This is a genomic window from Oceanobacillus halotolerans (assembly GCF_010993955.1).
GTDB lineage: Bacteria > Bacillota > Bacilli > Bacillales > Amphibacillaceae > Oceanibacillus_A > Oceanibacillus_A halotolerans.
This window is the reverse complement of the sequence record NZ_WIXL01000016.1, coordinates 1-57397: the sequence shown is the minus strand read 5'-3', so window position 1 is coordinate 57397 and position 57397 is coordinate 1. Positions and strand designations below refer to the sequence as shown.

The 57397-nt window shown below is 38.5% G+C and carries 68 protein-coding genes and 2 other annotated features (1 of these 70 cut by a window edge); of the genes, 2 read left to right on the top strand and 66 right to left on the bottom strand.

Going from position 1 to position 57397, the window contains the following annotated elements; all coding sequences use genetic code 11:
- Nucleotides 1-76, bottom strand: the 5' end (the start) of a protein-coding gene (locus tag GHC26_RS14520) for a GNAT family N-acetyltransferase (protein WP_226376955.1). The gene continues 1094 nt to the left of window position 1, outside the view; the window shows 76 of its 1170 coding nt (coding positions 1-76); the start codon lies at nt 74-76; the stop codon falls past the left edge of the window.
- A 279-nt stretch (nt 77-355) separates the two neighbouring features.
- Here GHC26_RS14520 and GHC26_RS15980 point away from each other — a divergent pair, with 279 nt between their 5' ends.
- A complete protein-coding gene (locus GHC26_RS15980; RefSeq protein WP_226376954.1) occupies nt 356-1084 on the top strand; it encodes a catalase in 729 nt (242 codons plus the stop codon).
- Complete coding sequence (locus GHC26_RS15975; RefSeq protein WP_226376953.1) at nt 1051-1689, top strand: DJ-1/PfpI family protein; 639 nt, start codon at nt 1051-1053, stop codon at nt 1687-1689. The genes GHC26_RS15980 and GHC26_RS15975 overlap by 34 nt, the downstream gene beginning before the upstream one ends.
- A 451-nt stretch (nt 1690-2140) precedes the next feature.
- On the opposite strand, the gene rpsI is transcribed toward GHC26_RS15975, so the two are convergent.
- The 65 genes from rpsI to GHC26_RS14190 form a co-directional block, all read right to left on the bottom strand.
- Nucleotides 2141-2533 (bottom strand): 30S ribosomal protein S9, encoded by a 393-nt coding sequence (gene rpsI, locus GHC26_RS14510; protein WP_163971976.1) that lies wholly within the window; start codon nt 2531-2533, stop codon nt 2141-2143.
- A 19-nt stretch (nt 2534-2552) separates the two neighbouring features.
- On the bottom strand, nt 2553-2990 hold the full coding sequence (gene rplM, locus GHC26_RS14505; RefSeq protein ID WP_163971975.1) for a 50S ribosomal protein L13: 438 nt from the start codon (nt 2988-2990) through the stop codon (nt 2553-2555).
- Nucleotides 2991-3835: 845 nt separating this feature from the next.
- Nucleotides 3836-4579, bottom strand: a complete 744-nt coding sequence (truA, locus tag GHC26_RS14500) for a tRNA pseudouridine(38-40) synthase TruA (RefSeq protein ID WP_163971974.1) — start codon at nt 4577-4579, stop codon at nt 3836-3838.
- 22 nt (nt 4580-4601) lie between these two features.
- Nucleotides 4602-5405: an energy-coupling factor transporter transmembrane component T family protein gene (locus GHC26_RS14495; protein ID WP_163971973.1), complete on the bottom strand. Its 804-nt coding sequence runs from the start codon at nt 5403-5405 to the stop codon at nt 4602-4604.
- A complete protein-coding gene (locus tag GHC26_RS14490; RefSeq protein WP_163971972.1) occupies nt 5402-6271 on the bottom strand; it encodes an energy-coupling factor ABC transporter ATP-binding protein in 870 nt (289 codons plus the stop codon). Before GHC26_RS14490 ends, GHC26_RS14495 begins: the two co-directional genes overlap by 4 nt.
- On the bottom strand, nt 6247-7086 hold the full coding sequence (locus GHC26_RS14485) for an energy-coupling factor ABC transporter ATP-binding protein (protein WP_163971971.1): 840 nt from the start codon (nt 7084-7086) through the stop codon (nt 6247-6249). Before GHC26_RS14485 ends, GHC26_RS14490 begins: the two co-directional genes overlap by 25 nt.
- A 311-nt stretch (nt 7087-7397) precedes the next feature.
- Nucleotides 7398-7751 carry a 50S ribosomal protein L17 gene (rplQ, locus tag GHC26_RS14480; protein ID WP_163971970.1) on the bottom strand — a complete coding sequence of 118 codons (354 nt, stop codon included), beginning with the start codon at nt 7749-7751 and terminating at the stop codon, nt 7398-7400.
- Between the two features lie 46 nt (nt 7752-7797).
- On the bottom strand, nt 7798-8742 hold the full coding sequence (locus GHC26_RS14475; RefSeq protein WP_163971969.1) for a DNA-directed RNA polymerase subunit alpha: 945 nt from the start codon (nt 8740-8742) through the stop codon (nt 7798-7800).
- 230 nt (nt 8743-8972) lie between these two features.
- On the bottom strand, nt 8973-9362 hold the full coding sequence (rpsK, locus tag GHC26_RS14470; protein ID WP_163971968.1) for a 30S ribosomal protein S11: 390 nt from the start codon (nt 9360-9362) through the stop codon (nt 8973-8975).
- A 21-nt stretch (nt 9363-9383) separates the two neighbouring features.
- Nucleotides 9384-9749, bottom strand: coding sequence for a 30S ribosomal protein S13 (gene rpsM / locus GHC26_RS14465; RefSeq protein WP_163971967.1), 366 nt, complete (start codon nt 9747-9749; stop codon nt 9384-9386).
- Between the two features lie 24 nt (nt 9750-9773).
- Nucleotides 9774-9887 carry a 50S ribosomal protein L36 gene (rpmJ, locus tag GHC26_RS14460; protein ID WP_010095733.1) on the bottom strand — a complete coding sequence of 38 codons (114 nt, stop codon included), beginning with the start codon at nt 9885-9887 and terminating at the stop codon, nt 9774-9776.
- Between the two features lie 34 nt (nt 9888-9921).
- Nucleotides 9922-10140, bottom strand: a complete 219-nt coding sequence (gene infA / locus GHC26_RS14455) for a translation initiation factor IF-1 (RefSeq protein WP_163971966.1) — start codon at nt 10138-10140, stop codon at nt 9922-9924.
- Nucleotides 10118-10453 (bottom strand): KOW domain-containing RNA-binding protein, encoded by a 336-nt coding sequence (locus GHC26_RS14450; protein ID WP_163971965.1) that lies wholly within the window; start codon nt 10451-10453, stop codon nt 10118-10120. The genes infA and GHC26_RS14450 overlap by 23 nt, the downstream gene beginning before the upstream one ends.
- 179 nt (nt 10454-10632) lie before the next feature.
- Nucleotides 10633-11277: an adenylate kinase gene (locus GHC26_RS14445; RefSeq protein WP_163971964.1), complete on the bottom strand. Its 645-nt coding sequence runs from the start codon at nt 11275-11277 to the stop codon at nt 10633-10635.
- A gap of 28 nt (nt 11278-11305) precedes the next feature.
- A complete protein-coding gene (secY, locus tag GHC26_RS14440) occupies nt 11306-12598 on the bottom strand; it encodes a preprotein translocase subunit SecY (protein ID WP_163971963.1) in 1293 nt (430 codons plus the stop codon).
- Nucleotides 12598-13038, bottom strand: coding sequence for a 50S ribosomal protein L15 (gene rplO, locus GHC26_RS14435; protein ID WP_163971962.1), 441 nt, complete (start codon nt 13036-13038; stop codon nt 12598-12600). Before rplO ends, secY begins: the two co-directional genes overlap by 1 nt.
- A 31-nt stretch (nt 13039-13069) precedes the next feature.
- The gene (gene rpmD / locus GHC26_RS14430; protein ID WP_163971961.1) at nt 13070-13252 is read right to left on the bottom strand and encodes a 50S ribosomal protein L30; all 183 of its coding nucleotides are present in this window, start codon (nt 13250-13252) and stop codon (nt 13070-13072) included.
- A gap of 13 nt (nt 13253-13265) precedes the next feature.
- Nucleotides 13266-13769 (bottom strand): 30S ribosomal protein S5, encoded by a 504-nt coding sequence (gene rpsE, locus GHC26_RS14425; protein WP_163971960.1) that lies wholly within the window; start codon nt 13767-13769, stop codon nt 13266-13268.
- A gap of 24 nt (nt 13770-13793) precedes the next feature.
- Nucleotides 13794-14156, bottom strand: coding sequence for a 50S ribosomal protein L18 (rplR, locus tag GHC26_RS14420; protein ID WP_163971959.1), 363 nt, complete (start codon nt 14154-14156; stop codon nt 13794-13796).
- Nucleotides 14157-14188: 32 nt separating this feature from the next.
- Nucleotides 14189-14725, bottom strand: a complete 537-nt coding sequence (gene rplF / locus GHC26_RS14415; RefSeq protein WP_163971958.1) for a 50S ribosomal protein L6 — start codon at nt 14723-14725, stop codon at nt 14189-14191.
- A gap of 30 nt (nt 14726-14755) precedes the next feature.
- Nucleotides 14756-15154, bottom strand: a complete 399-nt coding sequence (gene rpsH / locus GHC26_RS14410) for a 30S ribosomal protein S8 (protein WP_163971957.1) — start codon at nt 15152-15154, stop codon at nt 14756-14758.
- Nucleotides 15155-15183: 29 nt separating this feature from the next.
- Nucleotides 15184-15369 carry a type Z 30S ribosomal protein S14 gene (locus tag GHC26_RS14405; protein ID WP_153729912.1) on the bottom strand — a complete coding sequence of 62 codons (186 nt, stop codon included), beginning with the start codon at nt 15367-15369 and terminating at the stop codon, nt 15184-15186.
- A 30-nt stretch (nt 15370-15399) separates the two neighbouring features.
- A complete protein-coding gene (gene rplE / locus GHC26_RS14400; protein ID WP_163971956.1) occupies nt 15400-15939 on the bottom strand; it encodes a 50S ribosomal protein L5 in 540 nt (179 codons plus the stop codon).
- Between the two features lie 26 nt (nt 15940-15965).
- Nucleotides 15966-16277: a 50S ribosomal protein L24 gene (rplX, locus tag GHC26_RS14395; protein ID WP_163971955.1), complete on the bottom strand. Its 312-nt coding sequence runs from the start codon at nt 16275-16277 to the stop codon at nt 15966-15968.
- A 37-nt stretch (nt 16278-16314) separates the two neighbouring features.
- Nucleotides 16315-16683: a 50S ribosomal protein L14 gene (gene rplN / locus GHC26_RS14390; protein WP_163971954.1), complete on the bottom strand. Its 369-nt coding sequence runs from the start codon at nt 16681-16683 to the stop codon at nt 16315-16317.
- A gap of 43 nt (nt 16684-16726) precedes the next feature.
- A complete protein-coding gene (gene rpsQ, locus GHC26_RS14385) occupies nt 16727-16990 on the bottom strand; it encodes a 30S ribosomal protein S17 (RefSeq protein WP_163971953.1) in 264 nt (87 codons plus the stop codon).
- A 25-nt stretch (nt 16991-17015) separates the two neighbouring features.
- The gene (rpmC, locus tag GHC26_RS14380; protein WP_163971952.1) at nt 17016-17216 is read right to left on the bottom strand and encodes a 50S ribosomal protein L29; all 201 of its coding nucleotides are present in this window, start codon (nt 17214-17216) and stop codon (nt 17016-17018) included.
- On the bottom strand, nt 17206-17640 hold the full coding sequence (gene rplP, locus GHC26_RS14375; RefSeq protein ID WP_163971951.1) for a 50S ribosomal protein L16: 435 nt from the start codon (nt 17638-17640) through the stop codon (nt 17206-17208). The genes rpmC and rplP overlap by 11 nt, the downstream gene beginning before the upstream one ends.
- A gap of 18 nt (nt 17641-17658) precedes the next feature.
- Nucleotides 17659-18300 carry a 30S ribosomal protein S3 gene (gene rpsC / locus GHC26_RS14370; protein WP_163971950.1) on the bottom strand — a complete coding sequence of 214 codons (642 nt, stop codon included), beginning with the start codon at nt 18298-18300 and terminating at the stop codon, nt 17659-17661.
- Between the two features lie 3 nt (nt 18301-18303).
- Nucleotides 18304-18645, bottom strand: coding sequence for a 50S ribosomal protein L22 (rplV, locus tag GHC26_RS14365; protein ID WP_163971949.1), 342 nt, complete (start codon nt 18643-18645; stop codon nt 18304-18306).
- A gap of 19 nt (nt 18646-18664) precedes the next feature.
- On the bottom strand, nt 18665-18943 hold the full coding sequence (gene rpsS / locus GHC26_RS14360) for a 30S ribosomal protein S19 (RefSeq protein WP_163971948.1): 279 nt from the start codon (nt 18941-18943) through the stop codon (nt 18665-18667).
- Nucleotides 18944-19001: 58 nt separating this feature from the next.
- A complete protein-coding gene (rplB, locus tag GHC26_RS14355) occupies nt 19002-19832 on the bottom strand; it encodes a 50S ribosomal protein L2 (protein ID WP_163971947.1) in 831 nt (276 codons plus the stop codon).
- Between the two features lie 28 nt (nt 19833-19860).
- A complete protein-coding gene (gene rplW / locus GHC26_RS14350) occupies nt 19861-20148 on the bottom strand; it encodes a 50S ribosomal protein L23 (protein ID WP_163971946.1) in 288 nt (95 codons plus the stop codon).
- Entirely contained in the window at nt 20148-20771 is a 624-nt protein-coding gene (rplD, locus tag GHC26_RS14345) for a 50S ribosomal protein L4 (RefSeq protein WP_163971945.1), read from the bottom strand. Before rplD ends, rplW begins: the two co-directional genes overlap by 1 nt.
- 26 nt (nt 20772-20797) lie before the next feature.
- Entirely contained in the window at nt 20798-21427 is a 630-nt protein-coding gene (gene rplC, locus GHC26_RS14340; protein ID WP_163971944.1) for a 50S ribosomal protein L3, read from the bottom strand.
- Nucleotides 21428-21457: 30 nt separating this feature from the next.
- Nucleotides 21458-21766, bottom strand: a complete 309-nt coding sequence (gene rpsJ / locus GHC26_RS14335) for a 30S ribosomal protein S10 (RefSeq protein ID WP_163971943.1) — start codon at nt 21764-21766, stop codon at nt 21458-21460.
- Between the two features lie 661 nt (nt 21767-22427).
- Entirely contained in the window at nt 22428-23618 is a 1191-nt protein-coding gene (tuf, locus tag GHC26_RS14330) for an elongation factor Tu (protein WP_163971942.1), read from the bottom strand.
- Nucleotides 23619-23749: 131 nt separating this feature from the next.
- A complete protein-coding gene (gene fusA / locus GHC26_RS14325) occupies nt 23750-25828 on the bottom strand; it encodes an elongation factor G (protein ID WP_163971941.1) in 2079 nt (692 codons plus the stop codon).
- Nucleotides 25829-25867: 39 nt separating this feature from the next.
- Nucleotides 25868-26338, bottom strand: a complete 471-nt coding sequence (gene rpsG, locus GHC26_RS14320; protein ID WP_163971940.1) for a 30S ribosomal protein S7 — start codon at nt 26336-26338, stop codon at nt 25868-25870.
- A gap of 37 nt (nt 26339-26375) precedes the next feature.
- A complete protein-coding gene (gene rpsL / locus GHC26_RS14315) occupies nt 26376-26789 on the bottom strand; it encodes a 30S ribosomal protein S12 (protein ID WP_163971939.1) in 414 nt (137 codons plus the stop codon).
- Between the two features lie 138 nt (nt 26790-26927).
- Nucleotides 26928-27182, bottom strand: coding sequence for a 50S ribosomal protein L7ae-like protein (locus GHC26_RS14310; RefSeq protein ID WP_163971938.1), 255 nt, complete (start codon nt 27180-27182; stop codon nt 26928-26930).
- A 134-nt stretch (nt 27183-27316) separates the two neighbouring features.
- Entirely contained in the window at nt 27317-30928 is a 3612-nt protein-coding gene (gene rpoC, locus GHC26_RS14305; protein WP_163971937.1) for a DNA-directed RNA polymerase subunit beta', read from the bottom strand.
- Between the two features lie 89 nt (nt 30929-31017).
- Nucleotides 31018-34554: a DNA-directed RNA polymerase subunit beta gene (rpoB, locus tag GHC26_RS14300; protein WP_163971936.1), complete on the bottom strand. Its 3537-nt coding sequence runs from the start codon at nt 34552-34554 to the stop codon at nt 31018-31020.
- Between the two features lie 379 nt (nt 34555-34933).
- Nucleotides 34934-35536, bottom strand: a complete 603-nt coding sequence (locus GHC26_RS14295) for a class I SAM-dependent methyltransferase (RefSeq protein WP_163971935.1) — start codon at nt 35534-35536, stop codon at nt 34934-34936.
- Between the two features lie 116 nt (nt 35537-35652).
- On the bottom strand, nt 35653-36018 hold the full coding sequence (rplL, locus tag GHC26_RS14290; protein ID WP_163971934.1) for a 50S ribosomal protein L7/L12: 366 nt from the start codon (nt 36016-36018) through the stop codon (nt 35653-35655).
- A 54-nt stretch (nt 36019-36072) separates the two neighbouring features.
- On the bottom strand, nt 36073-36579 hold the full coding sequence (gene rplJ / locus GHC26_RS14285; protein WP_163971933.1) for a 50S ribosomal protein L10: 507 nt from the start codon (nt 36577-36579) through the stop codon (nt 36073-36075).
- Nucleotides 36580-36702: 123 nt separating this feature from the next.
- Nucleotides 36703-36852 (bottom strand) — a sequence feature (ribosomal protein L10 leader region).
- A 53-nt stretch (nt 36853-36905) separates the two neighbouring features.
- Complete coding sequence (gene rplA / locus GHC26_RS14280) at nt 36906-37601, bottom strand: 50S ribosomal protein L1 (protein ID WP_163971932.1); 696 nt, start codon at nt 37599-37601, stop codon at nt 36906-36908.
- A 264-nt stretch (nt 37602-37865) separates the two neighbouring features.
- A complete protein-coding gene (gene rplK, locus GHC26_RS14275) occupies nt 37866-38291 on the bottom strand; it encodes a 50S ribosomal protein L11 (protein ID WP_163971931.1) in 426 nt (141 codons plus the stop codon).
- Between the two features lie 164 nt (nt 38292-38455).
- Nucleotides 38456-38989 (bottom strand): transcription termination/antitermination protein NusG, encoded by a 534-nt coding sequence (gene nusG / locus GHC26_RS14270; RefSeq protein ID WP_163971930.1) that lies wholly within the window; start codon nt 38987-38989, stop codon nt 38456-38458.
- A 235-nt stretch (nt 38990-39224) separates the two neighbouring features.
- Nucleotides 39225-39404 (bottom strand): preprotein translocase subunit SecE, encoded by a 180-nt coding sequence (secE, locus tag GHC26_RS14265; RefSeq protein ID WP_163971929.1) that lies wholly within the window; start codon nt 39402-39404, stop codon nt 39225-39227.
- Between the two features lie 41 nt (nt 39405-39445).
- Nucleotides 39446-39595, bottom strand: coding sequence for a 50S ribosomal protein L33 (gene rpmG, locus GHC26_RS14260; protein ID WP_163971928.1), 150 nt, complete (start codon nt 39593-39595; stop codon nt 39446-39448).
- A 77-nt stretch (nt 39596-39672) separates the two neighbouring features.
- Nucleotides 39673-40302: an RNA polymerase sporulation sigma factor SigH gene (gene sigH, locus GHC26_RS14255; protein ID WP_404821799.1), complete on the bottom strand. Its 630-nt coding sequence runs from the start codon at nt 40300-40302 to the stop codon at nt 39673-39675.
- Between the two features lie 628 nt (nt 40303-40930).
- Nucleotides 40931-41440 carry an NYN domain-containing protein gene (locus tag GHC26_RS14250; RefSeq protein ID WP_163971926.1) on the bottom strand — a complete coding sequence of 170 codons (510 nt, stop codon included), beginning with the start codon at nt 41438-41440 and terminating at the stop codon, nt 40931-40933.
- A complete protein-coding gene (rlmB, locus tag GHC26_RS14245) occupies nt 41440-42186 on the bottom strand; it encodes a 23S rRNA (guanosine(2251)-2'-O)-methyltransferase RlmB (RefSeq protein WP_163971925.1) in 747 nt (248 codons plus the stop codon). The genes GHC26_RS14250 and rlmB overlap by 1 nt, the downstream gene beginning before the upstream one ends.
- Nucleotides 42187-42588 carry a Mini-ribonuclease 3 gene (locus GHC26_RS14240; RefSeq protein WP_163971924.1) on the bottom strand — a complete coding sequence of 134 codons (402 nt, stop codon included), beginning with the start codon at nt 42586-42588 and terminating at the stop codon, nt 42187-42189.
- The gene (gene cysS, locus GHC26_RS14235; protein ID WP_163971923.1) at nt 42588-43994 is read right to left on the bottom strand and encodes a cysteine--tRNA ligase; all 1407 of its coding nucleotides are present in this window, start codon (nt 43992-43994) and stop codon (nt 42588-42590) included. The genes GHC26_RS14240 and cysS overlap by 1 nt, the downstream gene beginning before the upstream one ends.
- Complete coding sequence (gene cysE, locus GHC26_RS14230; RefSeq protein ID WP_163971922.1) at nt 43975-44643, bottom strand: serine O-acetyltransferase; 669 nt, start codon at nt 44641-44643, stop codon at nt 43975-43977. Before cysE ends, cysS begins: the two co-directional genes overlap by 20 nt.
- 110 nt (nt 44644-44753) lie before the next feature.
- Nucleotides 44754-44985, bottom strand: a binding site (T-box leader).
- 280 nt (nt 44986-45265) lie between these two features.
- Nucleotides 45266-46735 carry a glutamate--tRNA ligase gene (gene gltX, locus GHC26_RS14225; RefSeq protein WP_163971921.1) on the bottom strand — a complete coding sequence of 490 codons (1470 nt, stop codon included), beginning with the start codon at nt 46733-46735 and terminating at the stop codon, nt 45266-45268.
- 159 nt (nt 46736-46894) lie between these two features.
- Nucleotides 46895-47992, bottom strand: a complete 1098-nt coding sequence (locus GHC26_RS14220; protein WP_163971920.1) for a PIN/TRAM domain-containing protein — start codon at nt 47990-47992, stop codon at nt 46895-46897.
- Between the two features lie 409 nt (nt 47993-48401).
- Nucleotides 48402-49775 carry a DNA repair protein RadA gene (radA, locus tag GHC26_RS14215; RefSeq protein WP_163971919.1) on the bottom strand — a complete coding sequence of 458 codons (1374 nt, stop codon included), beginning with the start codon at nt 49773-49775 and terminating at the stop codon, nt 48402-48404.
- A gap of 1218 nt (nt 49776-50993) precedes the next feature.
- On the bottom strand, nt 50994-53423 hold the full coding sequence (gene clpC, locus GHC26_RS14210) for an ATP-dependent protease ATP-binding subunit ClpC (RefSeq protein ID WP_163971918.1): 2430 nt from the start codon (nt 53421-53423) through the stop codon (nt 50994-50996).
- A 15-nt stretch (nt 53424-53438) separates the two neighbouring features.
- The gene (locus tag GHC26_RS14205) at nt 53439-54503 is read right to left on the bottom strand and encodes a protein arginine kinase (RefSeq protein WP_163971917.1); all 1065 of its coding nucleotides are present in this window, start codon (nt 54501-54503) and stop codon (nt 53439-53441) included.
- The gene (locus GHC26_RS14200; protein WP_163971916.1) at nt 54500-55048 is read right to left on the bottom strand and encodes a UvrB/UvrC motif-containing protein; all 549 of its coding nucleotides are present in this window, start codon (nt 55046-55048) and stop codon (nt 54500-54502) included. The genes GHC26_RS14205 and GHC26_RS14200 overlap by 4 nt, the downstream gene beginning before the upstream one ends.
- 17 nt (nt 55049-55065) lie before the next feature.
- The gene (locus tag GHC26_RS14195; RefSeq protein ID WP_163971915.1) at nt 55066-55533 is read right to left on the bottom strand and encodes a CtsR family transcriptional regulator; all 468 of its coding nucleotides are present in this window, start codon (nt 55531-55533) and stop codon (nt 55066-55068) included.
- Between the two features lie 176 nt (nt 55534-55709).
- Nucleotides 55710-56411, bottom strand: coding sequence for an MgtC/SapB family protein (locus tag GHC26_RS14190; protein ID WP_163971914.1), 702 nt, complete (start codon nt 56409-56411; stop codon nt 55710-55712).
- Nucleotides 56412-57397 lie beyond the last annotated feature (986 nt).

Here is a 57397-nt window from a genome sequence, read left to right as displayed (position 1 = left end):
CATATTGAAAAGCATATTGCGATAGTGCAAAAATCTCATCATAATCTGAAGTATGTAAGGACTGAATTCCGTTCAATGTCATACTCCTCCTTTTCTTACCTATCATACTATAGTTTCCAAAAAAATGAAAAACTCTTTTCTTTGGAACCAGGTAAGAGGTGGGCCCTCACTAGTCAACTAGCATAACTTATCGGTTTAGAACATATGTATACAGGAGTGTGAAAAATTACGTGAGGTGAGATAACATGGATAAATCAAGAAGTAACAAAGAAAGGGTGAATGTAAATAAAAAAATAAGCAATTAGAACAATATCGCGTTATAGATACAGGTAAGCAACTTACAACCGATGAAGCCGTGAAAATTTCAAATGATGAGAACACCTTAAAAGCTGGTGACCGTGGTCCTGCATTAATGGAAGACTTTCATTTTATCGAAAAGCAGATGAATTTTGACCAGGAACGGATACCAGAAAGAGTTGTTCAAGCAAGAGGATTCGGGGCACATGGGGAATTTGAATTATATAAGTCAATGAAACAATATACCAAAGCCTGTTTTTACAAGAACCAGGGACAAAGACACCCGTATTTGTTTGTTCGGTTTTCCAAATTGCAAGGAAATAAGGGATCAAGTGATACCACACTAGGTCCACGCGGCTTTTCTACCAAATTTTATACAGCAGAAGGTAGTTACGATTTAGTAGCATTATCTTTTCCTGTATTCATTCTTAACGATGCCTTTAAATTAGCGGATGCAATACACGCGCTTAATCCAGAGCCACATAATGATATTCCACAAGCCTCAGCAGCTCATGATAATTTTTGGGATTTTGTTGCCAATAATCAAGCATCGGTTCATTTCATTATGTGGACAATGTCTGATCGACCCGCTCCCAGAAGTTGGCGAATGATGGAAGGGGACAGTATTAATACATTCCAATTTGTAAACAAGAACGGAAAGGCAATCTTTGTAAGATTTCATTGGAAGCCTGACCTTGGCGTTCATTCATTGTTAATGGAGAAAGCACTAACTATCGGCGGGAACAGCATATTATGCAAGCATTTTACTTTCAACTCGGAAAATTAAAAAGCCAATCTGTTCGCCAGCAAGTTGTTGATATGTTTGGCAGTGTTGATGAAGGGTTGGCAACTGCCATTGCTGAATATGTCGGGGTAAACCATCCAAGCAGCGTACAGGTTTCAGTTACATCAAATTCCCCAGCCCTTAGCCAAGTAAATTCACCAAAATATCCATATTCGTTAAAGGTGGGCGTTCTTGTCGGCAATGGTTTTAACGGGAAAGAGGTAAAGCATACGTCCGATATGCTTCAGGAATATGGTGTTTTTATAGATTTTATTGGTGAGAAATTTGGTACGGTTACAGGGACAGACGGCACAAAAATCAACGTTAATAACACCTTTCTAACAACGAACCCTACCTTGTATGACTCACTCTATGTCGCTGGTGGAAGTTCTGAAAACGAAGCAAAATTCAATCAGGATATTAAGAATTTTATAGGTATAGCATACAAACATTATAAACCGATTGGTGTTGCAGCAACTGCACAGACCTATATTCAAGCATCGGAGGAAAATAACTTAGCTGGAGTTGTTTTTGCAGCAAATAATCCTAACTTCAGTGAGGAGTTCGTCAAAGCTATCGCTCAGCAACGGTTTTGGAATCGAACATAGTACTGTTATGTAAAATGGCATGTATGATGTAGAAATATCCATAGAGCTAAACCTATTGAAGGTGCTTTCCCTTAATGAAATCCAATACGATCACCCACAAATCATGTGCTAATATAATCTATTCTTGCTTGCCAAGTATAAGCAAATCCTCGTTATGGCACTTTTTGCGCGTAATGAGGATTGACTTATGACCTCGGGGGGGTAGGCGCTGGAGCTGGACATGGCCTTTCCTATATAAGACAGTAATAAGGCCAACTTTTTAAACTTTCCTATATATTTAGAAAAACTCGCATTCGCTCGTCCTTTAGCGAATGTGTTTGTTTTTCTTATACTTGGGACATTAAGATTTTAGCTACGTCGAGTCCACTTCTTGGCTAAAATTTTATACTTTCCTAACGTGTAAAAAAGACCCTTCCCACATAAGTGAAAAGAGCCTTGAAACGCATAATAATTAACGTTTTGAGAATTGTGGTGCACGACGAGCTTTTTTAAGACCGTATTTTTTACGTTCTGTCATACGAGCATCACGAGTTAGATAGCCTTCGCGTTTTAATGTTGCGCGAAATTCTGGATCTGCTTCTAAAAGAGCACGTGCGACTCCGTGACGGATAGCACCAGCTTGACCAGTAAATCCACCACCATCAACATTTACTAATACATCATAAGTACCTTTTGTATCAGTAGCTTCTAATGGCTGATTTAAAATGATTTGTTGTGTTTCATATGGAAAATAGTCTTTTGCATCACGACCATTAATAACAACACGGCCTGTTCCTGGAACTAAACGTACACGTGCAGTTGATCTTTTACGACGTCCTGTACCGTAATATTGTACTTGTGCCAATGAATTAACCTCCTTTTAATTATCCACGAAGCTCATAAACTTCTGGTTTTTGTGCTTGATGATTGTGTTCAGCGCCTCTGTATACATGCAATTTCTTACCCATTTTACGGCCTAATGGACCTTTTGGAAGCATGCCTTTGATAGAAATCTCTAGCATTTGTTCTGGGTATTTTGTACGCATTTCATTTGCATTACGTTCTTTTAACCCACCTGGGTAGTTAGAATGACGATAGTATTTTTTGTCGTTCATTTTGTTTCCTGTTAATTCGATTTTTTCAGCATTAATGATGATCACGTGATCACCTGTATCTGCGTGTGGTGTATATGTTGGCTTATGCTTCCCACGAAGGATAGCAGCTACTTCACTTGACAAACGACCTAGACGTTTCCCAGCAGCATCCACAACATACCACTTGCGTTCAATATTATTTTCATTCGCCATGAAAGTTGTGCGCATGATCGGTTTCCCTCCATATTGGATATTTCATTTCTCTCGTTATTTTTATATTTCAACATAATTAGTTCCGGGGCTAATCATGGTTTAGAAATAAAATGCCATACATCATAATATACTAACCGTTTGCCAATGTCAAGTCAATCACGACATAAAGCTATTTTCAAATAGATTATTGTTTTTTATGTCGCATATTCTATATGATGCGCAGTAACTTTATTGGGATTTCAAGACATCCTTTATTACGTATGTGCTAACCCTACGCTGCGGGAAAACACTCGCTTTCCATGGGGAACGCTTCAGCCTCCTCGCGAGCAAAAAACGCTCGCTGCGGGGTCTTCAGACTGTTCCTTTTCCCATAGGAGTCTCGCATTTTCCCGCATCTTAGAATAACTTTCTGTGGAAGTAAAAAGAGCTACTTCTTGACAGATATCGCACTTTTGTCCATGGAAAAAACTAAATGTTATGTCGAAACGAATTCAAGAACTCACCCCTCCTTAAATAAGGAAAAGCGACCATCCTACGCTCCAATAATGATTGTATTAGCATTAATGATGATATTAATAAGAAATAGAACGCGAGCTGGCGAAGGAAAAACACGAAGACTCCTGCTGGATCAGTGGCCTACGTGAGACCCCGCAGTGCGGTAGCACGAGGAGGCTCACGAGACACCCGCGGTAAAGAAGACACTGTGAAAACGAATAGTTTGAACAGATGTCGCACTTATGCCCCTGATGAAAGCGAAGTGTATTTCCGTAGCGGTAATTAACAGCTAAAACAATTAGTGCGCATCATCTATCTTATATGCATGTCGTATCATACTAAAAAAGCAACAGCCTCTTAATTGGTTAAGAATAGGTAACCTTCCACAAATAAAGTCCTTGTGGTGGAACGGTATCTCCTGCCAGGCGGCGGTCCTTCTCCTCTAATATTTCTAAAGTCTCGGTAGGATCACGCTTTTCCTGACCAACATCAAGCAATAAACCTATCATAATTCGAACCATGTTATACAGAAAGCCATTCCCTCGAAAGATAATTTCTATTTCTGATCCGTATCGATTACAGGAAGCTTGATAGAGTGTACGAACTTTGCTGCCTTTTGTTGTTGCTTTTGCTGATGATAAGCTTGTAAAGTCATGTTCTCCTTCCAAGTACTGACAAGCTTCTTGCATCTTCTCGATATTCAAATCATATGGAAATTGATAGACATAATTCCGCTTAAATATATCTGGCTCTCGCTCATTTAAAATATAATACCGATATTCCTTTTCCATCACATCATATCTAGCATGGAACGAATGAGATACAATCGTTACCTGTTTGACATATACATCATTTGGTAAAAGGGTGTTTAGTGCCTGTTTCCAATTCTGATTTGATATATCGTAATGTGTGTCAAAATGAATTACTTGCCCTACTGCATGTACACCTGTATCCGTTCGACCAGAAGGGTGAATACGGACAGATGTGCCCTTATGAATCTTCTGTAATGCCTTTTCAATTTCACCTTGTACCGTCCGGTTTTTAGGCTGAATTTGAAATCCAGAGAACTGCGAGCCATCATAGCTTACTATACATTTAATCCTTGGCATCTACTCTAGCACTCCTAATATATCATGTATAATCACGTGAAATAAACAATGCGACCACAACCAATACAAAGACGATAAACGTTAACCAATCACGCTTTTTCAGTTTCAGCTCTCTTAGTTTCGTTCGGCCTTCTCCACCTTGGTAGCCTCTCGCCTCCATGGCCATTGCTAGTTCTTCGGCTCGTTTAAAAGCACTAACGAACAGTGGTACTAATAGTGGTACAACTGCTTTTGCTCTTTCTTTGATAGGGCCTGTCCGAAAATCCACTCCACGTGAGCTTTGGGCCTTTGATATTTTTTCTGTTTCTTGCATTAAGGTAGGGATAAAACGTAATGAAATCGACATCATTAAAGCGAGCTCATGTACCGGAAATTTTACTTTCTTTAATGGGTGTAACATATCTTCTATCGCATCCGTTATCTCAATTGGTGTTGTGGTCAACGTTAATAAAGAGGTAACAAGTATTAGTAAGAAAAAACGTAATGAGATCGCAAACCCTTGTATTATTCCACCTGAATATATTTCCATTACCCAAATATTGAAAACAACCGTTCCTTCTTTTGTAACAAATAAGTGCAAAATAAAGGTAAATATAATTAAAAACCATACAGGGGTTAGTCCTTTTAACACGTAACGAATCGGTACGCGAGTCATCACTAGGCTAATTAATGCAAAAAGCGTCAACACACTATAACTAATAACGGTATTAGCAAAAAAGACAATAAAAACAAAGAAAAAGATAACGGTTATTTTACTCCGTGGATCTAATCGATGGATAAGCGACTCTCCTGGCACGTATTGTCCGATGATCATAGAATTCATCACGATGATGCATCTCCTTCCATCATCTGTTGAATTGATCGTGCTAACTCTTTCATCGTTTGTCGCTCAAATGGGATTTGCTTATGAAACTTTTTTTGAAATTTCGTTAAGAACTGCACAACTTCAGGTACATCTAGCTGTACTTGTTGAAGTGCTTCTGCTTGTGTGAATACTTCTTCAGGTTTACCTTCCATATATTTCGTCCCATTGTTTAAAATAATGACATGATCCGCATACTTCACGGCATCTTCCATACTATGGGTTACCAGAATCGTCGTTAAGCCTTGGTTTTTGTGCATGTTATAAAACATATCCATCATTTCTTTTTGTCCTCGAGGATCTAATCCTGCTGTAGGCTCATCCAATACAAGGACTTTAGGTTTTGTTGCCAATACACCAGCAATAGCAACTCGACGCATCTGTCCTCCACTTAAATCAAATGGTGACCGGTTCAATAGTTCCTCTGACAGTCCAACAATTGGGGTTACTTCCCGTATACGGTGTTTTACTTCTTGAGCAGAAACTCCAAAATTTTTCGGGCCAAAAGCGATATCCTTTTCTACTGTCTCTTCAAATAATTGATGCTCTGGATATTGGAAGACAACCCCCACACGACTGCGCAATGCTTTTAAATTTTTTGGTTTCTCTTCATTGGTTAAATGATAGTCCCCAATCTGGACTTCTCCTTTGGTTGGCATGAGTAGTCCATTAAGATGTTGAAGCAGCGTGGACTTTCCAGATCCAGTGTGACCTATTACAGCAACAAACGAACCAGAAGGAATAGAAAATGAAAGATCTTTAATCGCCTCATGAGCAAATGGTGTATTCGGCTGATAGATATAGCTTACGTTTTTGAATAGAATGTCCATAAGTCCTCCAACAACTCTTCATGGTTTAGTGGTTCCTTCGTAATCTGTAGGCCTAATTGTTTTAACTCATCGGCTAATGTAGCAACAAAGGGAATGTCTAACCCAATAGCACGTATGGCTTCTTTCTGACCAAATATCTCTCTAGGTGTTGCTTCTTCCCATATAACCCCTTCATTCATTACCAGCACACGATCCGCTTGGACGACTTCTTGAAGATCATGTGTTATCGTAATTAGCGATAGTTCCTTTTGCGATTGAATACCTGTAATGGTTTGCATGATTTCTTGTCTTCCTTTTGGATCAAGCATGGCAGTTGCTTCATCCAAAATAAGGACCTTTGGTGATATGGCTAGGACACTAGCAATGGCCACACGTTGCTTTTGTCCTCCTGATAAACGATGTGGTTCTGTAACACGATAATCCTGCATCCCTACTAAGGATAATGTTTCTTCAATTCGTTTCACCATTTCCTTACGCTCAATACCGCGATTTTCCATCCCAAATGCCACATCATCCTGTACAGTTGTTCCTACAAATTGATTGTCGGGATTTTGAAAGACCATCCCTACATCTTTTCGAATATCCCATATAGAATCAGGTGTAACGGCAATTCCGTTTATAATGATTTCTCCTTCTTGAGGAAATAACAATCCATTTGTTAATTTTGCGATCGTTGATTTCCCTGAACCGTTATGACCAATGATAGCCAAAAATTCATTGTCATAGATCGTAAAAGAGCAATCTTTTAATACCCATGGTTCATTTTCCCCATATCGAAATGACACATTTCGAAATTCAACCAGTTTATGTTTCATTTCAGTTCCTCCTCTCGTCTCATCTCAACTCTCCTATAAAAAGTAGTCTTGCAGCTCACTTTTATACTTCTTACTTCACAAAAGGCCTTTTCACATAGATTATTCTATATATCTTAATGCATAGTTGATAGATAATGCGCAATAGTTTTATCTATAATTACCGCTATGGAAATACACTAGTTACTGCACATAATATAGTAACTACGAGTTGAGCAGAAACCAAATATGAGAAAAGGTTCTTACAAAAAAAGGGCTTGGATTCACCTCGTGGAAGAGACTGAATTCCTGGCCCTTTAAAGCAAATGGTTATGTTAAACTAGCTCAATGATTGCCATTGGAGCACCGTCACCTTGACGAGCACCAAGTTTGAGCACACGTGTGTATCCACCTTGTCGATCCTCATAGCGTGTAGCGATATCATTGAAAAGTTTTTGAATAACATTTTCATCTTCGTTAGCTTCTTGATTATAAAGAAATGCAGCAGCTTGACGGCGAGCATGTAAATCACCGCGTTTGCCTAATGTAATCATTTTTTCTACTACTGACTTTAACTCCTTCGCTTTTGCCTCTGTTGTCTCAATACGTTCATGAATAATTAAGTCAGATGCAAGATTGCGAAGTAAAGCCATACGGTGATCTGTAGTACGACCTAATTTTCTAGTCATAGACTATCCCTCCCTTTTTGTTCAATATCTAAAGGTGTCTCTAGCATTAATCGTCGTTTCGTAAGCCTAAGCCTAAATCATCCAGTTTCACTTTTACTTCCTCAAGAGATTTGCGGCCTAAATTACGTACTTTCATCATATCTTCTTCCGTTTTATTGGAAAGTTCTTGTACTGTGTTGATACCAGCACGTTTTAAACAGTTATAGGATCTAACAGAAAGATCAAGTTCTTCAATAGTCATTTCCATCACTTTTTCTTTTTGATCTTCTTCTTTTTCTACCATGATTTCTGTATTTTGTGCTTCATCTGTTAACCCGATAAAAATATTGAGATGTTCATTGAAGACTTTGGCACCAAGTGAAACTGCTTCTTCCGGACGAATGCTTCCATCTGTTGAAACATCCAATGTTAATTTATCATAGTTTGTGATTTGGCCGACACGTGTGTTTTCTACTTGATAGGTTACACGTGACACTGGTGTAAAGATAGAATCGATCGGAATCACACCGATTGGCTGGTCATCTTGTTTGTTCGAATCTGCTGGACGATATCCACGTCCACGTTCAGCTGTAATTTTCATATGCAAGTGGCCTTTACTATTAACTGTAGCAATAGGTAGATCTGGATTTAATACCTCTACATCACTATCATATGTTAAGTCTTGAGCCGTAACTTTTCCTTCTCCCTGGACATCTAGTTCTAACGTTTTCTCTTCGTCAGAGTAGATTTTTAGAGCTAATTTTTTCAGGTTCAAAATAACAGTTGTTACATCTTCTACCACTCCATCGATAGTAGAAAATTCATGTAATGCCCCATCAATTTGAACTGAAGTAACAGCGGCACCTGGAAGTGAGGATAATAGGATACGACGCAAGGAGTTTCCTAGAGTAGTACCATATCCACGCTCAAGCGGTTCGACGACGAACTTTCCAAATGTACCATCATCGCTGATCTCTACCGTTTCAATTTTTGGTTTTTCAATTTCGATCATTCTTAAAACCCTCCTTAAAAACGTCGAAACCCCGGTTAGACTCCAAAAGGCCTAACCGAAATTCCCCAAATAGGCAGTGGCATTTCTGCACTACTTGTATTCTTTCGTATCATCTTTCTTTGCCATGCTGTTCATTAGGTTTGTGTCGATAAAGTGGACATTTATTGTCCAGTTTACTTTTAGCTATCATAACCCATTATAGACAGGGTGACAAATTCTATACGGTACAATTAAACACGACGACGTTTCGGCGGGCGACAACCATTATGAGGTACTGGGGTTACGTCACGGATTGCTGTAATTTCTAAACCTGCAGCTTGTAATGAACGGATTGCTGCTTCACGTCCAGCACCAGGGCCTTTAACGGTAACTTCTAATGTTTTCATGCCATTTTCAACAGCTGTTTTAGCAGCTGTTTCCGATGCCATTTGTGCAGCAAAAGGTGTTGATTTACGAGAGCCTTTAAATCCAAGTGCACCAGCTGAGCTCCAGCCAATAACGTTACCTTGAACATCCGTAATGGTTACAATCGTATTGTTGAATGTAGAACGGATATGTGCTACACCAGTATCAATATTCTTTTTCACACGACGTTTACGTGTATTTGTTTTACGAGCCATTTGTAGCTTACCTCCTTCACTTTATTTTTTCTTGTTAGCCATAGTACGACGTGGTCCTTTACGTGTGCGAGAGTTGTTTTTTGTTTTTTGTCCACGGAGCGGAAGCCCACGGCGATGGCGGATTCCTCGATATGAACCAATTTCGATTAAACGTTTTACATTAAGGGATACTTCACGACGTAGATCCCCTTCAATTGTATATTCATCGACTGCTTTACGGATATTACCTAACTCATCTTCCGTAAGATCACGTACTCTTGTCTCTTCTGAAACGCCTGCTTCTGCTAAGATTTTTTGTGCAGTTGATTTTCCAATACCATAGATATATGTTAAGGAAATTACTACACGTTTATCACGTGGAATATCAATACCTGCAATACGTGCCATAGATTGGTTGCACCTCCTTTTCGTTTAGCCTTGTTTTTGCTTGTGTTTCGGGTTTTCGCAAATCACCATTACTTTACCCTTACGTTTAATAACTTTACATTTTTCGCAAATTGGTTTGACAGATGCTCTTACTTTCATCATCTTTACCTCCTTTTAGATCGGAGCTTGCTCATTATTTATAACGGTACGTAATTCGTCCCTTTGTTAAATCATATGGTGATAGTTCTACCGTTACTTTATCACCTGGTAAAATACGGATGAAATGCATACGGATTTTACCAGAAACATGTGCTAAGACCGTATGGCCATTTTCAAGCTCTACTTTAAACATTGCATTTGGCAATGTTTCTTGTACGGTACCTTCCACTTCAATTACATCGTCTTTCGCCATCGTGTTGATCTCCCTTCTTCAAATCAGTCACTACCTCACCTACAAATTTAGCTATGGCAAATCGTAATTTACCATTTGTGACACGACCAGTTTCTAGAAGGCTGTTTTGGACTTCTGGAGATATATAATCCATTACTTCAATATGATGTAGATTCTTTTTCTTTGGTCGATCATATTTACGCTTTTCTCCATCTGCTAGCAGTACAAACCGACCATCAATCACTTGCATGACAATCGCGTATTGGCCTGTATCACGTCCTTGTATAATACGAACAACTTGACCTATCCTCGGAATGGAATCCGTTTCGCTCAACAACGATCACCTTCGCCTAGGCGATTTCTACGCCTTAAAATTATAAGCACACCTTTTACATTACTCTTAACACCTTGTGTCACCTATATACCAAGCTACACAGTTAGTTGTGTTGCTTAGGATATATAATCATTTAGCTTTTGCAAAATGGTATTTTCTTGATCAGAATAATCTTGTTATTATTGTTCTAGTTTTGCCTGAATATCTTTAAATACTAGATCAATATCTTGTTCACCATTGATTGTAACGAGATATCCTTTATCATGATAGAAATCCAATAACGGCTGTGCTTGCTTTTTGTTAACCTCCAAGCGATTTTTAACCGTTTCTAGCTGATCATCTTCTCGTTGGATTAACGCCGAACCATCTTTATCACACTTCCCAGCCTCTTTCGGTGGGTTATAAATAACATGATAAGCTTTACCACATGTTGGACAAATTCTACGCCCCGTTAGACGCTCCACTAATTTTTCCTCTGGTACATCGACATGTAACACATAATCAATCGATTCGCCTAGCTCTTGTAAGATAGTTTGTAAGGATTCTGCTTGTTGAATTGTCCGAGGAAATCCATCCAATAAAAATCCTTTTTCACAATCATCTTTTGCAAGACGCTCTTTCACAATACCGACTGTTACTTCGTCAGGAACAAGGTCACCTTGATCCATATACGCCTTTGCTTTTTTACCAAGTTCGGTTCCATCTTTAATAGCCTGACGGAACATATCACCTGTTGAAATATGAGGGATGTTATATTTCTCGCTAATTTTCTCAGCCTGTGTACCTTTACCAGCACCAGGTAAACCCATCAAGATTAAATTCACAACTTTCCCCTCGCTCTCATTGGTGGACTTACTTAATAAATCCTTTATAATGTCGTTTTACTAGTTGACTTTCTAGTTGCTTCATTGTTTGTAATGCCACACCTACAACAATTAGTAAGCTTGTGCCACCGATTTGCACTGCTTGTGGTAGGTTGGCCAATCCACCTAATAGTATTGGTAGTACAGAAACAGCTGCTAAGAAGATCGATCCAACAAATGTTAAACGATACATTACTCGGGTAAGATATGTTTCTGTGTTTTTTCCTGGTCGAATCCCTGGAATATATCCACCTTGCTTTTGTAGGTTCTCTGCCATTTGTTCAGGGTTCACTTGAACAAATGTATAGAAATACGTAAAGGCAATAATTAATGCCACATAAATGACCATTCCAATTGGTTGTGTATAATCAAAGATCATTTCAACCGTTGAGGCAATGTTACTACCTTCAAAGAAGCTTGCAATCGTTCTTGGTGCAATAATAAATGCAATCGCAAAGATTACTGGAATAACCCCTGCAGCATTTACTTTCAACGGAAGATGGGTAGAATGACCACCTACTGGAGAACGGTTAACAAGTTTTTTAGCATATTGAATTGGTATTTTACGCAACGCTTGTTGTATAAAGATAACACCAACCGTTACTGCAACAACCACCAATGCAATTAACAAGACAATAATAATGTTAATAAACAACTCATCACCAGGGTTTACAAAATACTGGCTATATAGTTGTTGAACTCCATTTGGGACAGCTGCAACAATACCAGCAAAAATTAAAATGGATATACCATTTCCTACACCGTTTGCTGTAATTTGCTCACCAAGCCACATTAAAAATGTCGTTCCACTTGTTAGTACAATTGCAATAATTAAGAACTTCATTACGTTAGGATCTTGTATTAATAAGCCTCCTGCCATCGCATTAAACCCAATTGACATAGCGATCGCTTGAATGAAGGCTAAGACAACTGTACCATAACGAGTTACTTGAGCAATTTTTTTACGACCCATTTCACCTTGCTTTTTCCACTCAGTGAATTTAGGTACTACATCCATTTGCAACAATTGCATGATAATCGAGGCAGTGATGTATGGCATAATCCCCATCGCGAAAATGGAGAAGTTTTGTAATGCACCACCACCAAATGTGTTTAAAAAGCCGAACACATTTTGCTGGTTCATAAAATCAATTGCTTCCTTATCTGTATATGGTACAGGAATGAAAGTGCCTAGACGGAAAACAATCAACATAAGTAATGTGAAAATGATCTTCCGTCTAATATCACCTATGCGCATAAAATTGGAGATTGTGCGGAACATTAAATCACCTCTGTTTTACCGCCCGCTGCTTCAATTGCTTCTTTCGCTGAAGCAGAGAACTTATGAGCTTTTACTGTTACTTTTTTATCGACGTTACCATCACCAAGTACTTTAATTCCAGCCTTGGTTTTCTTTACGACACCTTCTTCTAGCAATAGCTCAGGGGTGATTTCTGTGCCGTCTTCAAAACGATTAAGCGCATCTAAGTTCACAATTGCAAATTCTTTACGATGAATATTGGTAAATCCACGCTTAGGCAAACGTTGGAATAATGGCATTTGGCCACCTTCAAAACCTGGGCGTGTGCCTCCACCTGAACGTGCTTTTTGCCCTTTATGTCCTCTTCCAGAAGTTTTACCGTTACCAGAAGACATTCCACGGCCTACACGATTACGATTTTTACGAGTTCCTTCTGATGCCTTTAGTTCATGAAGTTTCATGTTTGCACCTCCTCTTTACGCTTTGTTTATATTACACTTCTTTTACCGTTACGAGATGAGATACTTTATCAATCATACCGCGAAGGGCTGGCGTATCTTCACGTACTACGGATTGGTGAATTTTTTTAAGACCTAGTGTTTCTACTGTTTTACGTTGTGCTTCTTTTCTCCCGATAACACTGCGCGTGAGGGTGATTTCTAATTTTTTAGACATAGTGTTTCCCTCCTTATCCTAACAGTTCTTCTACGGATTTTCCACGTAGTTTTGCTACATCTTCTGCACGTTTTAAATTCGAAAGTCCATTTAGCGTAGCACGTACCATGTTAATAGGTGTGTTTGACCCAAGTGATTTAGTTAAAATATCACCTACACCAGCTAATTCAAGTACCGCACGAACTGGACCACCAGAGATAACTCCTGTACCTTCTGTTGCTGGTTTCATTAAAACGTTTCCTGAACCATAGCGTCCATGAATTTCGTGTGGAATAGTCGTTCCTACGATAGGAACCGTAATTAAGTTTTTCTTTGCATCATCAATAGCTTTTTTAATCGCTTCTGGTACTTCAAGTGCTTTCCCTGTACCGAAGCCTACATGACCATTTTTATCACCAACCACTACTAATGCAGCGAAACGGAAACGTCGACCACCTTTCACTACTTTAGCAACACGGTTAATCGTAACAACACGTTCTTCCAAATCTAATTTGTTCGGATCAATGTGATTATTCATCTAAAAGGTTCCCTCCTTTATCTATTAAAATTCTAAACCTGCTTGGCGAGCAGCATCTGCTAATGCTTTTACACGACCATGATAAAGGTAGCCTCCACGATCAAACACAACTGATTTATAACCTTTATCTTGGGCACGTTTTGCAATTAATTCTCCGACTTTTACAGCAGCTTCTGTATTACTAGTAGACTCAACATTAATATCTTTATCTACCGTAGAAGCACTTGCTACTGTTGTTCCATTCATGTCATTAATAAGTTGAACATAAATGTTTTTATTTGAACGGTACACATTTAGACGTGGACGCTCTTCAGTGCCGAATAAGTTTTTACGAACGCGTGTATGTCTTCTTTTGCGTACTTCATTTTTGTCAGGCTTTGTGATCATCTAGGTCACTCCTTTCTACTCCCTAACTAACCTTATTTAGCAGTTTTACCTTCTTTGCGACGAACATATTCATTTGCATAACGAATACCTTTTCCTTTATAAGGTTCAGGTGGACGAATAGCTCGGATGTTGGCTGCAACAGCACCAACCAATTCTTTATCGATTCCCTTTACGATGATTTGGGTATTTTTTGGAACATCAATTTCAATACCATCTTGTGGTTCGATTTCAACTGGATGTGAATAACCAGCGTTAACCACAACTTTATTACCTTGTTTTTGTGCACGATATCCGACACCATTAATTTCTAGGTTTTTCTCAAAACCTTTATGAACACCTTCAACCATATTACCAATAAGGCTACGAGTAGTTCCATGTAATGAGCGGTGTGCTTTATTATCACTAGGACGCTCAACAGTTAGAACGTTATCTTCAATTACAATTTTCATATCTGAATGAAATTCTCTAGTCAATTCCCCTTTAGGGCCTTTTACTGTAACAGTGTTGTCATTAAGTTTAACTTCTACACCGTCTGGAATTTCTACCGGTTTTAGACCTATACGTGACATTCCATGCACCTCCTGTCTTAAAAATGTTAATTACCAAACATATGCTAGAACTTCGCCACCAACAGCTTGAGAACGTGCTTCTTTATCAGAAAGAACACCATTAGATGTTGATACGATTGCAATTCCTAAGCCATTTAGTACACGAGGTACTTCATCAGCTTTTGCATAAACACGTAGTCCTGGCTTACTAATACGTTTAATACCTGTAATTACTCGTTCATCGTTTGCACCGTACTTAAGGAAAATACGCAGAACACCTTGTTTATCATCTTCAATGAATTCATAATCACGTACAAATCCTTCACGTTTAAGGATATCAGCGATTTCTCTTTTAAGTTTAGAAGCCGGAAGCTCTAACTTATCATGGCGCACCATGTTAGCATTACGAATACGAGTTAGCATATCTGCAATTGGATCTGTCATAACCATTAATCATTACCTCCTTCCCAAATCGGGGTTTACCAGCTTGCTTTTTTGACACCAGGAATTTGACCTTTATAGGCAAGTTCACGGAAACAAATACGGCAAAGTTTAAATTTGCGGATCACAGAGTGCGGACGACCACAACGTTCACAACGTGTATATTCACGTACTTTGAATTTTTGGTCTCGCTTCTGTTTTGCGATCATTGATTTTTTAGCCACAATTTTCCCTCCTTCTATTAGCTCTATTGCTTATTTTTGGAAAGGCATGCCTAGCTGAGCTAAAAGTTCACGAGCTTCTTCATCAGTATTGGATGTTGTTACAATAACGATATCCATACCACGAACTTTATTGACTTTATCGTAATTAATCTCTGGGAAAATTAGTTGTTCTTTCACACCCAATGTATAGTTTCCACGACCATCAAATGCTTTCTTGGAAATACCACGGAAGTCACGTACACGTGGTAGTGAAACGGCAATTAATTTTTGTAAAAACTCATACATACGCTCTCCACGTAAAGTAACCTTTGCACCAATTGGCATTCCTTCACGTAGACGGAATCCTGCAATAGACTTTTTCGCGCGTGTAATCGTTGGTTTTTGACCAGAAATTAATGAAAGTTCTTCTACAGCATTGTCTAATGCCTTAGAGTTTTGCACTGCATCTCCAACACCCATGTTGATGACAATTTTTTCGATTGCTGGAGCTTGCATTACAGAATCATAGTTGAATTTTTTCATCAAAGATGGTAGTACTTCATCTTGATATTGGCGTTTTAAATCATTCATTATGTCGCCCTCCTTTCACCTGCAGACTATTTATCTAATGCTTCACCAGATTTTTTTGCAATACGTACTTTCTTTCCATCCCGAACTTCATATCCAACTCGTGTTGGCTCACCAGATTTTGGATCAATTGGCATTACGTTAGAAACGTGAATAGGTGCTTCTTGGTTAAGAATTCCACCTTGTGGATTATCTTGTGATGGTTTTGCATGTTTTTTGATCATGTTAATTCCTTCTACAAGAACACGTTCCTTTTTTGGATAAGCTTCTAAAATGGTACCTTCTTTACCACGGTCTTTTCCTGTAATCACTTTTACTTTATCACCTTTTTTTACATGCATGCTTTACGCACCTCCTTACAAGGTCAAATCTTTCGCTTTATAGAACTTCTGGAGCTAGAGATACGATTTTCATGAATTTTGCATCACGTAATTCACGCGCAACTGGTCCGAAGATACGTGTGCCTCTTGGACTTTTATCATCACGGATAATTACGGCAGCATTTTCATCAAAACGAATATATGATCCATCTTTACGGCGTACACCAGATTTTGTACGAACGACTACAGCTTTAACTACTTCACCTTTTTTAACAACGCCTCCTGGTGTTGCTTGTTTCACCGTACAAACGATAACATCACCAATATTAGCAGTTTTACGTCCTGATCCACCTAATACTTTGACAGCCAAAACTTCTCGTGCACCAGAGTTATCTGCAACCTTTAAGCGAGTTTCTTGTTGAATCATACGCTTGAGACCTCCCTTCGCATCTTTATACGCGAATCTTTAATTATATAATTACCGCTTCCTCAACCACTTCTACTAAACGGAATCGTTTGGTAGCTGAAAGGGGACGAGTTTCCATGATGCGAACAACATCACCGATTTTAGCTTGGTTATTTTCATCATGTGTTTTAAACTTTTTAGAATATTTAACACGTTTCCCATATAATTTATGGAATTTATACGTTTCTACCAAAACGGTAATGGTCTTATCCATTTTATCTGATACAACACGGCCTGTGTATACTTTACGATTTTGACGTTCACTCATTTTGAGGCTAACCTCCTCTCATCAATTAGTTATTTACGCTTAACTCACGTTCACGTACAACTGTTTTAAGACGGGCAATAGATTTTTTTACTTCACGGATACGTGCAGTATTTTCTAATTGACCAGTTGCAAGTTGAAAGCGTAAATTAAATAGTTCTTCTTTTAAAGATTTTACCTTTTGTTCAATTTCGGCAGTGGTTAGTTCTCTAATTTCATTAGCCTTCATTGATTTCACCACCAATTTCTTCACGTTTTACGAATTTCGTTTTAATCGGTAGTTTATGAGAAGCAAGACGCAACGCTTCACGTGCAACTTCTTCTGATACACCAGCGATTTCAAACATAATTTTTCCTGGTTTTACTACTGCTACCCATCCTTCAGGAGCACCCTTACCAGAACCCATACGAACCTCTAGAGGTTTTGCAGTGTATGGCTTATCAGGGAATATTTTAATCCAAACTTTACCGCCACGTTTCATGTAACGAGTCATTGCAATACGAGCTGCCTCAATTTGACGGCTTGTGATCCAAGAAGATTCAACTGCTTGTAGACCGTACTCACCAAATGCTACTGTAGTACCGCCTTTCGCTTGACCTCTCATGCGACCACGATGTTGTCTACGATATTTTACACGTTTAGGCATTAACATAATGCATTTCCCCCTTCCTTATTTGTCAGTTTTAGTTGGAAGGACTTCTCCACGATAGATCCACACTTTGACACCTAATTTACCATAAGTTGTGTCTGCTTCCGCTGTACCATAATCAATGTCAGCACGTAAAGTGTGTAGTGGTACTGTCCCTTCGCTGTAATGTTCTGCACGAGCGATATCTGCTCCGCCTAGACGACCAGAAACTTGTGTTTTAATCCCTTTTGCTCCACCGCGCATTGCACGTTGAATTGCTTGTTTTTGTGCACGACGGAAGGAAATACGATTTTCTAATTGGCGAGCAATGTTTTCTGCTACTAATGTTGCATTAAGATCAACTTTTTTGACTTCGACAATATTTATATGAACACGTTTGCCTGTTAATTGGTTTAATGATTTACGAAGTGCTTCTACTTCGGAACCGCCTTTACCAATAACCATTCCTGGTTTTCCAGTATAGATGGTAATGTTCACACGATTTGCTGCACGTTCAATATCAATAGAAGAAACAGCAGCTTTTTTTAAACGGTTTTCAAGATATTCTCTTATTTTAATATCTTCATGTAGAAAGTCTGCATAGTCTTTGCCAGCATACCATTTAGATTCCCAGTCACGGATAACGCCTACACGAAGACCTTTAGGATTAACTTTTTGACCCACTAACTATCCCTCCTTCTTTTCTGTTAAAACCACTGTAATGTGGCTTGTGCGTTTATTGATTTTACTAGCACGCCCTTGTGCACGTGGACGAAAACGTTTAAGTGTTATTCCTTCGTTTACGAACGCCTCAGAAATAACTAGGTTATCAGGATCCATTTCATAGTTATGCTCTGCATTGGCAATCGCAGAATTCAACACCTTCTCAACAACTGGAGATGCTCCACGTTGTGTGTGACGAAGAATGGCGATTGCTTCACCTACATCTTTTCCTCGAATTAAATCAACGACTAATCGTACTTTACGAGGAGCAATACGTACAGATTTTGCTACTGCTTTAGCTTGCATGCTTTAGCGCCTCCTCTCATTAGCGTTTTGTTTTCTTGTCATCGCCGGCGTGCCCTTTAAACGTACGGGTTGGTGCGAATTCTCCTAATTTGTGTCCAACCATGTCTTCTGTAATATAGACAGGTACATGCTTGCGTCCATCATATACAGCAATAGTATGACCAACAAAATTAGGGAATATAGTAGAACGACGAGACCAAGTTTTTATAACCTGTTTTTTATCCGCTTCATTTAAGTTTTCGATCTTTTTTAACAGATGGTCATCTGCAAAAGGTCCTTTTTTTAAACTTCGACCCATGGATAAACCTCCTTTTTAGAGTTAAGAAACGAGTCTATTATGCCCGCCTATTAATCCGTTATTTTTTACGTTTGCGAACAATATATTTGTCAGTTGCTTTATTACGTTTACGTGTTTTGTAACCAAGAGTTGGTTTACCCCATGGTGACATAGGTGATTTACGTCCGATTGGTGCACGTCCTTCACCACCACCGTGTGGGTGATCACTTGGGTTCATAACAGATCCACGTACAGTTGGGCGTTTGCCTAACCAACGAGAACGACCAGCTTTACCTACACGGATAAGTTCATGTTCTAAGTTACCAACCTGACCTACTGTCCCGCGGCAAGTTGACAAAACAAGACGAACTTCTCCAGATGCTAGGCGTACTAGGCTATACTTACCTTCACGTCCTAGAATTTGAGCTTCTGCTCCTGCTGAACGTGCAAGTTGTCCTCCACGTCCTGGCTTTAGCTCAATATTATGGATGATCGTACCAATTGGGATGTCCTGTAATGCAAGTGCATTACCTAATTTAATATCCGCATTTTCACCAGATTCGATTTGTTGACCTACTTTCAATCCTTTTGGAGCTAAGATATAGCGTTTTTCTCCATCTGCATAATGAATTAATGCGATGTTTGCTGTACGGTTCGGATCATATTCTATCGTAGCAACGCGTCCTGGTATTCCATCTTTATCACGTTTAAAATCGATAATACGGTATTGACGCTTATGACCGCCACCTTGATGACGAACTGTTAGTTTACCTTGGCTATTACGTCCACCGCGTTTGTGTAATGGACTTAATAGAGATTTTTCAGGCGTATCTGTTGTAATCTCTGCAAAGTCAGATACAGACATATTTCGTCTACCATTTGATGTTGGTTTAAATTTTTTAATCGCCATCGTTTTCCCTCCTTACGTTATTTTAATGTTAAGCTTCAAAGAAATCTAGTTCTTTACTATCTTCACTTAGTTGCACAACCGCTTTTTTGCGATCAGCGCGATAGCCACCGTAACGTCCCATTCGCTTAAATTTACCTTTTAAGTTCATTGTGTTTACTTTTACAACTTCAACGCCAAAAACACTTTCGATAGCGTCTTTTATTTGGGTTTTGTTTGCTTTTGTATCTACTTCAAAGGTATATTTCTTTTCTGCCATTAAATCTGCAGAGTGTTCTGTAATGACAGGGCGCTTAATAATATCACGTGGATCTTTCATTATGCAAGCACCTCCCCTGCTTTTTCAGCTGCATCCTTCGTTAAGATCAGCTTGTCATGCGTAAGCAAGTCTAATACATTAACTTCTTCCACTGTAAGTACATTTACAGATGGTAGGTTGTTAGCAGAACGAATGACATTTTCATCTTTTTCAGCAGTAATGATCAATGCTTTTTCGCCAGCTTTTAATGCATCTAGCATTTTCACAACTTCTTTTGTTTTTGGAGCTTCAATAGCAATGCTATCTACTACAATTAGATTTTCTTCTTTAGCTTTAGAAGAAAGAGCTGATTTCAATGCTAAACGACGTACTTTCTTCGGCAACTTATAGCTGTAACTACGTGGTGTAGGACCAAATACTGTTCCTCCACCTACCCATTGTGGTGAACGTATAGAACCTTGACGAGCACGTCCTGTCCCTTTTTGTCTCCATGGTTTACGACCACCACCACGAACCTCAGAGCGGTTTTTAACAGCGTGTGTACCTTGACGTAATGAAGCGCGTTGCATGACAACAGCCTCATGCAATACATGTGTGTTTGGTTCAATACCGAATACAGCATCATTTAATTCTACTTCTCCAGCTTGAGAACCGTCCTGTTTTAATAGTGCTACTTTAGGCATGACATATCCTCCCTTCGTATCTATGATTAGTTAGCCTTTAATGCACTCGTGATTTTGATGAATGATTTTTTTGCACCTGGAACGTTTCCTTTAATTAGTAATAGGTTACGCTCAGTATCTACTTTCACAACTTCTAAATTTTGAATCGTAATTTGATCGCCACCCATTTGTCCTGGTAATGGTCTACCTTTAAATACACGCATTGGGTCAATAGCACCTAATGAACCAGGGCTTCTATGGTAATGACTTCCGTGTGACATCGGCCCACGTTGTTGGTTGTGACGTTTAATAGAACCTTGGAATCCTTTCCCCTTAGAAGTTCCTGTCACATCAATTTTATCGCCAGCTTGAAATTCTTCTACGCTAATTTCTTGACCAACTTCATATTCATCAAGATTTGCGTTACGGATTTCACGAATGTAGCGCTTAGGGGTTGTGTTTGCTTTTTCAGCATGACCTTTTTCGGCTTTATTCGTTCGCGATTCTTTTTGGTCACTAAAACCTAGTTGTAATGCCTCATAGCCATCATTTTCTATCGTACGTTTTTGTAAAACAACATTTGGTTCGGCTTGGATTACAGTTACTGGAATTAATTCACCTTCGTCAGAAAACAACTGTGTCATGCCGACTTTTCGACCTAAGATTCCTTTCGTCATCCGTTACACCTCCTATAATAATCTTTTATTTTATAATTTAATTTCAATGTCCACACCAGATGGTAAATCAAGACGCATTAGCGAATCGACTGTTTGTGGTGTTGGATTAACAATATCGATTAAGCGTTTATGTGTACGCATTTCGAATTGCTCACGAGAATCCTTGTATTTGTGCACCGCACGTAATACAGTGTAAACCGATTTTTCAGTTGGTAACGGAATTGGCCCTGACACATTTGCACCAGAACGTTTCGCCGTATCCACTATTTTCTCGGATGATTGATCTAAAATACGATGATCGTATGCTTTTAATCGGATTCTAATCTTTTCTTTTGCCATTATTTTCCCTCCTTTGTCGCCTATATTATTACAGACATTCTCCGCGAAAATTTCTTGAACACTCGCCATGGCAAAGGGGCCGGGTGTGTCAACAACCTTTCGCATCATCGCCTTTAATGACCAACATTAATATTATATAGAAAAACATTGGCCTGTGCAACCCTTATTAGGGATAAACCTACTCGAGTGCACATCTAAGAATTATACATACTTTTTCACTCGAATGCAAGGGAGACTACAAACTTTTTGATGGGTATGTTTGGAAGAGAAAACAACCTAAGTTTCAGGGATGAATAAAGTAGACATTTTTATTCCTCTAGTATGTCGTAATTTATTATAAATTTTCACGAACTTCTTGTCTTTTACATGCTTTACCTATATTTATCATGATGATTAACCTTGATCTTCTTAAAAATAGTGCTTTTCTTATCAATAGCGGAAAGAGGAACCGACTAGTTTTTTTGGATGAATCGTCATTCCGTTTTTATATTTAAACATTAATAGCGTCGAAAGGGATTACTTATCCGAAGTGGATATCAAGTACGTTACAATTAACATCAACTACGAATTAACAACCATCCTTAATAAGCATCAAATTTTAACTACATAAAAGCAGGTAACGAGTTACTCGTTACCTGCCTTGGTTTAGCTTCTATTTAAGTTATTTAATGATGTTAGTTACAACACCAGATCCAACAGTACGTCCACCCTCACGGATAGAGAAACGAGTACCGTCTTCAATCGCAATTGGTGAAATTAGTTCTACTTCCATTTCAATGTTATCTCCAGGCATAACCATTTCCGTTCCTTCTGGTAACTGGATAACACCTGTTACGTCGGTTGTACGAAAGTAGAATTGTGGACGATAGTTAGCAAAGAATGGAGTGTGACGTCCACCTTCTTCTTTTGATAAAACATAAACTTCTGCTTTAAAATTTGTATGTGGTGTAATAGAACCTGGTTGTGCAAGCACTTGTCCACGGTTAATATCTTCACGAGCAACACCACGTAGTAGTGCACCAATGTTGTCACCAGCTTCAGCATAGTCAAGAAGCTTACGGAACATTTCTACACCAGTAACAGTTGTTTTAGAAGATTCTTCTGCAAGACCGATGATTTCTACGTCATCTCCAACTTTAACAGATCCACGTTCAACACGACCTGTAGCAACTGTACCACGACCAGTAATAGAGAACACATCCTCTACTGGCATCATGAATGGTTTGTCATGGTCACGTTCAGGAGTTGGAATGTACTCATCAACAGCAGCCATTAATTCAAAGATTTTTTCTTCATGATCTGCATCACCTTCAAGTGCTTTAAGAGCAGAACCTTTAATTACTGGTACATCATCACCAGGGAATTCGTATTCTGTTAATAGATCACGAACTTCCATTTCTACTAGTTCTAGTAATTCTTCATCGTCTACCATATCTGTTTTGTTAAGGAATACAACAATAGCAGGTACCCCAACGTTACGTGATAGTAAGATATGCTCACGAGTTTGTGGCATCGGACCATCAGCAGCAGATACTACTAGGATAGCTCCGTCCATTTGTGCCGCACCAGTAATCATGTTTTTAACATAGTCAGCGTGTCCTGGGCAGTCAACGTGTGCATAGTGACGAGTGTCTGTTTCATATTCAACGTGAGAAGTAGCAATAGTAATTCCACGTTCTTTTTCTTCTGGAGCACCGTCGATTTGGTCATATGCCATTGCAGTACCTTTACCAGATTTTTTGTGCAATGTAGTTGTGATTGCAGCAGTTAATGTAGTTTTACCATGGTCAACGTGTCCAATTGTTCCAATGTTAACGTGACTTTTTGAGCGATCGAACTTTTCTTTAGACATTTATAGTTCCTCCTTTAAATAAGTAAAAGTGTATTTATTATGTGTTTTTTATATTCAGCTAAGAAACAACAGCAAGATGTCATTTCTTAGCCTTTAATAAAAGTTATACTTTACAACGAAGAAAAAATCAATTATTCACCTACGTTTTTCTTGATAATTTCTTCAGAGATGCTTTTTGGCACTTCTTCATAATGGTCAAAGTACATGCTGTATGTTCCGCGACCTTGTGTGTTGGAACGTAATGCTGTTGCGTAACCAAACATTTCAGATAGTGGCACAAATGCTTTAACTAATTGTGCTGGTCCGCGGTTTTCCATACCTTCTACACGACCACGACGAGAAGTAACGTCACCCATAATATCTCCCATATATTCTTCCGGGATCACAATATCTACCCGCATCATAGGTTCAAGGATAACTGGGTTACATTTGTTTTTAGCTGCTTTAAGTGCCATCGATGCAGCAACTTTAAACGCCATTTCGTTTGAGTCAACATCATGATAACTACCATCATAAAGTGTTGCTTTAACATCAATTAATGGGTAACCTGCTAATACACCATTTTCCATTGCCTCTTTAATACCCGCTTCAACTGAAGGGATGTATTCACGTGGTACTACACCACCGACAATTTTATTATTAAATTCAAAGCCTGCACCTTCTTCGTTTGGCTCGAATTTAACCCAAACGTGGCCATATTGTCCACGACCACCAGATTGTCGGATGAACTTTCCTTCAACCTCTGCAGACGAACGGAATGTTTCACGATATGCAACTTGTGGTGCGCCGACATTTGCTTCAACTTTAAATTCACGTTTTAGTCGGTCAACGATAATGTCAAGGTGAAGCTCACCCATACCTGAAATAATCGTTTGACCTGTTTCTACGTTGGTTTCTGTCTTAAATGTCGGGTCCTCTTCAGCAAGTTTACCTAAGGCAATAGCCATTTTGTCTTGGTCAGCTTTTGTTTTAGGTTCAATTGCAACAGAGATAACTGGATCAGGGAAATCCATGGATTCTAAGATAACTTGTTCTTTTTCATCACATAGTGTATCCCCTGTCGATGTATCTTTTAAACCTACAGCAGCAGCGATCTCACCACTATATACCGTTGGGATTTCCTCACGAGAGTTTGCGTGCATTTGTAGGATACGTCCTACACGTTCACGCTTATCTTTAACAGAGTTCTTTATATAAGAACCAGAATCTAATGTTCCAGAATATACACGGAAGAATGTTAATTTACCAACGTAAGGATCCGCCATCACTTTAAATGCTAATGCAGAGAATGGTGCATTATCGTCTGATGGGCGTGTTGTTTCCTCTTCTGTATCAGGGACTATACCTTCAATTGGTGGTACATCTGTTGGTGCAGGAAGATAGTCAATAACACCATCAAGCACTAATTGGACACCTTTATTTTTAAATGCTGAACCACCAAAAACAGGGTAAAATTCAACATTTAGTGTTGCAGTACGAATAGCTTGCTTCAATTCTTCGTTGGAGATTTCTTCTCCTTCGAGATATTTCATCATTAGATCTTCGTCTAACTCAGATACTGCTTCTACTAGGCTTGCACGTAGTTCTTCAGCTTTATCTTTGTATTCATCAGGTATTTCTCGAGCTTCTGCACGTGTACCCAAATCATCTTCATAGAAGTATGCTTGCATGGTGATTAAGTCAATAATCCCTTCAAACTCATCTTCAGCACCAATTGGTAACTGAACAGGATGTGCATTTGCGCCTAAGCGTTCTTTTAATGTGTTTGTGGAATAAAGAAAGTCTGCACCTACTTTATCCATTTTGTTAATAAATACAATTCGTGGAACGCCATATGTTGTTGCTTGACGCCATACTGTTTCTGTTTGTGGTTCTACACCTGATTGTGCATCTAGAACTGTAACAGCACCATCAAGTACACGTAATGAACGTTCAACTTCAACTGTAAAGTCTACGTGTCCAGGTGTATCGATGATGTTGATACGGTAACCTTTCCATTGAGCAGTTGTAGCAGCGGATGTGATCGTAATCCCACGCTCTTGTTCCTGCTCCATCCAGTCCATTTGTGAAGCACCTTCATGTGTTTCCCCAATCTTATGAATACGTCCTGTGTAGAAAAGAATACGCTCGGTAGTTGTTGTTTTACCTGCATCAATGTGTGCCATAATACCGATATTACGTGTCTTTTCCAAGGAGAACTCTCTTGCCATGTATTCTTCTCCTTTCTGTTAAAAGCTTTTATTTGAATTTTACCAACGATAGTGAGCAAATGCTTTGTTTGCTTCTGCCATCTTGTGCATTTCTTCGCGTTTTTTAACAGACGCTCCTGTATTATTGGAAGCATCAAGAATTTCATTTGCAAGACGCTCTTCCATTGTTTTCTCCCCGCGCAAGCGTGAATAGTTTACGATATAACGTAGTCCTAATGCTTGGCGTCGCTCAGGGCGAACTTCCATCGGTACTTGATAGTTTGATCCACCAACACGGCGAGCGCGAACTTCAAGTACAGGCATTACATTTTTCATAGCTTGTTCGAATACTTCCATAGGGTTTTGACCACTACGTTCTTCAACAAGTTTAAAGGCATTATAAAGAATGCTTTGTGCTTTTCCTCGTTTACCGTCAATCATGATCTGGTTAATTAAACGAGTTACTAGTTTTGAGTTGTAAAGCGGATCTGGTAAGACATCGCGTTTAGGTACTGCTCCTTTACGTGGCATATGTCCCCCTCCTTTCATCTATCTATCTGAGTTCACTTTATTTTTTTGGGCGTTTTGTACCGTATTTAGAACGGCCTTGTGCACGTCCTTCAACTCCTGCAGTGTCAAGCGCACCACGTACAATGTGGTAACGTACACCAGGTAAGTCTTTTACACGGCCACCGCGAATCAATACAACACTATGTTCCTGTAGGTTGTGACCGATCCCAGGGATATATGCAGTTACTTCCATGTTGTTAGACAAACGAACACGTGCATATTTACGAAGTGCTGAGTTTGGTTTCTTAGGTGTTAGTGTACCAACACGTGTACACACACCGCGTTTTTGCGGAGAATCTTGGTCTGTTTGCTGCTTTTTAAAGCTATTATAACCTTTATTAAGTGCTGGAGAGTCAGACTTTTTCGCTTTACTTACACGACCTTTACGTACTAGTTGATTAATAGTAGGCATGTTTATTTCCTCCTTTCTTGTTGTTTTTTTACAAAATAAGAACTTAAAACTCACCACTGTCAGGGTATTGCAATTCCACACATCCAGGTGGTTCATTTTTTTGCAAAAAACAAAGCTTTCGCGTTTAGTTCGCCAAAACTACTGTTTTTTTATCGCTGCAGTAGATGCACCTACATCGATTCCACAAGCCGCTCCGAGCTTTTTCATTGAATCTACTCGATGACATGGTATATTTAGTTCTTCTGCTAAATTAACTACTTTTTGTGTTATTTGCCCATTTGCATCATCAGCAATATACACTTCACTTATATCGCCATTTTTCATAGCCTTAAGTGTCTGTTTTGTTCCGATAATGATTCTAGAACGTAATTGGGTTACTTTTTCATAAGACATGTATATATCCTCCAAAGCAACAAGGTAATCGGAAGCACCTTGAATATAGTACCATTCTCCATTTTGAATGTCAACTATATATCATGAATTTTTGGTGCTTCCGATAATCCTCTATCACCTGCAATTAAATTCAATTACTGAACGGTTTCTTCTGTAACTTCGTCTTCTTCTACTTCTTCTGGCTCATCAAGTTCTGCTTCAATCTTACGGTAGCGTTGCATTCCTGTACCAGCAGGAACAAGTTTACCGATGATAACATTCTCTTTAAGTCCGAGTAACTCATCCCGTTTTCCTTTGATGGCTGCATCTGTTAATACTCTTGTTGTTTCTTGGAAAGAAGCTGCCGATAGGAATGAATCTGTTTCAAGAGAAGCTTTTGTGATTCCTAAAATGACAGGCTTGCCAACTGCTGGTTGGTTTCCTTCTAATAAGACATTTTGGTTCGCATCTTTAAATTGGTGAATTTCTAGTAATGAACCTGGTAAAACAGATGTATCTCCAGCGTCCATCACTCGTATTTTACGTAACATTTGACGCACCATTACCTCTACGTGTTTATCTCCAATTTCTACCCCTTGCATACGGTAAACCCGCTGTACTTCTCGTAGTAGGTAGTTTTGTACACCATCTACTCCTTGTACACGAAGGAGTTCTTTTGGATCAATAGAGCCCTCTGTCAACCCTTGACCTGCTATAACTTGATCTCCAATTGATACCTTCATGCGTGCATTATAAGGAATTGGGTAGCTTTGTGTTTCCACATCACCTTGAATAACAATTTCTTGTTTATCCTTTCCTTCTTTCACTTCTTGTACAGTACCTTTTAACTCACTTATAACAGCCTGACCTTTCGGGTTACGCGCTTCAAACAATTCTTGGATACGTGGTAAACCTTGTGTGATGTCATCACCTGCTACACCACCTGTATGGAAGGTACGCATTGTTAACTGTGTACCTGGTTCACCGATCGATTGTGCAGCAATAATACCTACTGCTTCACCAACCTCAACCTCATCACCTGTAGCTAAGTTGCGGCCATAACATTTTTGACATACACCATGTTTCGTATTACATGTAAATGCTGTTCTGATCATTACTTTTTCTATTCCAGATTCCACAATTTCTTTTGCTTGGTCTTCCGAAATAACCCTATCTATATCTACAATCACATCACCTGATTCCGGATGACGGACAGTTTGGAAAGCAGTACGTCCGACTAAACGATCAAATAACGGTTCAATTACTTCTGTTCCATCCGTTAATGCGGATACAGTCAATCCACGATCTGTTCCGCAATCAGCTTCACGTACAATAACGTCTTGTGCAACATCAACTAGACGACGTGTCAAGTAACCTGAGTCTGCCGTCTTCAATGCAGTATCAGCTAGACCTTTACGAGCACCATGTGTTGAAATAAAGTATTCTAACACGGTTAACCCTTCACGGAAGCTAGATTTAATTGGGAGCTCGATAATCTTACCAGCTGGGTTTGCCATTAAACCACGCATACCAGCGAGCTGTGTAAAGTTTGAAGCGTTACCCCTTGCTCCTGAGTCACTCATCATAAAGATAGGGTTTCGATGACTCAAGGACTGCATCAATTTATCTTGAATATCATCTTTCGCTTGTGACCAAACAGCAATAACACGGTCGTAGCGTTCTTCGTCTGTTATTAGACCACGTCTGAATTGTTTTAATACGTTATCCACTTTCTTCTGTGATTCTTCTAGTATTTCTTCTTTCTCTTTCAAGACAACGATATCCGAAACACCAACTGTCATACCAGCTTTTGTGGAATAACTGAACCCTAAATCTTTCATGCGGTCGAGCATTTTTGATGTTTCGCTGATTTTGAATCGTTTAAAGACTTCTGCGATAACATCACCGAGAAAGCCTTTTTTAAATGGCTTAATAATGTCGCGTTGTTGAATTTCCTCTTTCACATTTGTAGAACTATCAACAAAATATTTTTCTGGTGTTTCCACTTCTAGGTTGGTTTGAGTTGGTTCGTTAATATAAGGGAATGAATCTGGCAATATATCGTTAAAAATAAGTTTTCCAACTGTTGTTATTAGCAGTTGACTATTTTGCTTTTCAGAAAAGACCTTCTTATCCAGACTAGAAGCCTGAACCGCAATTCTAGTATGCAAATGTACATACCCGTTTTGATATGCCAGTAGTGCTTCGTTTAAATCTTTGAATACACTACCTTCACCAACTGCCTCTTCACGTTCCATCGTTAAGTAATAATTTCCTAATACCATATCCTGTGAAGGAGTTACAACTGGTTTTCCATCTTTTGGATTTAAGATGTTTTGTGCAGCTAACATCAAAATACGCGCTTCTGCTTGTGCTTCTGATGATAAAGGTACGTGGACCGCCATTTGGTCACCATCAAAGTCGGCATTGTATGCGGTACATACCAATGGATGCAGGCGAATTGCGCGTCCTTCTACTAATGTAGGTTCAAAAGCTTGAATACCTAAACGGTGCAATGTCGGTGCACGGTTTAATAACACAGGATGTTCTTTAATGACTTCTTCTAAGACATCCCATACATCAGGATGAACCCGCTCGATTTTACGTTTTGCTGATTTAATATTATGAGCAATTCCTTTTTCCACAAGCTCTTTCATGACGAATGGTTTAAATAATTCTAACGCCATCTCTTTCGGCAAGCCACACTGATACATTTTTAAGCTAGGTCCAACAACGATTACAGAACGGCCAGAATAATCAACACGTTTTCCAAGTAAGTTTTGACGGAAACGACCTTGTTTCCCTTTCAACATATGGGATAAGGATTTTAATGGTCTATTTCCAGGACCAGTTACAGGTCGACCACGTCGTCCATTGTCAATTAATGCATCAACTGCTTCTTGTAGCATGCGCTTTTCATTTTGCACAATAATGGTTGGTGCCCCTAGATCCAATAACCGTTTTAACCGATTATTTCGATTAATAACACGACGATATAAGTCATTTAAATCAGAAGTAGCGAAACGTCCTCCATCAAGCTGTACCATTGGTCTTATCTCTGGTGGAATAATCGGTAATACATCTAAAATCATCCATGATGGATCATTTCCAGAGTGACGGAATGACTCCAACACTTCTAAACGTTTTATTGCACGTGTACGGCGTTGTCCTTGTGCTGTCTTCAGTTCTTCTCTTAATGTGTCTACTTCTTTTTCAAGATCAATATCTTGCAATAGTTTACGTATTGCCTCCGCACCCATTTGCGCTTTGAATGATTTACCGTATTTATCATAGTAAGAACGGTATTCTTTTTCAGAAAGTAGTTGTTTTTTCTCTAATGGAGTATCTCCTGCCTCTGTTACGATGTAAGCCGCAAAATAAATGACCTCTTCTAATGCACGTGGGGACATATCTAACACAAGACCCATACGACTTGGTATTCCCTTAAAATACCAGATATGGGATACTGGTGCAGCTAATTCAATATGACCCATACGCTCACGACGAACTTTCGCTTTCGTTACTTCTACTCCACAACGATCACAGACTACACCTTTGTATCGTACACGTTTATATTTTCCACAATGACATTCCCAGTCTTTTTGTGGTCCAAATATACGCTCACAAAATAGTCCATCTTTTTCAGGCTTCAATGTACGATAATTAATGGTTTCTGGTTTCTTTACCTCACCAAAAGACCAAGAACGAATTTTTTCTGGTGAAGCTAAGCCAATTTTCATATACTCAAAGTTATTTACATCTAGCAAGGGTCTACCTCCCTTTTAGTGTCCATAGATTTACAAACTTATGTCGAAAAAGGGGAGTAGGATCTCCGTTGATCCACACTCCATACCTTTTAGTTTTCTTCTACTTCTAAATTAAGCTTACTAGCAGCTTGTGTTTCTTCTTCTTCTAATTCACGGAATTCGATTTCTTCCTCATCACTAGAAAGCATCTTAACATCCATACCAAGACTTTGTAATTCCTTAATTAACACTTTAAACGATTCAGGTACTCCAGGCTCTGAAACATTATCACCCTTCACAATCGATTCATACGTTTTCACACGACCAACAACATCGTCCGATTTTACTGTTAGAATCTCTTGTAATGTGTATGCTGCACCATATGCTTCAAGTGCCCATACCTCCATTTCACCAAAACGCTGTCCACCAAACTGTGCTTTACCACCAAGTGGTTGTTGGGTAACAAGTGAATATGGTCCTGTTGAACGAGCATGTAGTTTATCATCTACCATGTGTGCCAGTTTGATCATATACATGACACCGACAGAAACACGGTTGTCAAATGGTTCACCAGATCTACCATCATAAAGAACAGTTTTCGCATCTCTAGGCATACCAGCTTCTTCTAGTGTGTCCCAAACATCCTGTTCATTAGCACCATCAAATACTGGTGAAGCAACATGGATACCTAGTTCACGAGCTGCCATTCCAAGGTGTAACTCAAACACCTGTCCAATATTCATACGAGATGGTACCCCTAATGGGTTGAGCATGATGTCGATTGGTGTTCCATCAGGTAAGAATGGCATATCTTCCTCAGGTAAAATTTTAGAAATAACACCTTTGTTCCCGTGCCGTCCTGCCATTTTATCTCCCTCGTGTATTTTCCGTTTTTGAACAATATATACACGAACAAGTTGATTAACACCTGGCGGTAACTCGTCACCATCTTCACGGTTAAAGATTTTTACATCATGGACAATTCCACCTGCACCATGTGGTACACGTAATGATGTATCCCTTACTTCACGAGCCTTCTCACCAAAAATTGCATGTAACAAACGCTCCTCAGCCGATAGTTCTGTAACCCCTTTTGGTGTTACTTTTCCTACCAAAATATCTCCGTCTGTTACTTCAGCACCAACACGAATAATACCTTGTTCATTCAAATTTTTTAAGGCATCTTCCCCAACATTTGGTATATCACGTGTGATTTCTTCAGGCCCTAATTTTGTATCGCGGGACTCTGATTCGTACTCCTCTATATGAATGGAAGTATACACATCATCTTTTACCAAGCGTTCGCTCATAATAATGGCATCCTCGTAGTTATACCCTTCCCATGTCATAAAACCAACTAATACATTGCGGCCTAATGCTAGTTCTCCATTATCCATGGAAGGACCATCTGCTAGAATTTCTCCTTTTGTAACGCGGTCACCTTCACTAACGATTGGTTTTTGGTTGTAACACGTTCCTTGGTTTGAACGAATATACTTTTGTAGTCGGTATCGATCCACATCACCTTTCACTTCTTTTCCGTCTACTTCCGTTAAGCGGCGGACATGGACTTCTTTTGCTTCCACACGTTCTACAATTCCATCATGACGAGCAATAATGGATGCACCTGAATCTTTTCCATTCACATGTTCCATACCAGTACCTACAATTGGTGCTTCTGGATTTAATAATGGAACTGCTTGGCGTTGCATGTTTGCACCCATCAACGCACGGTTTGAGTCATCATTTTCTAAGAATGGAATACATGCTGTTGCAGCAGATACGACCTGTTTTGGTGATACGTCCATGTAATCAATTTGATCACGAGGAACTACTGTATTTTCACCACGAAAACGAGCAATTACTTCTTCATCTGCAAAATAGCCGTCTTCTGTTAGGTTTGCATTCGCCTGTGCGACAACGTAATTATCTTCCTCATCCGCTGTAAGATAATCGAATTCCGCTGTAACTTTACCTGTTTCTGGGTCAACTCGACGATATGGCGTTTCGATAAAACCAAACTTGTTTACTTTGGCATAACTTGATAATGAGTTAATCAACCCAATGTTTGGCCCTTCTGGGGTTTCAATTGGACACATTCGACCATAGTGAGAATAGTGAACATCACGAACTTCAAATCCAGCACGTTCACGGGTTAAACCGCCCGGTCCTAATGCAGATAAACGACGCTTATGTGTTAACTCTGCCAATGGATTCGTTTGATCCATGAACTGTGAAAGCTGTGAGCTACCAAAGAATTCTTTAATAGATGCAATCACTGGTCTTATATTAATTAGTTGTTGCGGTGTAATACTAGACGTATCTTGAATCGACATCCGTTCCCGTACAACACGTTCCATTCGTGAAAGGCCGATGCGGAATTGGTTTTGTAATAATTCCCCAACAGAACGTAAACGACGATTCCCTAAATGGTCAATATCATCCGTATTTCCTACGCGATGTAATAGGTTAAAGAAATAGCTAATAGCAGACAAAATATCTGCTGGTGTAATGTATTTAACATCCGAGTCGATACTAGCATTTCCAATTACATTTAATTCTCTTTCACCACTCGGATCCGTTGGGTCAACAATTTTTACAGATTGAAGGCGAATTGGCTCTTCTAGTACACCATCATTCGGTTCTAGAACCCTTTCTCCAAACATCTCTTCCTCATCTTCTAATAAAGGAATAATTTTGTTTAGCAATTTCCGTTCTAATTTATCCCCTTTTTCCGCAATAACTTCCCCTGTTTCTGGATCAACAACTGGTTCAGCTAATACTTGATTAAACAACCGATCTTTAATATCCAATTTCTTATTCATTTTATAGCGACCGACATGTGCTAAGTCATATCGTTTTGGATCAAAAAATCTTGATACCAATAAACTCTTCGCATTATCAACGGTTGGCGGTTCTCCAGGGCGTAATCGTTCATAGATTTCTAACAACGCTTTTTCGGATGTTTCAGTATTGTCTTTTTCTAACGTATTTTTTAAGTACTCATTATCACCAATAAGATCTAAAATTTCTTGATCTGTTCCAAATCCAAGAGCACGTAAAAGCACGGTGATTGGCAGTTTACGTGTACGGTCGATACGGACATAGGCTACATCCTTGGCATCTGTTTCAAATTCCAACCATGCACCACGATTGGGAATAACAGTAGCCGTTATACCTCTTTTTCCGTTTTTATCTATTTTTTCACTGAAATAAACACTAGGTGAACGAACAAGTTGTGAAACAATAACACGTTCTGCTCCATTGATCACAAACGTCCCCGTATCCGTCATTAATGGGAAATCACCCATAAACACTTCTTGTTCTTTTACCTCGCCAGTTTCATTGTTAATTAAACGAACCTTTACGCGAAGTGGAGCATTATACGTTACATCTCTTTCCTTTGATTCTTCTACAGGGTATTTAGGATCACCTAAACTATAGTCAATAAACTCTAACGATAGGTTTCCTGTAAAATCCTCAATTGGTGAAATGTCTTTAAACATTTCCCTCAAACCTTCTTCTAAAAACCATTCATACGAAGCGGTTTGGATTTCAATTAGATTTGGTAATTCTAATACCTCACTGATTCGTGCATAGCTCCTGCGTTGGCGGTGCCGTCCATATTGAACTAGATGACCTGTCAACTGCTTCACCCCTTAAATCAAGCATTTTCCAAGATTTTTAGCAATATCCTGTTGTGAAAAATATATTATAGTTAGGAAAATATGTAATACTTTATATTCCCCTATTACCTACCACTGTTTTTCGTCCAGCTATGTAATGCATGCTGAACAAACCTATGTCAAAACACGATCACAAGTTTATTTTCAAATCAAACTGATTCATTAGAAATATACTATATACATAGATAGAATCGATCAATCATTATGATCTAAAGTTCTCGATTTTATCAGTGTTTCCGACAATCAATGAATTATACATGTGACTTTTGATAAAATTTCCTCTTGACAAACGAAGTCTCATGTTGGCATTTTATTATATTATCATAAGTGTTATACAAGGTCAAACATTAACGGCTTTTAATAAATAGTATCCTTTATTACGAGCAACAACTTCTACATTGCCAAATACCGTATTTAGTTTTTCCCTTACTGAAGGTGCTCCTTGTTTTTTTTGAATAACGACCCATATTTCTCCTTGCTCCAATAAGCAAGATTTACTTTCTTCCAATATCGCATGAACTATTCTTTTTCCTGCTCTTATAGGCGGGTTTGTAATGATGGCGGCAAACTTACGGTCCAGCAGGCTGGAGAATCGATCACTCTGCTTCACTTCAACATTATCAATATCGTTCTGACGAGCATTGTCTTCCGCTAACACTAATGCTCGCTCATTCACGTCAACCATCACAACATGTCGATTAGGGTAATAATCGGCTAATGTTATTCCAAGAGGTCCATATCCGCAACCAAGATCTAAAAAATCCCCATCTATCGTTGGCTCTTCAAATTTCTCAACAAGAAATCGAGAACCAAAATCAACCTCATCCTTGGAAAAAACACCAACATCACTCGTAAATGTATATTCTTTTCCGCGTAATTGATACTTCCAAGTTTTCGGTGAACTTTTAGATTGGGGAATGTTTGAAAAGTAATGCTCAGTCATTTGGGCACCTACTTTATCGTATTTTATTAAAGCCTTTATGGAGAATATTTCTTGATATATAGAAAGCCCGTCGCAAAAATCGACGAGCTTCCCCATTTAATTTACATAAAATTCTATTACTTAACTTCTACTGTTGCTCCTGCTTCTTCTAGCTTACCTTTAAGCTCTTCAGCTTCTTCTTTCGCAATACCTTCTTTAATTGCTTTTGGAGCATTATCAACTAGATCTTTTGCATCTTTAAGGCCAAGACCAGTGATTTCACGTACTGCTTTAACCACTTTAATTTTAGATGCACCAGCATTTTCTAATACTACGTCAAATTCTGTTTGTTCTTCAGCAGCATCTCCATCGCCAGCGCCACCTGCTACTGCAACTGGAGCTGCAGCTGTTACGCCGAATTCTTCCTCAATTGCTTTTACAAGATCGTTTAATTCTAAAACAGACATTTCTTTAATTGCATCAATAATTTGCTCTTTAGTCATGTTATTTCCTCCTAATTTTTTTTATATCCGAAATATTTTTATACGAAACTAAAATTATGCACCTTGTTCTTCTTTTTGATCCGCAATCGCTTTTGTAGCATAAGCAAAGTTGCGTACTGGTGCTTGAAGAACGCTAAGCAGCATAGAAACCATACCTTCGTAGTTTGGTAGATCTGCAAGTTCTTTGATTTGGTCAAGTTCTGCAACTTGTCCTTCGATCACGCCACCTTTGATTTCTAGCGCATCATGTTCTTTCGCAAATGAGTTAATAATTTTTGCTGGTGCTACAACATCTTCATTACTAAATGCAATGGCAGTTGGACCAACTAAAATATCGTTTAACTCTGTTAGTTCAGCATCTTCTATTGCGCGTTTTGTCATCGTGTTTTTGTATACCTTGAATTCTACACCGGCATCACGTAACTGTTTACGTAATTCTGTTACTTCTGCTACATCAAGACCACGATAATCAACTAATAATGTCGATTGACTAGCACGGAATTTATCAGCAATTTCTTGTACTAGTTGTTTCTTTTGTTCGATAATCGTACTATTGGACATTATTCCACCTCCTATTAAGATTCATCATACCGTTCTTTGAGGATTAGAAAACTTGGCTTTTGCTAAGGCCTTTATAACAAAAAACCTTAGTTGCTCTTGTACAGATACGAAAGTTCTTTATTATCTGCCAATGAAAAAGCCCCCATGTAGACATGGAGGCTTTCGTACAAACGACAATCGTATTCCGATTACCCTTTTTGTATTCAAACACCTCGGCAGGAAATTAAGCGATTAGCTCGCACCTACTGTCTACGGTACAACGTTTTTATATATTTGCAACATGTTTTAGTATAACGACTTCTAGTACACCTGTCAACACTAAATTATTAAGCACGGAAGCTTGATACGTCAACACGAATTCCAGGACCCATAGTAGATGTCACAGAAGCATTACGCATATACGTACCTTTAGATGCTTGTGGTTTTGCTTTTACAAGTGTTTCGGTAATAGCTTTAAAGTTTTCAACTAGTTTTTCGTTATCAAATGAAATTTTTCCAATTGGTACATGAATGTTCGCTGATTTATCCACACGATATTCCACTTTACCAGCTTTGATTTCATTTACCGCTTTATCTACTTCGAATGTCACAGTTCCAGTTTTCGGATTTGGCATTAACCCTTTTGGTCCAAGCACACGGCCTAGTTTACCAACTTCAGCCATCATGTCTGGAGTTGCAACGATCACATCAAACTCAAACCAACCTTGGTTGATTTTGTTAATTAGATCTTGTTCTCCAACATAGTCTGCACCAGCGTTTTCAGCTTCTTTCGCTTTATCACCTTTAGCAAATACTAATACGCGTTGTGTTTTACCAGTACCATGAGGTAACACGTGTGCTCCACGAATTTGTTGGTCTGCTTTTTTAGGATCGACCCCTAAACGGAAAGCAGCTTCCACTGTTTCATCGAAATTTGCTTTAGCAGTTTCTTTCAATAAAGCAATTGCTTCATTTATATCATAAGCTTTTGTACGATCAACAAGCTTAATTGCTTCTTGATATCTTTTACTTTTCTTAGCCATTTTATTTCCTCCTCTATTGTGGTTATAGCGGTTATACCTCCCACTTAGAAAAACGCCAAAACGCTTCTCTAGATGCCAGAGGTTAGAAGTAAGAGAATTAATTCTCTTATTCTTCCTCAAAATGATAAAACTTCTTACAGGTATTCATTAGAAAAACTCGCATTCGCTCGTCTTTTATACTTTCTTACCTTGTAAAAAAAGGTTGCGAGAAAAACATGATATTCTTCACCGCAACCCAAACCCCACATGAATACACAACGGATATTAGTCTTCTACTGTAATACCCATGCTGCGGGCAGTTCCTTCAACCATACGCATTGCTGCTTCCACATCAGCTGCGTTTAAATCTTCCATTTTTGTTTCCGCAATTTCTTTTACTTGATCGCGTTTAACACTTGCAACTTTGTTACGGTTTGGTTCACCTGACGCAGTTTCGATACCTGCTGCTTTTTTAAGCAATACAGCAGCGGGTGGAGTTTTTGTAACGAATGTAAATGAACGGTCTTCAAATACCGTAATTTCTACCGGAATAATCATACCAGCTTGGTCTTGTGTACGTGCATTAAATTCTTTACAAAATCCCATGATATTAATACCTGCTTGACCTAATGCTGGTCCCACTGGTGGTGCAGGGTTAGCTTTACCTGCTGGAATTTGTAATTTCACTAATTTGATAACTTTTTTAGCCACGAGACACACCTCCTTAAAGTCCGTGATGTGGTAATTGGGAACCTTGTCCTAGACGAGACCCCTCCCACTCTTATTCGTCATTTCCTCATAAGTCCGAGGCATAAATAACAAAAGAATTTTAGCATGTTTTCGAGATTATTGCAAGGGTTTAGCAGATTTTAACCTTATAACTTTTCAACTTGAGTGAAATCTAATTCAACTGGTGTCTCTCGACCAAACATGTTTACATGAACCTTTAGTTTCTGTTTATCTGTATCAATATGTTCAATTGATCCTGTAAAGTCTGTAAATGGACCATCTGTTACACGGACATTCTCTTTTAGCTCAAAATCAACTTGAACAACTGATTCATCAACGCCCATACGTTTTAGGATGCTCTCTGCTTCTTCAGGTAATAAGGGAGTTGGTTTTGTACCTCCACCACTTGATCCTAAAAATCCTGTAACCCCTGGTGTATTACGCACCACATACCAAGAATCATCGGTCATTATCATTTCCGCTAATACATAACCAGGAAATACTTTCTTTTTAACCACTTTCTTTTTACCATTTTTAATTTCAGTTTCTTCATCTTCAGGTACAATAACACGGAAAATATTGTCTTCCATTCCCATTGTTTCGACACGTTTTTCTAAATTTGTTTTTACTTTATTCTCATAACCAGAATACGTATGCACCACATACCATTTTTTCTCCATTTAATCAGGACAAGGCTTTGCCCTTCCCTCCCTTATAAAAAGTTTATATGACCACTATGTAATAGGTAGTTTTCAAAGATTATTAATACAAGAATAGTACCACCATCTAAAGGGATGCTTTATATTCAATGAACCTACCATTAGTATGAAAAATAACCATATTAAAAAACCCGTTTAATCGGGTTTTTTCAGAAAAATTATTATTCATCTACATTATAACATATATTAGGACTATTTATTCAAAAAATACATTTAAAAATTGAGAGATTCCTAAATCAACTACAGCAAAAAACACTGCCACAAATGCTACTGTAGATATAACTGTAATCGTGTAGCTTGTTAGTTCTTTTCCCTTAGGCCAACTAACTTTTTTCATCTCTCGAGATACATTCTTTAAAAATGTAATTAATTTCACTCTTGTAAACCCCCAAACACCAGCTTTAGAGTTGCGGTTATTTATTTCGTTTCACGGTGCAACGTATGTTTTCCACAAGTCTTACAAAATTTCCGAACTTCTAAACGCGTTGATTGTGTGGATACATTTTTACTAGTTGTATAGTTTCTGCTAGAGCAAATTGCACACGCTAAGATTACTTTTTTATTCATTTTACAACACCCCACCTAGAGGGTTTTTTCTCATCTAAATGTAGCATGTCTTACTAGTTGTGTCAAATGCATGTCCATTATACTTCATTGGCTTCAATTAATTGTTCTAGTTTTCGTTTTACTCGTTGGAGCGCATTATCAATTGATTTTACATGTCGTTTTAAGTCTGCTGAAATCTCCTGATAAGAACGCCCGTCCAAATATAAATGTAAAACCTTCTTTTCTAACTCGCTTAATAATTCTGATAACTTGTCCTCCATATCACCATGTTTTTCACGATTTAAAAGGAGTTCTTGTGGATCAATCGCTTTCGATCCTGCTATGACATCTAATAAAGTTCGATCAGATTCCTCATCATAGATAGGCTTATCAAGGGAGATATATGAATTTAAAGGCATATGCTTTTGTCTTGTTGCCGTTTTTATTGCAGTAATAATTTGGCGAGTTATACAGAGCTCAGCAAATGCTTTGAAGGAAGATTGTTTTTCCTCATCATAGTCTCGTATTGCTTTGTAAAGTCCGATCATACCTTCTTGGATAATATCTTCTTTATCAGCACCGATTAAAAAATAAGTATGTGCCTTAGCACGTACAAAATTTCTATACTTTTGTATTAAAAAATCAAGTGCATGACTATTTCCTTGATGAATATGTTTTAAAATTTCATCATCTTCTAGTCTACTTAAGCATTTATTGTTTGCATCCATCTGCTTTACACTCACCAACATATCCCCCCTGTACACGCTGCTGTTAATATAGCATACATTATACCCTAAGCGTTTTAAATGAGTCAACGCTATTTGGATTTTTCGCATACTTTGTTGTTTCTGAATGTCGTATTTTTATAGATTGCGACGTAACTTAGTGCTTTTGATTTCCACTCCGAACAGTCGCTTTCACCAGGGGCATAAGTGCGACATCTGTTCAAACTATTCGTTTTCACAGTGTCTACTTTACCGCAGGCACGGCCTCAGCCTCCTCGGAAGAAAACCGCTTCCTGTGGGGTCTTCGGACACGTGCTATTCCTGCAGGAGTCGACTGTTCTCCGCTCCAATCAACTATTATTTTTAGCAACAGAAATGATAAGAATAAGGATAGCACAAAACTAGCGGAGGAAAACACGAAGACTCCTGCGGAAAAACGAGCCTAAGAGACCCAGCGGGCGAGGGTACGAATGAGGAGGCTCGTGGAGAGTCCGCGGAAAGCGAAGTGTATTTCCGTAGCGGTAATAAAAGCAAGCTAAAATTTACTTCGCAATTTGTATCAACGATTCATGAAGATTTATACTGTAAAAAGCAACAACTTTTTAGATAACTGCCTCTACTAAAACTAAAACTATTTATTACCACGGCGCCATTTTTCAAATTTTTCTCGGACATCTTCTTTTAATGGTATTCGTAATTGTGGCTGTGTTTTTTGGTGTGTTTCAATTTTTTCTCCTATGTTTCGTTCAATATTTTGCATTTCGATATAAAGCTCACGTGCGGATTTTCGTAGTGCACCCCTTCCAAAGATTGTACGTTGCTCTGCATAATCGGACGTTGCTACATACACCTTTGTTTGTACATTCATCAAAGTAGCAACTAGTCTTTCAATACATTCATCTGCTGTTTCGTTTTCCCTTGTAAAAATAACATCGACATTGTGCTCCTTATATTGGCTCTGGATCCCTTCTACATAATAAGCATCAAATACAATAATGACACGCTGTCCAGTATATGCTTTATACTCGGCCATTTGTTCAATCAATCGATCCCGAGCTTGTCCAATATCTTCTTCCTTTAATCGTTGTAATTCATCCCATGCACCAATAATGTTATAACCATCTACTACTAGTACGATCATTATGATTCACCTATTGGAAACCTTTTTCGATATACTTCATATAATAGCAAACTACAAGCAACAGATGCATTTAGTGACGAAACGTTTCCTCTCATTGGTAGACTAACTGTCCAATCACATGACTCCTTCACAAGTCTGCTCATCCCTTTCCCTTCATTGCCTATGACAACCGCAATTGGCAATGTTCCATCAAGTTCACGATAGTCTTCTGTTCCATCCGCTGCAGTTCCGACTACCCATACTTGTCGTTCTTTTAATTCTTTAATCGTATTAGCAATATTGGTAACACGCACCACTGGGATATGCTCCATTGCACCTACGGCTGTTTTGGCAACAGTAGCGGTTAATCCTACTGAACGCCTTTTTGGGATAATAACGCCATGAACTCCCGTTGCATCTGCGGTTCGTAAAATAGATCCTAAATTGTGTGGATCTTCTAATTCATCTAAAATGATAAAAAACGGATCTTCTTTTTGTTTTTCCGCCTTGGCAAATATGTCTTCTAGCGATGCATATTGATAGGAAGCTACATATGCAATAACACCTTGATGATTGCCATCTGCAACTTGGTCTAGCTTATGCTTGGGTACTTTTTGAACAACGGTATCAGCACCCTTAGCAAGGTGCTTTAATTTTCCAAAAAGTGACCCACTAACCCCTTCTGAAACGAGTACCTTATTAACAGATCGACCTGATTTTAATGCTTCCATTACAGGATTTCTTCCCATAATAATTTCTTGATCCATCTATTGCTGCCTCCTCTCAATACATTGCACCGCTCTTTCTAACAGTTCCATTAGCCGTTCTTGATTGTCAGATAAGTAGTGGTAGCCGATCAATGCTTCAAATGCTGTCCCGTAACGATAGGTTTGCACACTCGTATTTTTGGGTACGGATCCAGATTTCGCATTTCGCCCACGGCCTACCACGCCTTTTTCTTCTTCTGTTAAAAAATCATTTTCTAGCCATTCTAAAATAATGGTTGCCTGTGCTTTAGCAGATACATAGGTGACCGCTTGATTATGCAACTGATTTGGTTTTACTGTTCCAGCCTGAATTAAATGTTTTCTAACATGTAAGTCATAAACAGCATCACCTAAATAGGCTAGTGTTAAACTTTTTAGTTGCTTTACATCATTTTCTTTCATTAGCCTCGTTTCCACCTTGTGCCTTGTGGCGTATCTTCTAATATAATATTTTTTGCTTTCAATTCGTCCCGTATTTCGTCAGCCCGTGCAAATTGGCGGTTTTTTCTTGCCTCGTTACGCTCTTGGATTAATGATTCTACTTCCTCATCCAATAAGTCTGCTTCTTCTTCTAGTTGAATACCAAGAACATCTAATAAGCTTACAATCATCTCTTGGAATGCTTCTATAACAGCTGTAGAGGTTTGTTTAGCCTGTAAATAGACATTTGCTTCTTTCGTTAAATCAAATAAGACACTTATCGCATTCGCTGTGTTAAAGTCATCATCCATCTCATGTTCAAACTGTTTCTTCGCTGTATTTATTTTTGTAAGCCAGTCATCCGATTGATTAGAATCAGCAAGGTTTGTGCTTGCCTTTTTACGGTGTTCTAAATTATGATAGGCTGTTCGAATCCGTTCTAAACTGTTTTCAGCACTTTTTAATAGCTCTTCGGTAAAGTTGATTGGATTTCGATAATGAACACTCAACATGAAGAAACGTATCACTTGTGGATCATGCTTTTCTATCAATTCTCGGGTTAACACGAAATTACCAAGGGATTTGGACATTTTTTCATTATCAATATTAATATACCCATTATGCATCCAGTACCTTGCAAATGGTTTTCCTGTCATTGACTCTGATTGTGCTATTTCATTTTCGTGGTGTGGGAATGTAAGATCTTGGCCACCTGCATGAATGTCAATTGTTTCTGCCAAGTATTTCTTCGCCATTGCGGAGCATTCAATATGCCATCCTGGGCGACCTTGACCCCATGGAGATTCCCATGCTATTTCATTTGGCTTTGCCTTTTTCCAAAGCGCAAAATCTAATGGATCTTCTTTTTTCTCCCCAATTTGGATTCTTGCACCTGACCGTAGTTCATCGATTGATTGATGAGAAAGTTTCCCATATCCATCAAATGCTCTTGGTTTAAAATAAACATCTCCATCCGCTTCATAAGCATACCCATTATCAATTAATTTTTGGATAAAGGTAATGATATCTTCCATTGTCTCTGTTACACGAGGATTGTAAGTTGCAGGTTTTACACCTAGTGCATATACATCCTCTATATAGGCATCAATAAAACGATTTGCAATCCGTTCTACATCTTCTCCCATTTCATTGGCAGCATTAATAATTTTGTCATCAACATCAGTGAAATTTAGTACATAGTCCACTTGATAGCCTTTATATTCTAAATATCTCCGTACAGTATCAAAGACAATCGCAGGCCGAGCATTTCCGATATGAATATAGTTATATACAGTTGGCCCGCAAACATACATCATTACCTTATCATCGTTAATTGGTTGAAATGTTTCTTTTTCACGCGTTAATGTGTTATAGATGGTTATCGCCATGTTGCTCCCCTTCCTTTATCTTTTCAATTTCTACTTTTAACATATCAATTTCCTTCTGTAGTTGTGCACATCGATCAGCGACTGGATCTGGTATTTTATGATGATCCAGATCTCGTCTTACCTTTTTACCATTTTGGACTACTACTCTACCGGGAATACCGACAACAGTAGAATGGTCTGGTACATCGTGCAATACAACAGATCCACCCCCAACTTTTGAGCTTTCTCCAATTGTGATAGATCCTAACACTTTAGCACCAGTGGATATTAGTGCATTATCTTTAACGGTCGGGTGACGCTTTCCTTTCTCTTTCCCTGTTCCACCTAATGTTACGCCTTGAAACACCGTAACATTATCGCCAATTTCACAGGTTTCTCCAATGACAACACCCATCCCGTGATCAATAAAGAAACGTCTCCCTATTTTAGCACCTGGATGAATCTCAATTCCTGTGAAGAAACGACTTAACTGTGAGACAACTCGTGCTAAAAAGAATAATCGTCGTTTATATAGTCCATGTGCAATTCGGTGTGACCATACAGCATGTAATCCAGAATATGTTAAAAATACTTCTGTATATGTCCGGGCAGCGGGATCCTGCTCAAAGACAACATCCATATCTTCTTTTAACCGTTTAAATATCCCCATTTGTAACCCCTCCTTTGCCTTTGGTACTTCCAAGTGGATATTGGATTCACCACGGACTTAAATGAATTTTTAAAAATACGTGTAAAAAAAGCGTCTCTGTGTAGATATCACACAGAGACGCTTTTTTAGCGCGGTCCCACTCTGTTTGGAGGAGAATATTTATTACTATTATCCTCCCAACTTCTTCCTCTCATAACGGGAGAGTACCGCCGTTATGTACTAAAGTTCCATAACGGACTCCAAGGGGCACTTCAAAAATGATGCTTAAAATCACTCGCAGCCAAAGGTGATTCTCTCTGTGATAAGCCTTCATTTTCTACTTTTCCTTGTCATCGCTCATATATTTAAGCTCTTTTCCCATTCTTGTTGTTTTTTAATGTCTCATCTTCTATAGATTGCGACGTAAGTTAAGGCGATGTATAGAGTGTTTATCCGCTCTGGAAATACACTTCGCTTTCACCAGGGGCATAAGTGCCCGTGGTGAAAGCGACTGTCCGAAGCGGAAATCAACGACGCAATTTACATCAACTATGCATTAAGCTATATAGTTGAGCAACAATCTTTTAGAAAACAGCCTATATTTATTTATTACTATATTACATATCAAATGGAATGTGAATCGTTAAGCACCTAATTCTTTCAGGATCGCATCCAATCGATTTAGAATTCGATCTTTGCCTAAAAGTTCAATTGCTAACGGTAGTTCGGGTCCATGGGTTTGACCAGTTGTTGCAACACGAATTGGCATAAATAGTTTCTTCCCACGATGGCCAGTTTCCTTCTGCGTTGCTTTAATCTCTGCTTTAATGGTGTCTTTATTGAACTCATATAAGTGGATTAACTTATCTGTGAAAACTTGTAATACCTCTGGAACCTGTTCCCCTTTGAGCACTTCCATTGCATCATTTTCGTAGGTAATAGATTCCTTAAAGAACATCTCGGTTAGCTCTACAATTTCCGCACCGTAGCGTAACTGTTCTTTGTATAAGCCAATAACCCGTTCTGCCCATTCCCTCGTTTCCTCATCCATATTTTCTGGTAGTTTTCCTGCCTTAATTAAATGTGGCATGGTTAAATCAATGATCGACTCTAGGTCGCGGTCTTTAATATAAACATTGTTCATCCATTTTAATTTTTGTGGATCAAAAATTGCTGCTGATGTCGATAAACGATCTGGATCAAAAATGTCAATCAAGGTTTCCTTATCAAAAATTTCCTCTTCCCCAACCGGTGACCAGCCTAGTAAGGTAATAAAATTAAACATTGTCTCTGGTAAGTATCCTAAATCACGGTATTGTTCAATGAATTGCACAATATGCTCATCACGTTTACTTAGCTTTTTACGATCCTCGTTTAAAATCAAGGTCATATGACCAAATTGTGGTGGAGTCCAATCAAATGCTTCATAAATCATCATTTGTTTTGGCGTATTGGAAATATGCTCTTCACCACGAAGCACATGAGAGATCTTCATCATATGGTCATCAATCGCTACTGCAAAATTGTACGTTGGTATCCCATTTTTCTTCACAATAACCCAATCACCAAAATCACTCGATTCAAAGGTAATATTTCCTCGTACCATATCATGAAACGTATACGTACGATTAGCTGGAACACGTAAACGGATACTTGGTTTACGACCTTCTTTTTCAAACTGCTCACACTGCTCTTTTGTTAAATCACGATGTGCACCAGAATATTTTGGAACTTGTCCTTTTGCTCGTTGTTCCTCTCGCTCTGCTTCCAACTCTTCCTCCGTCATATAACATTTATAAGCTAAATTACGTTCTAGCAATTCATCGACATACTTTTGATAGATATCTAAACGCTCGGTTTGACGATATGGACCGTATTCTCCTCCAATGTCAGCACCCTCATCCCATTCAATTCCAAGCCATTTTAGAAATTTTAGCTGACTTTCTTCTCCACCTTCTACATTTCGTTTATCATCGGTATCCTCTGTACGAATAATAAATTTCCCGTTAAAATGTCTAGCATATAAATAGTTAAATAGTGCAGTACGCGCATTTCCAATATGTAATTGACCTGTTGGGCTAGGCGCATATCGTACACGAACTTCATTTGTCATGACAATGTTCCCCTTCCTTTATAAGGCTATGTATAGTGTACACGTATCTTTACGTTTGATATACTGTCATTTTCTAAAAGATACTTTTTTACCAGTATAACAAAAAGTGATAACATTTTTTAGTTATCACTTTTCATATCCCCTTATGTTATATCGTTTTTATAAAGCTTTTTCAAGTAATTTTGGTTTTGCAAATATCATTCGACCTGCTGATGTTTGTAAAACACTTGTTATTAATACCTCAATTGTTTTGCCAATATAGTCTCTACCTTCTTCTACCACGATCATTGTTCCATCATCTAAATAGGCAATGCCTTGATTCTGTTCTTTACCATCTTTTATAACATGAACCATTAGTTCTTCTCCAGGGAGTACTACAGGTTTTACTGCATTGGCTAAATCATTTATATTAAGCACAGGTACACTTTGAAGATCACATACCTTATTTAAATTAAAATCATTTGTAACCACAATTCCATTGATTACTTTTGCCAATTTAATCAGTTTGCTGTCTACTTCATTAATCTCTTCAAAATCACCTTCATAAATCTCTACTTTTACTGGTAATTCCTTTTGAATTCGATTTAGCACATCTAGTCCACGACGACCTCTATTGCGTTTTAATACGTCTGAAGAATCCGCAATATGTTGCAATTCCCCTAACACAAATTGTGGGATGACAATCGTGCCTTCTAAGAAGTTTGTCTGGCAAATGTCTGCAATACGCCCGTCAATAATAACACTAGTATCTAATATTTTAGCTTTTGGTACTGGAACATCTACATCTTCACTTGCGACAGCTTTCTTTTTATCTTTTTCTTTACGATTAATATTTAATAAATTTACAAATTCGTCTCGGCGTCTAAACCCGACTTGAAATCCAAAATAACCTAATAAAACCGTTAAAAATAGTGGAATCACTTGTGAAACCAATTTAATTTCAATGTCTGTTAACGGGATGTTAATTAAAAAAGCAGTTACTAATCCAATAATTAAACCTAAACTACCAAAAAATAGATCACCAACCGGAACCTTTATAAGTGCCTCTTCTATCCAACGCAATAGTCCAACAATATAATCTGTAATCCAAAACGTTAAAAGGAAGATTATAATTGCACCTACAACTGAACCTAAGTATGGCGATGCTACCCAGTTCGCATCTGTAAAATCTAACATTCTTACAATATCTGGCATATATAAATATCCAATAGTACCACCAGCTACTATAAAAAATAAGTGCACAATTTTTTTCAGCACCACCTTCACCTCCTACGCGTTATTATTGCCAACCTTATGAAAAATAATCGCTTTTATTAGAAAAACTCTTATTCGCTCGTCCTTAGCGAATGTGTCGTTTTTCTTATACTTGGGACATTAAAATTTTAACCAGGTCGAATCCACCTCTTAGCTAAAATTTTATACTTTCCTAACGTGTAAAAATTAGAAAACTTGGCATTCGCCAAGCCTTTATTGGTGAATGCCTTAGTTGCACTTATGCAGTAGGAAAATTTTTATACTTTCCTAACTGCTAAAAATGGATAATATCATTTAAATCATAGCATAGCAACTAGTTTGAGTCAAATGAGCAAACAAAAAATTATATCATACTATAATATTAATGTCAATTCATTAATATCAGAAATCGAACTATTTTTTCAATATAGGATTATCTAATAATAGCCACTTCCATTGCATCTTGAACCGTGTTCACACCAATTACTTGTATATTAGTTGGTATCGTCCACCCATCTAAATTCTTCTCTGGACAAATTACTCGGTTAAATCCTAGTTTTGCTGCTTCTTGTACTCTTTGTTCAATCCGTGATACTCGTCTTATTTCACCAGTTAATCCAACCTCTCCGATAATGATATCATCTGGCTTTGTTGGTTGATCTCGAAAACTAGAGGTAATGCTAACGGCAATAGCTAGGTCAATGGCTGGCTCATCTAATTTGACGCCACCAGCTACTTTGATATAAGCATCTTGATTTTGCAACATTAGACCTGCACGTTTCTCTAATACAGCCATTAATAACGGAACTCGATTCGTATCAATACCTGTAGCCATTCGTCTAGGGTTTCCAAAGCTGGTCGGTGAAATAAGTGCTTGAATTTCTACTAAAACTGGTCTCGTTCCCTCCATAGAGGCAACAACCGTTGAACCAGCAGCACCATGTGGGCGTTCCTCTAAAAAAATTTCAGATGGGTTTAACACTTCCCGTAACCCCTCTTCTTTCATTTCAAAAATACCCATCTCATTGGTACTACCAAAACGATTTTTTACGCCACGTAAAATTCGATACGTGTGATGTCTTTCTCCTTCAAAATAAAGAACTGCATCTACCATATGTTCCAACATACGTGGTCCCGCTATTGCACCTTCTTTTGTAACGTGACCGACAATAAAAATAGGGATACCATTCGACTTTGCTACCCTCATTAGCTCACTTGTACATTCACGTACCTGTGAAACACTTCCTGGTGCACTTGTTATCTCTTCTCGAAAAATGGTTTGGATAGAATCAATGACAACAAACGATGGTTTTATTTGTTCAATCTGTGTGACTATATCCAATAGATTAGTCTCTGCTAGTACATATAATGAATCCGATTGTACACCTAATCGATCTGCTCTCAATTTTGTTTGTCTCGTTGATTCCTCACCTGAAATATAAAGTACTGAAAGATTCTTATCCGCTAGTTGGGATGAGATTTGTAATAACAATGTTGATTTGCCTATACCAGGATCACCACCTATTAAAACTAACGAACCTGGTACAACCCCACCACCTAATACTCGATTAAATTCTTTCATCTTTGTAGTCATTCGAGGTTCTTTTTGGGACTCGACTTCAGTAATTTTTTCGGGTTTTGTTACTCTTTTTGTACCACTTCCTAATGTATGCCGTTGATTGGTGTTCGATGCTTCCAATTCTTCAACTAGTGTATTCCAGTTATTACACCCAGGGCATTTGCCCATCCATTTAGCTGATTCATAGCCACATTCTTGACAGACATACTTTGTTTTTCGTTTTGCCATATAATCCTCTACCCTTTCTATCATATCTATTATTGTATACGAATGCCATATCACATAGGTTACAAATTTCTATTATTTTGTCCTTAAAAATTCCATAATTCTGCCACATAAATATAGACAGCTATTAATGAATCACTTCAGTATGGAATTCATGTTTATTGTACCATTGATTCTATTGAATTAATGCATCTAAAAGTGAAACTTCAATCAGTGGGGGTTTCTTCCTCCCCACTGATTGTTAGTTGAACGAATCGGACATTTACGGGCAGTTTGATCCCCCACTTATCTTTCTTGGATCTCCTTGAAATCTTGGAGTGGGGGTCTTACTGCCCGTTACATGCGGGATAAAGAATAGCTGTTTTCTATAACCTTGCGACTTTTCACACCCTATTTTGAGTGAGAAGTTTTATTTAACAATTTGTATAAATTGCGACGTAAAATGGTAGTATAGCAATCGCTACTACCGCTCCGGAAAAACACTTCGCTTTCCACGGACTCCCACGAGCCTCCGTTGCGAAACCCACACTGCGGGGTCTCTTAGGCTCGTTTCGACGAATAGGACGTTCTAGTGTCGGCATTGGTCACAGGACGTGACCGTTTTTAGCCGCCGACGTAGGAGTCTTCGTGTTTTTACTCCGCTTATTTGTGCTATTCTAACTCGTGTCATTTATATTGCTAACACGATAGTTGTTTGGAGCGTAGGACAGTCGACTCCTGCAGGAACAGCACGTGTCCGAAGACCTGAGTAGGAAGTGGTCTTCTTCCGATGTCTAGCTTCAGCGCCTACCCCCTCGAGGTCTTAAGTCAATCCTCATTACGCGCAAAAAGCGCCACGCCGAGGCTCGGCTTAAGCTTGGCAGATAAGAAAAACTTTCTTACTGCATAAGTGCAACTAAGGCTTTCGCCACTTGGCGAAAAGCCAAGTTTTCTAATCGGGGGTGACCAAGGCGCTTTTAGCTTTTCTAAAGAGGAGGCTTAGGCCGTGCCTGCGTTGAAGAAGACACTGTGAAAACGAATAGTTTGAACAGATGTCGCACTTATGCCCATGGTGAAAGCGTAGTGTTTTTCCGAAGCGAGTGATTGCACTATCATAATATCAAGTTACGTCGCAATTTACATCAACTCCGATGGTAAGGAAACAACATAATATCTAAAAAAAGCAAAAGAAAAGCTAGAAGGAAGTTCGTCCCTTCTAGCTTGCAAAATGAACATTACTTATTATGGTAATACGATAAATTCGCCCTTGTTGTTTAGACCAATCTTCACTTTTTGACCTTTGGCAATTGTTTCTTTTAACAGTTCTTCAGACAATAAATCCTCAATATTTTTCTGAATCGATCTACGTAATGGACGAGCACCATATTCAGGCTCAAACCCTTCATTGGCAATTTTGTCAATCGCTTTATCTGTTAGCGTAAACTCAATATCTTGTTCTTTTAACCGTCGCTGCAACTGTTCAACCATTAGTGTCACAATATTTTTCATATGTTTCTTTTCCAGTGAATGGAACACAATGGTTTCATCAATTCGATTTAGGAATTCTGGGCGGAATGCTTTTTTCAATTCCTCCATTACTTTTGATTTCATATCTTTATAATCTTGATCCCCATCATCTAACGTAAACCCTACGTATTTATTCCGCTTTAATTCACTTGCACCAACATTTGATGTCATGATTAAAACAGTATTACGAAAGTCAACAACGCGTCCTTTCGAGTCCGTTAATCTTCCATCCTCTAACACCTGAAGTAAAATATTAAACACTTCTGGATGTGCTTTTTCAATTTCGTCAAGTAGTACGACAGAATATGGTTTTGTCCGGACCTTTTCCGTTAATTGACCACCTTCATCATATCCAACATAACCTGGTGGCGATCCAACTAATCGAGAGGTCGAATGTTTTTCCATATACTCAGACATATCAATTCGAATCATCGCATCTTCATCTTCAAACATAGCTTCTGCTAATGCTCGAGCAAGCTCTGTTTTTCCTACCCCTGTAGGTCCTAAGAAGATAAAGGAGCCAATTGGTCGTTTTGGATCTTTCAATCCAGCACGTGCACGACGGATTGCTTTGGATACAGCATTAACCGCTTCCTCTTGGCCGATTACACGACTATGGAGAATCTCTTCCATGTTTAACAAGCGATCACTTTCGTCTTTTGTTAATTTCGAGACTGGCACACCCGTCCATGTAGATACAACACTTGCGATATCTTCTACCGTAACTTTAGAATCCTGTTGTCCTTGCTTTTCTTTCCATTTCGTCTTTGTGGATTCTAGTTCCTCTCGCAAGCGTTGTTCCGAATCACGTAAGGATGCAGCCTTTTCAAACTCCTGACTTTGTACAGCAGCATCTTTTTCTTTCTTTACTTCTTCTAGTTTTTCTTCTAGTTCTTTTAAATTTGGTGGAATGGTATAAGAACGTAAACGTACTTTGGAGCCTGCTTCATCAATTAAGTCAATTGCTTTATCTGGTAAAAAACGATCTGTAATATATCGATCCGATAGATGAGCAGCTGCTTCGATTGCTTCATCTGTTATCGACACACGGTGATGTGCCTCATAACGATCTCGTAACCCTTGCAAAATTTGCATTGTTTCTTCCAGTGTTGGTTCATCCACTTGGATAGGTTGAAATCTTCGTTCTAATGCCGCATCTTTTTCTATATATTTCCGATATTCATCTAAAGTGGTTGCACCAATACACTGTAATTCACCACGTGCTAACGATGGTTTTAAAATATTAGAAGCATCTATTGCACCTTCTGCACCACCAGCACCAATTAAGGTGTGTAATTCATCGATAAATAGAATAATATTCCCTGCTTGGCGAATTTCCTCCATTACCTTTTTCAACCGATCCTCAAACTCACCACGATATTTTGTACCTGCAACAACCGTTCCCATATCTAGTGTCATAACCCGCTTATCACGGAGAATCTCTGGTATTTCATTTGATACAATTTTTTGTGCTAGCCCTTCCGCAACAGCTGTTTTCCCAACACCAGGTTCCCCAATTAAAACAGGATTATTTTTCGTACGACGACTTAATACTTGAATCACTCGATCAATTTCTGAAGATCGTCCAATAACTGGGTCGATATTGCCTTCTTTAGCACTTACCGTTAAATCTCTAGCAAGTGAGTCTAATGTCGGTGTATTAGCACTACTAGATGCCTGATTACGACCTTGGCGACCTGCTTGTGATTCATTACTACCTAACAATTGTAGCACTTGCTGTCTTGCTTTATTTAAACTAATACCCAGATTATTTAACACACGAGCGGCAACACCTTCTCCCTCACGGATTAACCCTAAGAGAATATGTTCAGTGCCCACATAGGAATGTCCAAGCTTTCTTGCTTCATCTTGAGATAATTCCACAACCTTTTTGGCACGAGGAGTATAATGAATCGTCTGCATTGGCTTTTTGCCAACTCCGATTAGCTTCTCCACTTCTTCTTGAATTTTCGAAATCTCAAGACCAAACGTTTCTAGGGCTTTTGCCGCAATACCTTCTCCTTCACGTACTAGGCCTAGTAAAATATGTTCTGTTCCAATATTATTATGTCCAAGCCGAACGGCCTCTTCTTGCGATAATGCTAACACCTTTTGTGCTCTTTCTGTAAAACGTCCAAACATCATATGCATATCCTCCTACTATTTTTCTAATTGGATCCGCTCACGAATAAGTGATGCGCGTAATATATCTCGCTCATTTGATGTTAATGACTTTTTCGCATATTGTTGTAGGAATCCTGGCTGTGTTAGGACCATTAACTCATTTAATATATTCCGCTTTATATCATCTATAAAACCTAAATCTATTCCCAATCGAACATTAGATAAACATTTTGCAGCCTCTTTTGATTCTATAATACGGCTATATTTTAAAATACCATATGAACGGTAGATATGATCTTCCATTCTTGTACTAGATTGATCCATCAACCGCTGTCTTGCTTTCCGTTCATGATCAATAAGTTGTCGCACAACACTTTCTAAATCCTCTACAATATCAGACTCTGATTTACCTAGCGTAATTTGATTTGAAATTTGGAAAATATTTCCTACCGCATCGCTACCTTCTCCATAAATCCCACGTACGACAAGTCCTAGTTGATTGATGGCAGGAATCATACGGTTTATTTGTTGGGTCATCGTTAATGCGGGTAAATGCATCATAACAGAAGCGCGCATTCCAGTTCCCACATTAGTTGGACAACTTGTTAAATAACCTCTTGACTCATCGAATGCATAGTCTACTTTTTCCTCTAACCAATCATCAAATTCAAATGCTTTTTCCAACGCTTTATTTAATTGAAATCCAGGAAAATACAGCTGCATCCGAATATGATCCTCTTCATTTATCATAACAGATACCTGTTCATTCTTAGAAATCAACGAAGCTGCATATTTTGACTTTTCAGCTAGGTGAGGACTAATTAAATGTTTTTCTACTAACACACGTTTTTCAATAGGGGATAAATCTTCAATTGGGATAAATTCAAAATCCTTATAATCCTGAAATGAAGCATGTGTATATTCCTGTTCAAAGAATTGGTGAATCCTATTCAGGTCAGCTTCCTCTGCAATAATAGGAAATGAAACTTGTGCAAAGTTTCGTGCTAAGCGAATTCGACTACTTAGTACGATATCACTGTCAGGACCGTCCTCTCTCATCCAAGGGCTAATTGCCTCATTCATAAACTGTTGTAATGTCATGAATTATCACCCGCCTCTTTATCTTTCATCTCAGCTTGTAATTCCTTAATTTTATCGCGTATTTTTGCCGCTTCTTCAAAGGCTTCGTCTGCAATGAGCTGTTGTAAATTTGCTTTATACTCCTGTACTTGTTTCTTTAGATGCAAATTGCCACCTTTTCGTTTTGGAATTTTCCCATGATGTTTTGTATTTCCACTATGCACTCTACGAAAAATAGGATCTAATCGACCAGCAAACGTATGATAACATTCTGCACAACCAAATTTCCCAACTCGTTTAAACTCCGATAAAGTCATTTCACATTTCGGACATTGCAACTCATCTTTTTTCGTGAAAGAAGACTCTTGTTGACTTCCCATTTGGGATGAATCAAAATTAAAAAGCCCAGATAATAAATGATGAAGTGAATATCCTTCTTCAGGATAAGTCATATATCCTTTTTCTTTAGCACATACCTCACAAACATGAACTTCTGTTTTATTTCCATTAATGACCTGAGTGAAATGTAGTGTAGCTGGGCGTTTTTGGCATTCTTGGCATTCCATAACGATGGCTCCCCCTCTCACTTCTTTAAGTATTTAAGTGTTGTTAACATGGATGTTAAAATCCGTGCTCGTACTTCATCACGTAACGGTAATTGAAAAGCAAGTGTACTTCTATCTAATGCACTTAGCATTAGTTTTGCCTCTCTTTCGGTGATGATCTTTTCTTCTAATAATCGATCAAGAACGTCCACAGATGCATGTTGTGTTACCTTTGGATTTATCATTTCAATAATTTCGTCTATCAATTTTGCCTTATCTTGATGGGTGATACGACTGATTCGGATATAACCCCCACCGCCACGTTTACTTTCTACTATATACCCTTTTTCCACAGTGAAACGTGTTTTAATCACATAATTTATTTGGGAAGGGACACATTGGAATTGATCTGCAATTTCGCTCCGCTTTATTTCAATAGCATTATGCCCACCTGACTCTAATACTTTTTTTAAATATTGTTCTATAATATCAGATATATTGCCCATGAGCCTCCTCCTCTGCCTGCAGGGAATTGTATGAATGATATAAATGCCTTTGACTTTGACTATCTTTGACTTTACTTTTATTATACGCGAAATGCTTGCAGATGCAACTAATTATTCTTCTTTTATTGTTGACAATTCCTTTAAAAACAAAACATAAACTTTCATTACCGATTTACTTAATTACGTTCCGCTACATGTTTTACAAGGTTGACGTTCGACAATCTCTCAAAAAGAACAACCTTGTTAACGGAAGTATTATAGTCAATTTTCAGATGGATATGTCGTAAATCATTCTCCACATTCTCCACTTCCACTTGCTTAATGGCCAAAGAATGGTCCTCCACAACAGCAATTAACTCTTTTACTTTTAAATTAGACAGTGCAACAACTGTGATAAATAAACTGGAACGATTCTTTCTAACAACTCTTTCAAAATTATTTAGGAATACAAGACTTAGTAAAATAATGAGGGTAGTAAACACTGCAGTGGCGTACATCCCAACTCCAACTACCAATCCTAAACCAGCAACCGTCCAAATTGAAGCAGCTGTCGTTAGACCACGTATTGTCATTCCATTAACGATGATTGTACCAGCACCAAGAAACCCTATACCACTAATAACATAAGATGGAATTCTCGCAGGATCAAACCGTACCTGATCATATTTATCAATAAACATCTCAAATCCATATAACGACAGTAACATCATTAAACAAGCACCAACACCAACTAATATATGTGTGCGGAACCCTGCTGAGTGATTTTTCAATTCCCTTTCAAATCCAATTAAGCCAGATAAGACTAAGGCTATTAAAATACGGACCATAGCAATTACAAAATAATCATCTATAAAATAATTATTCAGAAATTGTTCCATACTATCTCGAACCCCCCCTACCTATTTATATATATTATTTTCTTAAGGTTATATGTAAGGTGCTCTGCAATTTTTTGGCATGTTGAAACATTTATTAAAATTTTAGCAACGTCGAGTTTACTTCTTGGTTGAAATTTTATACTTTCCTAACGTTGAACAAAAGCTAGAAACGCCTTTATCACCCCCGATTAGAAAACTTGGCTTGTCGCCAAGTGGCGAAAGCCTTAGTTGCACTTATGCAGTAAGTGGTTTCTTATCTGCCAAGCATAAGCCAAGCCTCGACGTGGCGTTTTTTGCCACAAAGATGATTGACTTATGACCTCGAGGGGGTAGGCGCTGTAGTTGGACGTGGCCTTTCCTATATAAGACGTAATGAGGCCAACTTTTTATACCTTTTTAGAAAACTTGGCATTTGCCAAACCTATTATGACGAAAGGCCTATTTGAACTTACGGCATGCCAGTATTTCGGAGAGAACCAACATCTCCGTTTTCGATTAGCATTTCACCGCTACCCACACCTCATTCCCGAATTTTTCTACATACGTGTGCAATAGAAAAGCTTATAACTTCCAGCTACTAAAAATTTACGTAACAACTACTACCCATACGCAAAAGCCAATTAGCAGGAGTGGAGTTACGTGTATATAAATCATAACATGGATGTTAGAAGAAATGATTAGGACTAGTGTACTGTGCCTAAATGCTAGAGTGAAATTTCACTTTAGGGGTCACCACTTTCACGGGTTGGTCATCTATAATGGATGAACATAAAGAAAAAAGGATATAGCAGCTATTAACGAAGGGACACGTTAACTCATTGACATATTATCAAACTAACTAAAAGATAATTGTTGCTATTAAATTGAATTTAATGTAAAAAAAACTAAGGTACAAGTTTTGTACCTTAGTTTTTTCGTCGCCTGGCGGCGTCCTACTCTCGCAGGGGCAAAGCCCCAACTACCATCGGCGCTGGAGAGCTTAACTT

What these genes read in the sequence shown, in the direction of transcription:
- GHC26_RS15975 (WP_226376953.1), top strand. Translation starts at nt 1,051, where the DNA reads ATGCAAGCATTTTACTTTCAACTCGGAAAATTAAAAAGCCAATCTGTT.
- rplM (WP_163971975.1), bottom strand. Translation starts at nt 2,990, where the DNA reads ATGCGCACAACTTTCATGGCGAATGAAAATAATATTGAACGCAAGTGG.
- truA (WP_163971974.1), bottom strand. Translation starts at nt 4,579, where the DNA reads ATGCCAAGGATTAAATGTATAGTAAGCTATGATGGCTCGCAGTTCTCT.
- GHC26_RS14490 (WP_163971972.1), bottom strand. Translation starts at nt 6,271, where the DNA reads ATGGACATTCTATTCAAAAACGTAAGCTATATCTATCAGCCGAATACA.
- GHC26_RS14485 (WP_163971971.1), bottom strand. Translation starts at nt 7,086, where the DNA reads ATGAAACATAAACTGGTTGAATTTCGAAATGTGTCATTTCGATATGGG.
- rplQ (WP_163971970.1), bottom strand. Translation starts at nt 7,751, where the DNA reads ATGACTAGAAAATTAGGTCGTACTACAGATCACCGTATGGCTTTACTT.
- GHC26_RS14475 (WP_163971969.1), bottom strand. Translation starts at nt 8,742, where the DNA reads ATGATCGAAATTGAAAAACCAAAAATTGAAACGGTAGAGATCAGCGAT.
- rpsK (WP_163971968.1), bottom strand. Translation starts at nt 9,362, where the DNA reads ATGGCTCGTAAAACAAATACACGTAAACGTCGTGTGAAAAAGAATATT.
- rpsM (WP_163971967.1), bottom strand. Translation starts at nt 9,749, where the DNA reads ATGGCACGTATTGCAGGTATTGATATTCCACGTGATAAACGTGTAGTA.
- rpmJ (WP_010095733.1), bottom strand. Translation starts at nt 9,887, where the DNA reads ATGAAAGTAAGAGCATCTGTCAAACCAATTTGCGAAAAATGTAAAGTT.
- infA (WP_163971966.1), bottom strand. Translation starts at nt 10,140, where the DNA reads ATGGCGAAAGACGATGTAATTGAAGTGGAAGGTACCGTACAAGAAACA.
- secY (WP_163971963.1), bottom strand. Translation starts at nt 12,598, where the DNA reads ATGTTCCGCACAATCTCCAATTTTATGCGCATAGGTGATATTAGACGG.
- rplO (WP_163971962.1), bottom strand. Translation starts at nt 13,038, where the DNA reads ATGAAACTTCATGAACTAAAGGCATCAGAAGGAACTCGTAAAAATCGT.
- rpmD (WP_163971961.1), bottom strand. Translation starts at nt 13,252, where the DNA reads ATGTCTAAAAAATTAGAAATCACCCTCACGCGCAGTGTTATCGGGAGA.
- rpsE (WP_163971960.1), bottom strand. Translation starts at nt 13,769, where the DNA reads ATGAATAATCACATTGATCCGAACAAATTAGATTTGGAAGAACGTGTT.
- rplR (WP_163971959.1), bottom strand. Translation starts at nt 14,156, where the DNA reads ATGATCACAAAGCCTGACAAAAATGAAGTACGCAAAAGAAGACATACA.
- rplF (WP_163971958.1), bottom strand. Translation starts at nt 14,725, where the DNA reads ATGTCACGTATAGGTCTAAAACCGGTAGAAATTCCAGACGGTGTAGAA.
- rpsH (WP_163971957.1), bottom strand. Translation starts at nt 15,154, where the DNA reads ATGGTTATGACAGATCCAATTGCAGATATGCTAACTCGTATTCGTAAT.
- rplE (WP_163971956.1), bottom strand. Translation starts at nt 15,939, where the DNA reads ATGAATGATTTAAAACGCCAATATCAAGATGAAGTACTACCATCTTTG.
- rplX (WP_163971955.1), bottom strand. Translation starts at nt 16,277, where the DNA reads ATGCATGTAAAAAAAGGTGATAAAGTAAAAGTGATTACAGGAAAAGAC.
- rplN (WP_163971954.1), bottom strand. Translation starts at nt 16,683, where the DNA reads ATGATTCAACAAGAAACTCGCTTAAAGGTTGCAGATAACTCTGGTGCA.
- rpsQ (WP_163971953.1), bottom strand. Translation starts at nt 16,990, where the DNA reads ATGAGTGAACGTCAAAATCGTAAAGTATACACAGGCCGTGTTGTATCA.
- rpmC (WP_163971952.1), bottom strand. Translation starts at nt 17,216, where the DNA reads ATGAAGGCTAATGAAATTAGAGAACTAACCACTGCCGAAATTGAACAA.
- rplP (WP_163971951.1), bottom strand. Translation starts at nt 17,640, where the DNA reads ATGTTAATGCCTAAACGTGTAAAATATCGTAGACAACATCGTGGTCGC.
- rplV (WP_163971949.1), bottom strand. Translation starts at nt 18,645, where the DNA reads ATGCAAGCTAAAGCAGTAGCAAAATCTGTACGTATTGCTCCTCGTAAA.
- rpsS (WP_163971948.1), bottom strand. Translation starts at nt 18,943, where the DNA reads ATGGGTCGAAGTTTAAAAAAAGGACCTTTTGCAGATGACCATCTGTTA.
- rplB (WP_163971947.1), bottom strand. Translation starts at nt 19,832, where the DNA reads ATGGCGATTAAAAAATTTAAACCAACATCAAATGGTAGACGAAATATG.
- rplW (WP_163971946.1), bottom strand. Translation starts at nt 20,148, where the DNA reads ATGAAAGATCCACGTGATATTATTAAGCGCCCTGTCATTACAGAACAC.
- rplD (WP_163971945.1), bottom strand. Translation starts at nt 20,771, where the DNA reads ATGCCTAAAGTAGCACTATTAAAACAGGACGGTTCTCAAGCTGGAGAA.
- rplC (WP_163971944.1), bottom strand. Translation starts at nt 21,427, where the DNA reads ATGACGAAAGGAATCTTAGGTCGAAAAGTCGGCATGACACAGTTGTTT.
- rpsJ (WP_163971943.1), bottom strand. Translation starts at nt 21,766, where the DNA reads ATGGCAAAAGAAAAGATTAGAATCCGATTAAAAGCATACGATCATCGT.
- tuf (WP_163971942.1), bottom strand. Translation starts at nt 23,618, where the DNA reads ATGTCTAAAGAAAAGTTCGATCGCTCAAAAAGTCACGTTAACATTGGA.
- fusA (WP_163971941.1), bottom strand. Translation starts at nt 25,828, where the DNA reads ATGGCAAGAGAGTTCTCCTTGGAAAAGACACGTAATATCGGTATTATG.
- rpsG (WP_163971940.1), bottom strand. Translation starts at nt 26,338, where the DNA reads ATGCCACGTAAAGGAGCAGTACCTAAACGCGATGTCTTACCAGATCCG.
- rpsL (WP_163971939.1), bottom strand. Translation starts at nt 26,789, where the DNA reads ATGCCTACTATTAATCAACTAGTACGTAAAGGTCGTGTAAGTAAAGCG.
- GHC26_RS14310 (WP_163971938.1), bottom strand. Translation starts at nt 27,182, where the DNA reads ATGTCTTATGAAAAAGTAACCCAATTACGTTCTAGAATCATTATCGGA.
- GHC26_RS14295 (WP_163971935.1), bottom strand. Translation starts at nt 35,536, where the DNA reads ATGACTGAGCATTACTTTTCAAACATTCCCCAATCTAAAAGTTCACCG.
- rplL (WP_163971934.1), bottom strand. Translation starts at nt 36,018, where the DNA reads ATGACTAAAGAGCAAATTATTGATGCAATTAAAGAAATGTCTGTTTTA.
- rplJ (WP_163971933.1), bottom strand. Translation starts at nt 36,579, where the DNA reads ATGTCCAATAGTACGATTATCGAACAAAAGAAACAACTAGTACAAGAA.
- rplA (WP_163971932.1), bottom strand. Translation starts at nt 37,601, where the DNA reads ATGGCTAAGAAAAGTAAAAGATATCAAGAAGCAATTAAGCTTGTTGAT.
- nusG (WP_163971930.1), bottom strand. Translation starts at nt 38,989, where the DNA reads ATGGAGAAAAAATGGTATGTGGTGCATACGTATTCTGGTTATGAGAAT.
- rpmG (WP_163971928.1), bottom strand. Translation starts at nt 39,595, where the DNA reads ATGAATAAAAAAGTAATCTTAGCGTGTGCAATTTGCTCTAGCAGAAAC.
- sigH (WP_404821799.1), bottom strand. Translation starts at nt 40,302, where the DNA reads ATGGATGCAAACAATAAATGCTTAAGTAGACTAGAAGATGATGAAATT.
- GHC26_RS14250 (WP_163971926.1), bottom strand. Translation starts at nt 41,440, where the DNA reads ATGATCGTACTAGTAGTAGATGGTTATAACATTATTGGTGCATGGGAT.
- rlmB (WP_163971925.1), bottom strand. Translation starts at nt 42,186, where the DNA reads ATGGATCAAGAAATTATTATGGGAAGAAATCCTGTAATGGAAGCATTA.
- GHC26_RS14240 (WP_163971924.1), bottom strand. Translation starts at nt 42,588, where the DNA reads ATGAAAGAAAATGATGTAAAGCAACTAAAAAGTTTAACACTAGCCTAT.
- cysS (WP_163971923.1), bottom strand. Translation starts at nt 43,994, where the DNA reads ATGGCGATAACCATCTATAACACATTAACGCGTGAAAAAGAAACATTT.
- cysE (WP_163971922.1), bottom strand. Translation starts at nt 44,643, where the DNA reads ATGGGGATATTTAAACGGTTAAAAGAAGATATGGATGTTGTCTTTGAG.
- gltX (WP_163971921.1), bottom strand. Translation starts at nt 46,735, where the DNA reads ATGACAAATGAAGTTCGTGTACGATATGCGCCTAGCCCAACAGGTCAA.
- radA (WP_163971919.1), bottom strand. Translation starts at nt 49,775, where the DNA reads ATGGCAAAACGAAAAACAAAGTATGTCTGTCAAGAATGTGGCTATGAA.
- clpC (WP_163971918.1), bottom strand. Translation starts at nt 53,423, where the DNA reads ATGATGTTTGGACGTTTTACAGAAAGAGCACAAAAGGTGTTAGCATTA.
- GHC26_RS14205 (WP_163971917.1), bottom strand. Translation starts at nt 54,503, where the DNA reads ATGACATTACAACAGTTTATGAATGAGGCAATTAGCCCTTGGATGAGA.
- GHC26_RS14200 (WP_163971916.1), bottom strand. Translation starts at nt 55,048, where the DNA reads ATGGAATGCCAAGAATGCCAAAAACGCCCAGCTACACTACATTTCACT.
- GHC26_RS14195 (WP_163971915.1), bottom strand. Translation starts at nt 55,533, where the DNA reads ATGGGCAATATATCTGATATTATAGAACAATATTTAAAAAAAGTATTA.
- GHC26_RS14190 (WP_163971914.1), bottom strand. Translation starts at nt 56,411, where the DNA reads ATGGAACAATTTCTGAATAATTATTTTATAGATGATTATTTTGTAATT.